General features: G+C 59.1%; 47 protein-coding genes and 1 tRNA gene. 26 read left to right on the forward strand and 22 right to left on the reverse strand.

What is annotated here, in order from left to right:
• Window positions 1–396: 396 nt before the first annotated feature.
• Both L1075_RS13540 and L1075_RS13545 read left to right on the forward strand, forming a co-directional pair.
• On the forward strand, window positions 397–1,668 hold the full coding sequence (locus L1075_RS13540) for an ATP-binding protein (protein WP_179000197.1): 1,272 nt from the start codon (window positions 397–399) through the stop codon (window positions 1,666–1,668).
• Window positions 1,669–1,685: 17 nt separating this feature from the next.
• Complete coding sequence (locus L1075_RS13545; RefSeq protein ID WP_075368720.1) at window positions 1,686–2,225, forward strand: response regulator transcription factor; 540 nt, start codon at window positions 1,686–1,688, stop codon at window positions 2,223–2,225.
• A gap of 12 nt (window positions 2,226–2,237) precedes the next feature.
• On the opposite strand, the gene L1075_RS13550 is transcribed toward L1075_RS13545, so the two are convergent.
• Complete coding sequence (locus L1075_RS13550) at window positions 2,238–3,014, reverse strand: 3-hydroxybutyrate dehydrogenase (protein WP_246942311.1); 777 nt, start codon at window positions 3,012–3,014, stop codon at window positions 2,238–2,240.
• A gap of 155 nt (window positions 3,015–3,169) precedes the next feature.
• Between L1075_RS13550 and L1075_RS13555 the strand changes: the two genes are divergently transcribed.
• From L1075_RS13555 to L1075_RS15820, 4 genes are all read left to right on the forward strand, one after another.
• Window positions 3,170–4,003 (forward strand): inositol monophosphatase family protein, encoded by an 834-nt coding sequence (locus tag L1075_RS13555; RefSeq protein ID WP_246942313.1) that lies wholly within the window; start codon window positions 3,170–3,172, stop codon window positions 4,001–4,003.
• Between the two features lie 119 nt (window positions 4,004–4,122).
• Complete coding sequence (locus tag L1075_RS13560; protein ID WP_075368723.1) at window positions 4,123–4,395, forward strand: GrxA family glutaredoxin; 273 nt, start codon at window positions 4,123–4,125, stop codon at window positions 4,393–4,395.
• Window positions 4,396–4,553: 158 nt separating this feature from the next.
• On the forward strand, window positions 4,554–4,790 hold the full coding sequence (locus L1075_RS15815; RefSeq protein ID WP_343311227.1) for a hypothetical protein: 237 nt from the start codon (window positions 4,554–4,556) through the stop codon (window positions 4,788–4,790).
• Between the two features lie 155 nt (window positions 4,791–4,945).
• Window positions 4,946–5,317 (forward strand): hypothetical protein, encoded by a 372-nt coding sequence (locus tag L1075_RS15820; RefSeq protein ID WP_343311228.1) that lies wholly within the window; start codon window positions 4,946–4,948, stop codon window positions 5,315–5,317.
• Here the strand turns inward: L1075_RS15820 and L1075_RS13570 are convergent.
• Window positions 5,314–6,660, reverse strand: a complete 1,347-nt coding sequence (locus tag L1075_RS13570; RefSeq protein WP_246942314.1) for an MFS transporter — start codon at window positions 6,658–6,660, stop codon at window positions 5,314–5,316. The genes L1075_RS15820 and L1075_RS13570 overlap by 4 nt on opposite strands.
• 482 nt (window positions 6,661–7,142) lie before the next feature.
• On the opposite strand from L1075_RS13570, the gene L1075_RS13575 reads away from it, so the two are divergent.
• The 5 genes from L1075_RS13575 (at window position 7,143) to L1075_RS13595 (ending at window position 12,748) form a co-directional block, all read left to right on the forward strand.
• Window positions 7,143–9,092, forward strand: coding sequence for an acetoacetate--CoA ligase (locus tag L1075_RS13575; protein WP_246942316.1), 1,950 nt, complete (start codon window positions 7,143–7,145; stop codon window positions 9,090–9,092).
• An 84-nt stretch (window positions 9,093–9,176) separates the two neighbouring features.
• Window positions 9,177–10,064 (forward strand): 1-acylglycerol-3-phosphate O-acyltransferase, YihG family, encoded by an 888-nt coding sequence (locus L1075_RS13580; RefSeq protein WP_075368726.1) that lies wholly within the window; start codon window positions 9,177–9,179, stop codon window positions 10,062–10,064.
• A complete protein-coding gene (locus L1075_RS13585) occupies window positions 9,995–10,921 on the forward strand; it encodes a LysM peptidoglycan-binding domain-containing protein (protein ID WP_246942318.1) in 927 nt (308 codons plus the stop codon). The genes L1075_RS13580 and L1075_RS13585 overlap by 70 nt, the downstream gene beginning before the upstream one ends.
• A 131-nt stretch (window positions 10,922–11,052) precedes the next feature.
• A complete protein-coding gene (locus tag L1075_RS13590) occupies window positions 11,053–12,210 on the forward strand; it encodes a glycosyltransferase family 4 protein (protein WP_246894597.1) in 1,158 nt (385 codons plus the stop codon).
• Window positions 12,182–12,748 (forward strand): phosphatase PAP2 family protein, encoded by a 567-nt coding sequence (locus L1075_RS13595; protein WP_246894596.1) that lies wholly within the window; start codon window positions 12,182–12,184, stop codon window positions 12,746–12,748. Before L1075_RS13590 ends, L1075_RS13595 begins: the two co-directional genes overlap by 29 nt.
• 125 nt (window positions 12,749–12,873) lie before the next feature.
• Here the strand turns inward: L1075_RS13595 and gcvT are convergent, their stop codons facing one another.
• Both gcvT and L1075_RS13605 read right to left on the reverse strand, forming a co-directional pair.
• Window positions 12,874–13,989: a glycine cleavage system aminomethyltransferase GcvT gene (gene gcvT / locus L1075_RS13600; RefSeq protein ID WP_246942320.1), complete on the reverse strand. Its 1,116-nt coding sequence runs from the start codon at window positions 13,987–13,989 to the stop codon at window positions 12,874–12,876.
• A gap of 56 nt (window positions 13,990–14,045) precedes the next feature.
• Window positions 14,046–15,431, reverse strand: coding sequence for an alanine/glycine:cation symporter family protein (locus L1075_RS13605; protein ID WP_246942322.1), 1,386 nt, complete (start codon window positions 15,429–15,431; stop codon window positions 14,046–14,048).
• Between the two features lie 578 nt (window positions 15,432–16,009).
• On the opposite strand from L1075_RS13605, the gene gcvH reads away from it, so the two are divergent.
• Window positions 16,010–16,405, forward strand: coding sequence for a glycine cleavage system protein GcvH (gene gcvH / locus L1075_RS13610; RefSeq protein WP_246942324.1), 396 nt, complete (start codon window positions 16,010–16,012; stop codon window positions 16,403–16,405).
• Window positions 16,406–16,512: 107 nt separating this feature from the next.
• Window positions 16,513–19,413 (forward strand): aminomethyl-transferring glycine dehydrogenase, encoded by a 2,901-nt coding sequence (gcvP, locus tag L1075_RS13615; protein ID WP_246942326.1) that lies wholly within the window; start codon window positions 16,513–16,515, stop codon window positions 19,411–19,413.
• A 90-nt stretch (window positions 19,414–19,503) separates the two neighbouring features.
• Here the strand turns inward: gcvP and L1075_RS13620 are convergent, their stop codons facing one another.
• Window positions 19,504–20,427, reverse strand: coding sequence for a LysR family transcriptional regulator (locus L1075_RS13620; protein ID WP_040243441.1), 924 nt, complete (start codon window positions 20,425–20,427; stop codon window positions 19,504–19,506).
• A 302-nt stretch (window positions 20,428–20,729) separates the two neighbouring features.
• On the opposite strand from L1075_RS13620, the gene ppnN reads away from it, so the two are divergent.
• Window positions 20,730–22,094 carry a nucleotide 5'-monophosphate nucleosidase PpnN gene (gene ppnN, locus L1075_RS13625; RefSeq protein WP_246894592.1) on the forward strand — a complete coding sequence of 455 codons (1,365 nt, stop codon included), beginning with the start codon at window positions 20,730–20,732 and terminating at the stop codon, window positions 22,092–22,094.
• 191 nt (window positions 22,095–22,285) lie between these two features.
• Window positions 22,286–23,419: an alkene reductase gene (locus L1075_RS13630; RefSeq protein WP_040243445.1), complete on the forward strand. Its 1,134-nt coding sequence runs from the start codon at window positions 22,286–22,288 to the stop codon at window positions 23,417–23,419.
• A gap of 103 nt (window positions 23,420–23,522) precedes the next feature.
• On the opposite strand, the gene L1075_RS13635 is transcribed toward L1075_RS13630, so the two are convergent.
• The 12 genes from L1075_RS13635 to L1075_RS13690 all read right to left on the reverse strand — a co-directional run bounded on the left by L1075_RS13635 (window position 23,523) and on the right by L1075_RS13690 (window position 34,670).
• On the reverse strand, window positions 23,523–23,900 hold the full coding sequence (locus L1075_RS13635) for a hypothetical protein (protein WP_246942328.1): 378 nt from the start codon (window positions 23,898–23,900) through the stop codon (window positions 23,523–23,525).
• Window positions 23,901–23,916: 16 nt separating this feature from the next.
• Window positions 23,917–24,378: a flavodoxin domain-containing protein gene (locus L1075_RS13640; RefSeq protein WP_040243451.1), complete on the reverse strand. Its 462-nt coding sequence runs from the start codon at window positions 24,376–24,378 to the stop codon at window positions 23,917–23,919.
• Window positions 24,379–24,541: 163 nt separating this feature from the next.
• Window positions 24,542–24,850, reverse strand: a complete 309-nt coding sequence (gene ihfA, locus L1075_RS13645; RefSeq protein WP_040243453.1) for an integration host factor subunit alpha — start codon at window positions 24,848–24,850, stop codon at window positions 24,542–24,544.
• 28 nt (window positions 24,851–24,878) lie between these two features.
• Window positions 24,879–27,260, reverse strand: coding sequence for a phenylalanine--tRNA ligase subunit beta (gene pheT, locus L1075_RS13650; RefSeq protein ID WP_246894591.1), 2,382 nt, complete (start codon window positions 27,258–27,260; stop codon window positions 24,879–24,881).
• Between the two features lie 26 nt (window positions 27,261–27,286).
• Window positions 27,287–28,306 (reverse strand): phenylalanine--tRNA ligase subunit alpha, encoded by a 1,020-nt coding sequence (gene pheS / locus L1075_RS13655; protein WP_246942330.1) that lies wholly within the window; start codon window positions 28,304–28,306, stop codon window positions 27,287–27,289.
• 146 nt (window positions 28,307–28,452) lie between these two features.
• Complete coding sequence (gene rplT / locus L1075_RS13660) at window positions 28,453–28,806, reverse strand: 50S ribosomal protein L20 (protein WP_040243460.1); 354 nt, start codon at window positions 28,804–28,806, stop codon at window positions 28,453–28,455.
• A 52-nt stretch (window positions 28,807–28,858) separates the two neighbouring features.
• Window positions 28,859–29,053 (reverse strand): 50S ribosomal protein L35, encoded by a 195-nt coding sequence (gene rpmI, locus L1075_RS13665; protein ID WP_097023764.1) that lies wholly within the window; start codon window positions 29,051–29,053, stop codon window positions 28,859–28,861.
• Between the two features lie 82 nt (window positions 29,054–29,135).
• Complete coding sequence (infC, locus tag L1075_RS13670) at window positions 29,136–29,705, reverse strand: translation initiation factor IF-3 (RefSeq protein ID WP_425531264.1); 570 nt, start codon at window positions 29,703–29,705, stop codon at window positions 29,136–29,138.
• A 7-nt stretch (window positions 29,706–29,712) separates the two neighbouring features.
• Window positions 29,713–31,608, reverse strand: a complete 1,896-nt coding sequence (gene thrS, locus L1075_RS13675; RefSeq protein ID WP_246942334.1) for a threonine--tRNA ligase — start codon at window positions 31,606–31,608, stop codon at window positions 29,713–29,715.
• Window positions 31,609–31,883: 275 nt separating this feature from the next.
• Window positions 31,884–32,765 (reverse strand): OmpA family protein, encoded by an 882-nt coding sequence (locus L1075_RS13680; RefSeq protein WP_246942336.1) that lies wholly within the window; start codon window positions 32,763–32,765, stop codon window positions 31,884–31,886.
• Window positions 32,766–33,029: 264 nt separating this feature from the next.
• Window positions 33,030–34,181, reverse strand: coding sequence for an amidohydrolase (locus L1075_RS13685; protein ID WP_246942338.1), 1,152 nt, complete (start codon window positions 34,179–34,181; stop codon window positions 33,030–33,032).
• Between the two features lie 21 nt (window positions 34,182–34,202).
• Window positions 34,203–34,670 (reverse strand): DUF2489 domain-containing protein, encoded by a 468-nt coding sequence (locus L1075_RS13690; RefSeq protein ID WP_246942340.1) that lies wholly within the window; start codon window positions 34,668–34,670, stop codon window positions 34,203–34,205.
• 201 nt (window positions 34,671–34,871) lie between these two features.
• On the opposite strand from L1075_RS13690, the gene L1075_RS13695 reads away from it, so the two are divergent.
• A complete protein-coding gene (locus L1075_RS13695; RefSeq protein ID WP_246942342.1) occupies window positions 34,872–36,317 on the forward strand; it encodes an SLC13 family permease in 1,446 nt (481 codons plus the stop codon).
• Window positions 36,318–36,441: 124 nt separating this feature from the next.
• Here L1075_RS13695 and L1075_RS13700 read toward each other — a convergent pair whose 3' ends face one another.
• Together L1075_RS13700 and L1075_RS13705 are read right to left on the reverse strand one after the other, a co-directional pair.
• A complete protein-coding gene (locus L1075_RS13700; RefSeq protein WP_246942364.1) occupies window positions 36,442–37,170 on the reverse strand; it encodes an LrgB family protein in 729 nt (242 codons plus the stop codon).
• A gap of 2 nt (window positions 37,171–37,172) precedes the next feature.
• Window positions 37,173–37,556: a CidA/LrgA family protein gene (locus L1075_RS13705; protein WP_246942344.1), complete on the reverse strand. Its 384-nt coding sequence runs from the start codon at window positions 37,554–37,556 to the stop codon at window positions 37,173–37,175.
• Window positions 37,557–37,805: 249 nt separating this feature from the next.
• On the opposite strand from L1075_RS13705, the gene L1075_RS13710 reads away from it, so the two are divergent.
• Together L1075_RS13710 and L1075_RS13715 are read left to right on the forward strand one after the other, a co-directional pair.
• Window positions 37,806–37,882, forward strand: a tRNA-Pro gene (locus L1075_RS13710).
• Window positions 37,883–38,025: 143 nt separating this feature from the next.
• Window positions 38,026–38,229, forward strand: a complete 204-nt coding sequence (locus L1075_RS13715; protein ID WP_040243478.1) for a hypothetical protein — start codon at window positions 38,026–38,028, stop codon at window positions 38,227–38,229.
• Between the two features lie 88 nt (window positions 38,230–38,317).
• Here L1075_RS13715 and L1075_RS15760 read toward each other — a convergent pair whose 3' ends face one another.
• From L1075_RS15760 to L1075_RS13725, 3 genes are all read right to left on the reverse strand, one after another.
• Complete coding sequence (locus L1075_RS15760; protein WP_257125250.1) at window positions 38,318–38,452, reverse strand: hypothetical protein; 135 nt, start codon at window positions 38,450–38,452, stop codon at window positions 38,318–38,320.
• 78 nt (window positions 38,453–38,530) lie between these two features.
• Window positions 38,531–38,962 carry a hypothetical protein gene (locus L1075_RS13720; protein WP_097023772.1) on the reverse strand — a complete coding sequence of 144 codons (432 nt, stop codon included), beginning with the start codon at window positions 38,960–38,962 and terminating at the stop codon, window positions 38,531–38,533.
• Entirely contained in the window at window positions 38,959–39,645 is a 687-nt protein-coding gene (locus tag L1075_RS13725) for a TetR/AcrR family transcriptional regulator (RefSeq protein ID WP_246942346.1), read from the reverse strand. The genes L1075_RS13720 and L1075_RS13725 overlap by 4 nt, the downstream gene beginning before the upstream one ends.
• A gap of 243 nt (window positions 39,646–39,888) precedes the next feature.
• On the opposite strand from L1075_RS13725, the gene xdhA reads away from it, so the two are divergent.
• The 8 genes from xdhA to L1075_RS13765 all read left to right on the forward strand — a co-directional run bounded on the left by xdhA (window position 39,889) and on the right by L1075_RS13765 (window position 50,928).
• Window positions 39,889–41,331 carry a xanthine dehydrogenase small subunit gene (gene xdhA / locus L1075_RS13730; protein WP_246942348.1) on the forward strand — a complete coding sequence of 481 codons (1,443 nt, stop codon included), beginning with the start codon at window positions 39,889–39,891 and terminating at the stop codon, window positions 41,329–41,331.
• Window positions 41,315–43,714, forward strand: coding sequence for a xanthine dehydrogenase molybdopterin binding subunit (gene xdhB, locus L1075_RS13735; protein WP_246942350.1), 2,400 nt, complete (start codon window positions 41,315–41,317; stop codon window positions 43,712–43,714). The genes xdhA and xdhB overlap by 17 nt, the downstream gene beginning before the upstream one ends.
• Window positions 43,711–44,577: a xanthine dehydrogenase accessory protein XdhC gene (xdhC, locus tag L1075_RS13740; RefSeq protein WP_246942352.1), complete on the forward strand. Its 867-nt coding sequence runs from the start codon at window positions 43,711–43,713 to the stop codon at window positions 44,575–44,577. The genes xdhB and xdhC overlap by 4 nt, the downstream gene beginning before the upstream one ends.
• Before the next feature lie 52 nt (window positions 44,578–44,629).
• Window positions 44,630–45,988, forward strand: a complete 1,359-nt coding sequence (guaD, locus tag L1075_RS13745; protein ID WP_246942354.1) for a guanine deaminase — start codon at window positions 44,630–44,632, stop codon at window positions 45,986–45,988.
• Window positions 45,989–46,125: 137 nt separating this feature from the next.
• The gene (locus tag L1075_RS13750; RefSeq protein WP_246942356.1) at window positions 46,126–47,508 is read left to right on the forward strand and encodes a uracil-xanthine permease family protein; all 1,383 of its coding nucleotides are present in this window, start codon (window positions 46,126–46,128) and stop codon (window positions 47,506–47,508) included.
• 29 nt (window positions 47,509–47,537) lie between these two features.
• Complete coding sequence (gene hpxO, locus L1075_RS13755) at window positions 47,538–48,764, forward strand: FAD-dependent urate hydroxylase HpxO (RefSeq protein ID WP_246942358.1); 1,227 nt, start codon at window positions 47,538–47,540, stop codon at window positions 48,762–48,764.
• Between the two features lie 101 nt (window positions 48,765–48,865).
• Entirely contained in the window at window positions 48,866–49,528 is a 663-nt protein-coding gene (locus L1075_RS13760) for a response regulator (RefSeq protein WP_246942360.1), read from the forward strand.
• Entirely contained in the window at window positions 49,525–50,928 is a 1,404-nt protein-coding gene (locus tag L1075_RS13765) for an ATP-binding protein (RefSeq protein WP_246942362.1), read from the forward strand. The genes L1075_RS13760 and L1075_RS13765 overlap by 4 nt, the downstream gene beginning before the upstream one ends.
• Window positions 50,929–51,365: the final 437 nt, after the last annotated feature.

Below are 51,365 nucleotides of genomic sequence, written 5' to 3' on the forward strand. Positions count from 1 at the left end.
AGCGCCGTGATTGTCAAGGCGTTAGCCGAGGTGACAATCGCTGATAGCGGCCGATGCCACGGCGATATCAGAGGCCTTTCGAGGTGCGGCGCATTTTACCGAAACTGGCGTCACTGTCAAGCGAGAAAGCTACCCAAAGGTTTGAAATTCTCAAGCAAGTCAGTCACTTGCGCCACCTCTCCACCGCTGGCCACGAGGTCCGTCGCCGGCAGCGGATGCGTACTTTACGGATCCACCGTCGCGAACGCAAGGGGTTTTCGTAGAGCGTAGAGATAGCCCCTACCCACTATTTCATATCGTGCAGACTGGGGTGCGGCATTATCACCCTCCTCGTTCGGCTGTCGCGCTTTCATCAATCAGTTATCATACCGTTCGTATCGCACGCCGGGAGCCTCCATGCATCAGCCCTTACCCCTATCCACCCCCAACCGTAACCTGGTGCGACTGACCATCGTGCGCGGCATCACATGGACCGGTTTTCTAGGGGCGATCATTTTCGGGATAGAAGTACTGAGCTTTCAGTTACATGTAATGCCCGTCATCTTGGTCATCATTGCAATGGGGTTGGTTAACGTCGCCACCTGGTGGCGACTGGGACGCCCCAGGGCCGTGACTGATATCGAATATCTCGTACATCTATTGATAGATGTGCTTGGCTTGAGCCTCTTGTTTTACTATACGGGCGGCTCCACCAACCCCTTCATTACCTATTATCTCGTCCCGGTCACCATCGCTGCAGCAACACTCCCCTGGCGTTTTGCCTGGATCATCGCCGCCGCCTCCTTGGCCAGTTACACCGCCATGATGCTGTTTTACGAGCCTGTCCCACAGCTAAGCAACGGCTTCGTGGGCACCGGTATTCGCTTGCATATCATTGGCATGTGGCTGAACTTCAGTCTATCCGCTGGTCTCGTGACATTCTTCATCTTCAAGATGGCACACGCATTGCGGCGGCGCGACCTCACGCTCTCGCGTACCCGCGAGACGGCCTTGCGCAATGAACAGGTACTCGCCGTGGCAACGCAGGCCGCGGGTACTGCCCATGAACTGGGAACGCCGCTATCCACTATGGCAGTGCTACTCAGCGAGATGCGGCAAGAAGCACGCGACAATACACCACTCGTGGAGGACATCGATTTATTGCGGCAGCAAGTCGATACCTGCAAGGCGCGCCTCCAGACTCTCGTAGCCAATGCCGACAGAAGACGTCTGGCCAAGCCGGAGATAGCCGCAGCCGAGACGTGGTTAAGCGATGTCCTGCAACGCTGGCTGGTGTTGCGACCTGACGTAAGCCATCGGATCGATATACAAGGCAAGCGCGGCACTCCTTATATTGCTACCGATACCACGCTCGAACAGGCGCTCATGAACCTGCTCAACAACGCCGCCGACGCCAATCCCATGGATATTTCCATCTTGCTCGACTGGACGCAGGATGACGTCATCATCGACATCCGCGACCATGGGCCCGGAGTCTCGATGAACATCGCCGACCAGTTGGGCGAAACCTTCATTTCAACCAAGAGCAAAGGCATGGGAATCGGCTTGTTTCTGACCCACGCCACCATCAACCGGTTTGGCGGCGGCGTCAGCCTCTACAATCACGAAGAAGGCGGCACGCTTACCGAGGTCAAGTTGCCACGGGCGACGGCAGACAATCCTGCTTGAAAGCGACGGAGAACATCATGTCAGCAGATGCTGAACGGCTATTGATCATCGACGATGACGAACAGTTTTGCTTTGTAATGGCACGCGCCATGCGCCGGCGAGGGTTCGAAGTTACGACCGCCATGACCGAAGAGGAAGCGTTGGCCAGCGTGCGGCAAGCGCCACCTCACATGGCAACGCTCGACTTGAAGCTCGAACACTCTTCGGGACTCAAGCTACTGCCTGAGTTGCTGGCGCTTGCTCCGTCATGTCGTGTGGTCGTGCTGACCGGTTATTCGAGCATCGCAACCGCTGTGGAGGCGATCAAACTAGGCGCCGTCAATTATCTGTGCAAGCCAGCCGACGCCGACGAGATACTGACGTCTCTGGAACGAGAAGGCGGCGACCCCGATATCGACATCGCCGACAGTCCGCCTTCCGTGAACCGGGTGACTTGGGAGCATATCCAGAAGGTGCTCCAGGAGCACGATGGCAATATCTCCGCAACCGCACGCGCACTGGGCATGCACCGTCGGACGCTACAGCGAAAACTGCAAAAGCGCCCCGTGAGACGCTAGTCGATATATGTATTACTGCGCGGTCCATCCCAGATCCATGCTCCAGCATGCCCCGGTCACCGCGCCGGCCTGTTCCGATGCCAGATAGCTGACCAACGCCGCCACCTCGTCGGGTTCGATGAGGCGTTTGATGGCGGCATTTTTCAGCATGACCTCTTCAATAACCTGCTGTTCATCCATACCATTGAGACGCGCCTGATCCGCGATCTGGCGTTCCACCAAAGGCGTGCGCACATAGGCGGGGCAAAGCGCATTGACCGTGATGCCTGCCGCGCCACCTTCCAGGGCCGCCGTTCGCGTCAGTCCCACTAAACCATGCTTGGCACTGACGTATCCCACTTTGCCCTGCGATGCGACGCTGGCATGGATCGACGCCATGTTGACGATCCGCCCCCACTGCCCTTGACGCATATGGGGCCACACTGCCTGCGTCAGCAAGAAAGGAGCCGTCAACATGAGGTCGATGATCTGGCGCCATTTGGCTTCGGGAAAATCTTCCAGCGCCTCCACGTGTTGAATGCCTGCGTTATTGACCAGTATATCGACGTGCCCGAAACGCTTGATGGCCTCCATCACCGAGCCACGGCAAGCTTCCGGGTCGGTGAGGTCTGCTTGGTAGAAGACGGCACCCGCTGCTTCTGCGATGTCCACGCCTTGCGGATTGGCATCCACTGCCAATACCTGCAATCCCTCTTGGCAAAACTGTTTGACCACCGCTTCACCGATACCGCTGGAACTGCCGGTCACGATCGCGACACGCGGATGACCCAGTGTGGAAGGGGCTGCCATGGCTCTCTCCTCGATAACGAGACGAACGATGCTAAGCATAAGACGTGAATTGCGAGGTATGCCAGCACGGCGCATCACTTACGCCAACCGGCAAGCCTGTTAGACTAAAGCTAACATTGAGCACTGGCAGTAACGCATTGACCCGAGGAGACTGCATGGAGCCTTCCCAACGGCTTGCCGAAGCCGAGCGTATCGCACGGCTAGCAGGAGAGCGCATCGTGGCAGCGCGCGAGTCGCAAGCGTTTCAGCAACGCTACAAAAGCGGTGACGAACTCGTAACGGACGCCGATGTCGAAATCGATCGGCTTATCGCTTCCGAGCTCGATGCTCATTTTCAGGAAGATGCGCGCCTTACGGAGGAAATATCTCCAGACCGCGATGTGCTCGAAGACAATGACGCCGTATGGATCGTCGATCCTATCGATGGCACGGTGAACTTTGCGTACGGACATCCCCATGTAGCGGTGTCTATCGCCTGGGCATCGGAGGGGAAACTACGCTTGGGGGTCGTTCATGCTCCCTTCCTGGGAGAAACATTCACGGCGCTACGCGGAGAAGGCGCTTGGCTGAACGGCGAGCCCATTCAAGCCAGCAATGCGAGTGAATTGTCACGCAGTTTGGTTGCTACGGGATTCCCCTATCGCCGCGATGCGCGTGCCCCCTTGTTCCGCCGCCTCGCTGGCGTGCTCACCAGTTGCCGTGACATACGCCGCAACGGGTCGGCCGCACTGGATCTATGCCACGTCGCTTGCGGCCGTCTTGATGCGTATTATGAAAGTGTCTCGCCTTGGGATTTTGCCGCTGGCTTGCTGATCGCCCGTGAAGCGGGCGCCAAGACAGGGCATCTCTATCAGTGCCCTGACCGTATCCCACCAGAGCTATATGGGGAGAACATACTGGTGGGCGCACCGGGAATATACGGGACATTGCGCGATATCCTCTTGAAAGCCGACGACGACCGGCTCGAGGAGATCGAGGCACAAAACTGATTTGCTATAGATCCCCCCAATAGCGTGTTTAGCAAGACTCTATTGGTATCCTATGCACGATTCCGGAACAATGACTACCAATTTCAAGTCTATAAATCCCTAAATTCAAGGAGATTCCTATGTTAACGGTGATTTTCGGCCGCCCCGGCTGCCCCTTCTGTGTACGTGCCAAAGAGCTCGCCGAACAGTTGAGCGAAGCGCGCGACGATTTCGGCTTCCGTTATATCGACATTCACGAAGAAGGCATCACTAAAGCCGATATGGAAAAGACCATCGGCAAGCCCGTTGAAACGGTTCCGCAGATCTTCATCGACCATACTCATATCGGCGGTTTCACTGAGTTCGACCAGCACGTTCGTGATAATGAACTGATGCCTGCGACTCAGAGCTAACGTTCCCCCTCAGCGCCAACCCCATTATTGCCGGTGTTGGCGCTGCCTACCTTTACCGACCTTCCGCAAATACGCGATAAAGCGTTGAATCCGGCCCCGCCTACGCAGTGAGAAAGCACTATACTGAGTGCATTGCGACAGGGGGCGAGGTGTCGGTCATGCAACGCGATGAATTCCTGCAGCAACTTTGGCTGGACTATATCCATTGCCACCCTGATACAGGGGCCTTGTCACTCTGGGCTCTCGAGAACCGCGCCGAGTATTGCGTGCTGGTGACACTCAACCGACCGCCCTACCAAGCACAGCGCTTGCTTCCAGCGCTTTATCATTTCGGTTATCGGCGCGTTGAGCACCATGCCATGGCCGACCGAGGCATACTGGCCAAAATGTGCTAAGCCCAGGTAATGACGATGCATGGATTGTACTCATCGAGCTGCAACTGGATACGCTGACTCAAGGTCCACGCCAGCACTTGGAAGCGCTCATCAATCGATCTCATCCGCAAGATAGCCGGGGCCAGAACCTTCTTTCTCGAGGCCGCCCCTGGCCAATGCCCGATTGGGCGACTTACCAACAACTGCATGAAGCCCACCCACTCGCCGCCTGGTTGGCCATCATGGGCCCTCGCATGCACCACGTTGGCTTCGATTGTCAGCGGTTAGGACATGATATCGCCGAATATGCCGATGTGGTGGCTGAAGCGGGACTGAAGCAGGGAGGTCAAACACTTCTACCTATCTCCCCGATGCTCGATCACCGTTACTATGCTTGCTGTACACAGCGCGCTGTCTTCGCCGCTGGTGATGAGCATCGCGTCACCACCGGTGGCCTTGCGCTCGTACAGAAGCGGCTTTCCGGAACCCACGAACGAGCGGCGGAGCTCTTGTTGCCGCAGCACACGCGCTGCGAGCTCAGCGCCTAATATCGCGCCTCTTCTTCTGCTTCCGGCTGTGGCTCACTATTGTCATACGCCGCCCAGTCGTCTGCGTAGGACGGCTCGAAATCGAGCTCGAACTGCTGAGGCTCGAAACGTGGGTCCATCTCGCTGAGATAATGTGTCGATTCCACCATGGGCACTGCCGCCACATAGGGCTCTTGCTCCACCTCCGGATCAACCCCCTTATAGCTATAGAGCCTCACCATGACGAACATCGCCAAGGCCAGCGCGGCGCCCCCCAAAAATAGCCACAGTCCATCCGGCCCCGTCACTTCCATGATCAAAGAGGCGCTATAAGGCCCGACGACCGAGCCAATGCCATACCAAATCAACAACTTGGCATTAGCCTGAATGGTTTCCTCAGGCTCGAGCCAGTCGTTAGTGTGCGATAAGCTCAAGGAATAAAGCGTATGCAGCATCGCGGTATGAAAGCAGGCAACCACGAGCAAAACCCAGAAGTCGAATCGTGCCGCCACCGAAATCATGGCACCGGACACCGCCATCACCAAGGCCATGCATAAGATCACCTTGCGGCGATCGAGGCGGTCGGAAATACGCCCCAGCGTCCATTGGGCCACCAGTGCCACCAGGGTCGTAATAGCCATGAACTGTGCCGTTTGCGCGGTCGATAGACCAATTTCCTGTCCATAGTAGGGCGTCATTGCAAAAAAGGACTGAACCATCAGCCCCGCCGTGAAGGCGCTGACCAGCCCGACCGGCGCACGGCGATACAATTCTCGTAGCGAGATCTTGCTAGAGACCTCGTGTGACGAGCGCGTCGGGCCATGTATCCGGTAAATCGACAACGGCACCAGCGACAGCGTAAAAAGGATTCCCGAGACCGAAAACAGCACGAATGTCGCCGGATCAGCGACATTGAGCAGCCACTGGCCGACCGCCAGGGACGAGGTCGAAATGACCAAGTACCAGCCCAGCACGCGTCCCCGGTTATCGTTCGTCGACTCCCCCGAAACCCACGATTCCATGACCATCAGCAAGCCCGCAGTCGCTGCACCGCCGAACAGGCGCCACACCAACCATGCCCAGGGATCCACCCATAACCCATGCAGCATCGCCGTCACCGCCAGCACTGCCGCACAAGCCGCAAAAACGCGAATATGCCCCACCGTGCGGATGCGCTTCTCGATCAGATAACTCCCGATGACGAAGCCCAACGAGAAGCTCGACATCAACAAGCCCGCCATCTGTGAGGGAAACCCCTCCAGCGACATGCGCACGCCAAGCAAGGTCATGATCAAGCCGTGGCCGAGCAGGAAACTGATTTCACTGAGAAATAGAATGGGAAGGGTTGCGGGCAAGCTGCGCAAATCGACCTCCTGGCGATAGTGGCGTATGAGTTCGGCATGCCTCCCTGAGGCACGCCCTGGCAGTGCGTCGGGCAAGCGCACTAGTCTACCTGTTAGCGTGCATGACGACATCCGCTCCTACCTGAATATCGCTGTCCCCAGTTCAGCATAGAAGATCAGATATGCCCTTTTCAGAGGATGAGAAAAACCATCCACAAAAACTGTGGATAACGCTGTGCATGAGCGGCGTCGAAGACGCTATTTCGGCTTGTCGTTTCCCACCTCGTCCTGGATTGGTCAGATTTTCATCATCCCACTGTCATCATGACGCCAAATGCTTATGCCGCACTATCACATTCCCCCTTTCGTCGAGTGGACAGCGCGTTACCGACTTGTTTTTAATAGCATCATGGTGCAATGCAACATTGTCGCGCGGCTTCCCATGCCGCCCCATGTGACGTCGACCTGAAGACAGGTGGCGGCATAGATGACTCGGAGGTCACATGACCACGCCCATTTGGGAGCCGTCGGCGACGGCCATACAAAGCACGCAACTATATGCGCTGATGCAGCGTATCAACCGCGAGCACGGCACATCGCTGACCGACTATGAGGCACTGCATGCCTGGAGCGTCGAGCACCTGGATGCTTTCTGGGAACTCCTGTGGGATGAGTTCGACATCGTTGCCGAGCGGCGTGGCGATGACGTTCTGGTGCGTCCCGATGCCATGCCTGGTGCGCGCTGGTTTCCGCAAGCGCGTTTGAATTATGCCGCCAACATGTTGCATCGACGTGACGAACATCCCGCCTTGATCGTTCGCGATGAACGCCTGCGGCGACGCGTCATCAGCTATGCTGAGTTATACGCCAATGTCGCCAGACTGGCCTACGCACTCAAGGCTAGCGGCGTCACTGAAGGTGATCGCGTCGCCGGCTTCGTCCCCAACAGTGAACACGCCATCATCGCCTTGCTTGCGTCGGCCAGCCTCGGCGCGGTGTGGTCTTCCTGCTCGCCGGAATTCGGGCTTAACGGCGTATTAGACCGCTTTGGGCAAATCGCCCCTAAGGTATTGATCGCCACCGATGGTTATACCTGGAACGGCAAGGCCATCGACACTCGGGAGCGCGTCGCCGATATTGCCCATTCCATCGACTCGCTCAAGCATGTCGTGGTGTTCCCCTTCCTCGAAGACGCACCGGTTCTCGATGATATCCCTCGCGCCATCGCCTGGGCCGACTACTTGGATAACAACACCAGCGAAATCGATTTCCAGGCACTGCCCTTCGAGCACCCGCTTTACATTCTCTACTCTTCGGGCACCACGGGCGTCCCCAAGTGCATCATCCACTCGGCAGGCGGAACTCTGCTGCAGCATCTTAAAGAGCATCGTCTGCATACCGATATCGACGCCGACGATATCTTTTTCTACTACACCACCTGTGGCTGGATGATGTGGAACTGGCTGGCGTCCGGGCTTGGCTCCGGCGCCACGCTCTTGCTTTACGATGGTTCACCATTTGCGCCACACGCCGATACCCTATGGCAAATCGCCAGTGATGAGGGCGTCACGGTTTTCGGTACCAGCGCAAAGTACCTCTCGGCCTGTGAAAAGGAAGGCTTGGCGCCCGGCAAGCAAGTGGATCTTTCACCTCTACGCGCGCTGCTTTCCACCGGCTCGGCATTGCCCCATGAGTCGTTCGATTACGTCTATGACAAGATCAAACGTGACCTCATGCTGGCCTCGATCTCCGGGGGGACGGATATCGTATCCTGCTTCGCACTGGGGTGTCCGATCCGCCCCGTTTACCGGGGCGAACTGCAATGTCGCGGGCTCGGCATGGCTGTCGACGTTTTCGATGACTACGGACAAAGCATCACCGGCCACAAGGGCGAACTCGTCTGTAAACGTCCATTTCCTTGCATGCCCACCGGCTTCTGGAACGATCCCGATGGGGAGCGTTATCGCGATGCATACTTTTCGACCTTTCCGGGTATCTGGGCACATGGCGACTACGCCGAACTGACACCCCACGGCGGTGTCATCATCCACGGGCGCTCGGATGCCGTCCTCAATCCCGGTGGCGTGCGTATCGGCACTGCCGAGATCTACCGACAAGTCGAAAAGGTAGACGGCGTGCTCGAAGCGCTATGCATCGGCCAAACCTGGCAAAATGACGTACGCGTGGTACTTTTCGTCTGCATGCGCCCCAACGTCGTGCTCGACGAAGCCAAACGCGACGAAATCCGGCGTACCGTACGCCGGCATACGACCCCGCGCCACGTCCCTGCCAAGATCATCGCCGTAGCGGATATCCCCCGCACGCTATCGGGCAAGATCGTCGAAATCGCCGTGCGCAACGTCGTCCATGGCGAGCCCGTCAAGAATCGCGATGCGCTGGCCAACCCCGAAGCCCTTGAGCTTTTCGTCGACCTCCCTGAACTCGCCGAGTGATCGCACGCCATTGCCTTGTCCGAGACTGGGCAGCCGCTACGCGATCCAGTAGCATAAGTTGCCAAGTCATTGAAGGAGAACGGCATGGCGACCCTCAAGGGGCTGACAAGCGTGCTGTTGCTGATCGCTAATACGCTTTTCTGGGGCGCGCCGCTTTATCTGCTGACGCTCCTCAAGCTCGTAACACCGACGAGGCGTTTGCGTCTGCGTGTACTGGCTGGACTCAACGCCATCGCCCTGGCCTGGATCGCCACCAATAACTGGTGGATTCGACATTGGGTCAAGCCAAACATTACCGCGCACTTACCCGAAGGCCTGTCTCCCAGCCAGTGGTGGCTGGTCATCGCCAACCACCAAAGCTGGACGGACATCTTCGTCATGCAGTACGTACTGTACGGACGGACGTCGATGCCCAAGTTCTTTCTCAAGCGTGAGCTGATCTTCGTTCCCATTATTGGTCTCGCCTGGTGGGCCCTCGAGTTCCCCTTCATGCGCCGCTATGCACGCAGTGAGCTTACCCAACGGCCACAGCTGGCAGAACGCGATCGGCGGGCGACGCAACGCATGTGCGAGCGTGCGCGGGAGATACCGATGACGATCTACAATTTCGTCGAAGGCACGCGCTTCACTCCCGCCAAACGCGATCGGCAAGCGAGTCCGTTTCGGCATTTGCTGCGTCCCAAGGCCGGCGGCACAGCGCAGGTAATACGTCTAATGGGTGATCGCCTGAGCGGCATTCTCGACGTCACGCTCCATTATCGCCATGCGACCCCGAACTTTTGGCATTTCCTTTGCGGTCGCGAAACTCCCATACACATGGAAGCACACCGACTCAATGTGCCCACCTGGATGGGCAATGGCGACTATCATCTGGACCCGCATTACAAGGAACGCTTCCATTCATGGCTGAACGCGCTATGGGAGGAAAAGGATCGTGCGCTCGCATCGTCCCCCTCCTCCTCTTTGTCTTGATACTCGCTGGCTGCGCTGGCGGGCCTGGCGCCAGTGGCTATCGTGGCGGCAACATCGCCGGCAACTGGGTCTCCATCCAACGCGGCGACACGCTAGGACAAATCGCCAAACAAGCGGGCGTACCACTACTCCGCCTACAACGGTTCAATCCAGGCGTCGATGCGCGTCGACTGGCCATCGGGCAGCGCATCCTGGTGCCCACCCATCGTGAACGCGCGCCTGGAAGCGGCCCTTATCGCTATCAAGTACGCCCGGGCGACACCTATTCGAGTATCGCCAAGCGCTTCGGCAGCACTGCGCAGCGTTTGCAAACGGCGAACCCCCAGTTTTCGGCCAACGCGCTGAATGTCGGCCAGTTGGTCAAGGTGCCGCGAGGAGGTTCTGCACGTACCACCGCCTCAACGACCCAATCCTCGTCGTCAACGGCTTCCAAGCCTGCGACGCGTAGCCGTACGCTTCCCGACCCGGGCGGGCTGCCCAGTAGCGCTCACACATGGCACTGGCCGCTCAAGCAATACGAAATCGCACGTGCCTACGGCACCGATGCTCACGGTACCTTACAGCCAATGTTGCTCTCGACCTCTGCCGATACCCAGGCACTTGCCGTTGCCGATGGCACCGTTCGCTTTGCCGACAGTATGCGACAGCTGGGACGTGTGGTGATCATTCACCACCGCGACAACATGCAGAGTGTCTATGCGCTATGCGAGCGTCTACTCGTCGAAGACGGCGATAAGGTAAAACAAGGCACACCCGTTTGTGATGTTGGTTACCGACACGACACAGGACGCCATGACCTGTTGTTCGATGTCCGGCATGGCGGAAAACCCGTGGACCCCAAACAGGTGCTACGCTAGACAAGGAATAACTGCCCCATCAACAACACGGTGATCCCGGTTGGCGACATCGTATCGTCACGATGCTATCGCACTGCTGTCATCAGGATGCTTGAACCTGGCACTGTCTTGATAGGCCACGGAGGTGCATCATGCGAGTCGCATTGGTCAGTGAAACCTGGGCACCCGAGATCAACGGTGTGGCGCACACGCTGGACCAACTGGCCCATCACCTCGCCACCCGCAACGTCAACCTGCAGCTAGTGCGTCCGAGGCCCCAACAAGGCGGCCGAGAAGGACGCGCCGAGCGTGACATGCAAGTTCGTGCATTCTCCCTACCTGGTTACGCCGATGTGAAGGTCGGCTTGCCCGCCTGGCGGCGCTTATCAAACTTGTGGCGAGAGTCACGTCCCGATGTCATCTATATCGCGACTGAAGGTCCGCTGGGCTGGGCCGCGCTGGCCACGGCGCGTCATTTATCGATTCCTGTCGTCGGTGGTTTCCATACCAATTTCGACCAATACGCGGCGAACTATCACTTGAGGTGGGCCAGCGGCATCGTGGGCGCGGGATTACGTTACTTTCATAACCGCTGCCAGATGACGCTCGTGCCCACCCGCGCCCAGGCCGAGCGTTTATACCAAAGAGGCTTCCAGCGCGTGAACATATTGGGACGTGGCATCGACGCTCAGCGTTTTTCCCCTGCCCGGCGCGACGCTCATCTGCGAGCTCAATGGGGAGTCGATGGCGACCAGCCCGTGGCCCTCTATGCGGGACGCCTGGCCAGTGAAAAGAATACGCCGCTGCTTGTGCGCACGCTACGCGCGATGCAGGAGGCATACCCGAGGCTACGGACTGTACTAGTCGGTGATGGCCCCGAAAGGCAGCATCTGGAGCACCAGCTTCCCGAGGCGATTTTTACCGGCTTTCTAAGCGGGGAAGCCTTGGCACGCCACTACGCCAGCGCGGATATATTCCTGTTTCCATCGCACTCGGAGACATACGGCAATGTGGTCCCCGAAGCCATGGCCAGCGGACTTCCCGTAGTAGCTTTCGATCAGGCGGCCGCTAGCGAATTGATCGCGGATACCCACGAAGGATGCCTCATCGATGCCAACGACGACGACGCCTTTGTGCAGGCCTCCGTCGATCTCTGCCTCCAACCCGCCAGCCGCGCCCGCATGGGACGCGCCGCCCGCGAGAAAGTCGCCCACCAGAGCTGGGACCTGGTCGGCGAGCGCTTTTTCACCTATTTAACACTGACGGCCCAGGAGACGCCGCATGCGCTCACGACCCCTCATCATGTTTGACCGGCTCGATACCCTCGAATGGCAGCTATGCCAGCGTATCGCTCTGCTCAGTCATCGGCGTCTGGTCTATGGGGTGTTTCGGTTCTGCAGCAGAGCCGGGGATTGGCCGGCCTGGGTTGCCCTTGCCCTGCTGCAGCCGGTCGTACATGGCCAGACGGGATGGCGTCTGACGTTGATATGGGGCCTATGTGCCGCGACTGGGGCTACTTTCTATCGCTTCCTCAAGACACGCCTGTGTCGAGAGCGCCCTTACATCACTTTTTCGAGCATTCCCTGCACGATGCCAGCGCTGGATCGCTACAGCTTTCCAAGCGGCCATACGTTACATGCCGTCATGTTCTGCACGCTGTCAGCAGCTTCATCACCTTGGCTGCTCGTGGTGGTCTTGCCGCTGAGCGTCCTCATCGCCGCCTCACGGGTCATTCTCGGTCTGCACTACGTGAGTGACGTCGCCGCCGGCGCCATACTGGGGTTCAGCATTGCCCAAGCGGGCCTCTGGGTTGCCATGCGGGGTCAATGGCTACCTCTTCCCGTTTGAGGACGCTTGCTCCAGTCGTTTTTCCTTGCAGCTTTCCCTATACACCGCATAGAAAAACCTCAAGCACTGCTTGAGGTTTTAAAAATAAGATAACGGTATAACGTTCCTTCGTTACATGCCGCGAGCTATCCGCGATAATAGTTGGCAGGCACGAAAGGCATGCGCGTCACATGCATAGGCAAGCGCTTGCCGCGGACGTCCGCATATAGCGTCGTATCGACGACAGCCAACTCGACATCCACATACGCCATGGCTACGGGTTTGCCCAGTGTTGGCCCGAAGCTGCCGGAGGTCACTTGGCCGACATGACGGTCGGCAGTGTCGTAGAGCGATGTTCCCTCACGCACCGGCGCTCGTCCTTCACCAAGCAGACCGACACGCTTACGGGTGATCTGCTTGGTCTCGATCTGGGGCAGAATGACATCGGCTCCCGGGAACCCTCCTTCTCGTTCGCCCCCGATGCGCCGGGATTTGCCCACGGCCCAGATAAGGCTCGCCTCAGCGGGCGTCGTCTGAGCATCCAGGTCATGCCCATACAAGCACAGCCCGGCTTCCAACCGCAGTGAGTCGCGTGCTCCCAGGCCAATGGGCTCGACTTCGGCCTGCTCTAGCAACCACGTCGCCAGACGTTCGGCAGCGTTTACGGGCACGGATATCTCGAAGCCGTCCTCGCCCGTATAACCGCTGCGGCTGATCCACAATTGAGTATCAAGCGCCTCGAATTGGCCATGATGCATGAACACTAGGTCACAGGCCTCGGGACACAAGCGCGCCATGACGTCTTTGGCTTGTGGGCCTTGCAACGCCAGCAAGGCGCGGTCAAGCACTTCCACCTGATGCTCGGCATCGAGCCCGGTACGGAGATGCGCCACGTCCTGGTCCTTACAAGCAGCATTGACGACGACATACAGATCTTCGCCGCGATTGACGATCATCAGGTCATCGAGCAGACCGCCTTCATGGCTGGTGAAGAGCGCATAACGCTGCATACCTGCTGGCAACCCGACGATATCCGCCGGCACTAGCGTTTCGATGGCACGCGCCGGTGAGGGCCCTGAAACGGTGAGCTGCCCCATGTGCGATACGTCGAATAAGCCGCACGCATGTCGGGTATGCTCATGTTCTTTTTTGACACCCAAGGCGTATTGCACCGGCATGCTGTAACCGGCAAAGGGCACCATCTTCGCACCATGCGAGACATGCATGTCATGCAACGGCGTATGGTGAAGGTCGTCGGACATCGTCGCTTCCTCGTCGTTATCCGTGAAGGGGCGACGATTGCCGCCCCCAAGACAGCTCAGCGTTTATCGTCCAAGTCTTCGCCAGGCAAGACGGTCTTGCCGGCAAAGTGATCATTGGTGAGCTTGAAGACCACCGGCGAGAGTAGAGCCAGTGCAATCAGGTTAGGGATCGCCATCATGGCATTGAAGACGCTAGCCATCAGCCAGACGAATTCCAGCGGCGCGACGGCCCCGACGAGTATCGCCAGGATATAAACCACCCGGTAGATCTTGATCGAGGCGACGCCGAATAGATACTCGAAGCACTTTTCACCATAAAAGGCCCAGCCGAGGATGGTCGTGAAGGCGAACACTGCCAACGCGAAGGACACGACATACTGGCCGATGCCCGGAAGCGCACCATCAAACGCCATCGCGGTCAACGCAGCGCCAGTCTCGCCGGATGTCCACTCGGTGCTGGTCAAGATTGCCAACGCAGTGACCGAGCATACGATGATGGTATCGATGAACGTCCCCAGCATCGCCACCAGACCTTGGCGAACCGGATTCTTGGTCTGCGCCGCGGCGTGGGCGATCGGCGCACTACCCAGCCCTGCTTCGTTGGAAAACACGCCTCGCGCCACGCCATATTGAATCGCTTTAGCCACGGCGGCGCCCGCAAACCCACCTGCGGCAGATACCGGCGTAAAGGCATGGCCGAAAATCAGCCCCAACGCAGCACCGACATGATCGATATTGATGATCAGCACCAGCAAACCACAGACGATATAGGCAATCGCCATGACCGGCACCAACTTGCCAGCCACCTTGGCAATACGCTTGATGCCACCGAGAATCACGGCACCCGCCAGCAACATGATGATCACACCGGTCAGCCAATGCGGCATCCCCAGTGACTCGCTGAGACCATCGGCGACCGAGTTGGATTGCACGGTATTGCCAATCCCGAAAGCAGCCACGGCACCGAAAAACGCAAACAAGCCGCCCAGCCAGGCCCATTTCTTGCCCAACCCATTGCGGATGTAATACATCGGCCCACCGACGTGATCACCCGCGGCATCGACTTCACGATAACGAACCGCCAATACCGCTTCAGAAAATTTAGTAGCCATACCCACCAGTGCCGTGATCCACATCCAGAACACGGCGCCCGGGCCACCCAGGAAGATGGCAGTGGCGACACCCGCAATATTACCGGTGCCAACAGTGGCCGAAAGCGATGTCATCAGCGCATTGAAGGGAGAAATCTCCCCTTCTTCCTCATCGCCTTTTTCGGCTTTACGCCCTTTCCAAAGAAGGCTGAAGCCCGCTCCCAGCTTGCGAATGGGCAGCAACTTGAGCCCCAACTGCAGATATACGCCCACCCCCAGCAACAGGATGAGCATCAAGGGGCCCCATACAACATCATTGATGGCGCTGAATACCGCATTGAGTGTTTCCACGAGATGTCCTCCCAGACATTTGTTGTTATCCAGCGCAGTGTCTGCACTGTCGTCGACGGCGTTGGCTCAAGAAGATAACCGCCAAAACCTTCTCGACTTTAGCGGATCAGCTCGGCGCTTCTCCATACCCGCAAAGCAAAATAGCGCTTCACGCATTACGGACAGAAATCTATATCGCTTACTCGCGTGACCATGGAAGCAAAACACGAGCACAACAAGTTTCTTATTAGAAACGAAGGCTAATCGCTGTCCCCCTGCTTGGCAACCGAAAGACACCTCTCATTCCGCCCCCTGAATAGCAGACTGGCCCCGCATTTTTCGATGCTCGTAGAGAGTCGCATCGCAAGCAAACACATCAAAGCAAGGCATCGCCACTGTGCATGAGCCCACGCATAGCAAAGCTTATAGGCAGTATGGCTTTTTGCTGGACGCTCGCCGGTATCCTGTCCACCCTTACTAAGCGGTCGAGCCGAACGGCAGGAAGAAATGCATGATGACGATGTCAAGGGCGAACCAATGAGGCATAATGGCACTCATATTCCCCAAATCAGAAAATCTTTTCGTATAGGAAAATCACGATGAGCCACATCCCTACCAACCTTCGCTATACCGACAGCCACGAGTGGGTCCTCGACAACAGCGACGGCACCGTCACGATCGGTATCACCGATCACGCCCAGGAATCCCTGGGAGACGTCGTCTTCGTCGAGCTACCCGACACGGGCCGCCAACTCGACGCTGGTGAAGAATTCGGTGTCATCGAATCCGTCAAAGCCGCTTCCGACCTGTACCTCCCATTGAGTGGTGAAGTCGTCGCCGTCAACGAGTCGCTCGAGGACTCTCCCGAAGCCGTCAACGAACACCCTTACGAGGACGGCTGGATCATCAAGCTCAAGCTTGCCGAGCCCGACGCGCTCGAGGCACTGCTCGATGCCACTGCGTATGACGCACTCGTCAGTGCCGAGGAAGGCTAACGCGTCTCGCACGTTGCACTTGTCCTGTTCTGCCGGCGGCATCTTCGTCATGTGTCGCCGCTTCGTGTCGAATCGGGCTCGACCGCCCGCCAACGCTTGAGGGTTTTATGGCAAACGACAACCGCAGCCTGGCCGAATTGGCCAATCACGACGACTTCTTGACGCGCCATAATGGGCCTGACGCAGACGATGTCCAGCACATGCTGGCGACCTTGGACCTTCCCGACACTGAGTCGCTGATGGCCAAGACGCTTCCTAGCGATATCCGCCTGGAACGTAACCTGTCCCTCGAAGAGCCGCGTGGCGAGGCGGAAGCGCTTACCTATCTCAAGCAGTTGGCACGCCAGAACAAGACCTTCAAGAACTACATCGGTCAAGGCTATTATCCCACGCATCTACCAGCCGTCATCCAGCGCAACGTACTGGAGAACCCCGGTTGGTACACCGCTTACACGCCTTATCAGCCGGAAATCGCCCAGGGGCGCCTAGAAGGGTTACTGAACTTCCAGCAAGTGGTCATGGACTTGACCGGTATGCCGATCGCCAACGCGTCCCTGCTCGACGAGGCGACGGCTGCCGCTGAAGCCATGGCCCTGTGCCGGCGCGCCAACAAGAAGGCCAAGACCGAGCGCTTCTTCGTAGCTGACGATGTGCTGCCCCAGACCCTCGATGTCTTGCGTACCCGCGCCGCGTATTTTGGCTTCGAACTCATCGTCGCCCCTTCCGAGACCCTCGCCGATCACGATGTCTTCGGCGCATTGCTACAGTACCCTGGGGCTACCGGCGAGGTACGCGACCTCACACAGCAGCTCGAGTCAGCCCGTGAGCGGCATATCATGACCTGTGTCGCCGCCGATCTCATGAGCCTGGTACTGCTCAAGGAACCCGGTGCGCTGGGCGCCGACATCGTCGTGGGCAGTTCCCAGCGTTTCGGCGTGCCCATGGGCTACGGCGGTCCGCATGCGGCGTTTTTCGCCGCCAGCGACGCCCTCAAGCGTTCGCTTCCCGGACGCATCATCGGTGTTTCCAAGGACAGCCGTGGTCAACGCGCCCTGCGTATGGCCATGCAAACGCGCGAGCAGCATATCCGCCGCGAGAAGGCGACCTCCAATATCTGTACTGCTCAGGCATTGCTCGCCAACATCGCCGGCTTCTATGCGGTCTATCACGGTGCCGAGGGGCTGCGCACTATCGCCACGCGGATCCATCGCCTCACGACCATTCTCGCCGAGGGGCTCAAGCGTCACGGCGTGACACTTGCCCACGACAGCTGGTTCGATACGCTCACGCTGGTCGGTCTCGATCACGGCCCGGTACATGGCCGCAGCCTGGCACACGAAATTAACCTGCGTTACGACGCCGATGGCCATATCGGCATCAGCCTGGACGAGACCACCACGGCGGCAGACGTCAGCACGCTGTTCGACGTGTTACTGGGAGACGAGCATGGACTTTCAGTGCGCGAGCTCGATCGCCACGTCCAGACACAGGGCATAACCGGTATCCCCGGTGCTTGCGCGCGGGAAAGCGATTTCCTCACCCATCCCACGTTCCGGCGCTACCGCAGCGAAACCGAGATGCTGCGTTACCTCAAGCGCCTCGAAAACAAGGACCTCTCGCTTACCCACGCCATGATCCCCTTGGGCTCATGCACTATGAAGCTCAATGCCACCAGCGAGATGATCCCCATCAGTTGGCCGGAATTCGCCAATATCCATCCCTTCGCGCCGCAGGACCAGGTCGCCGGTTACAAGCAGATGATCGACGAGCTCTCGGCGTTTCTCGTCGAGATCACTGGCTACGATACGATTTCCATGCAGCCCAACTCCGGCGCTCAAGGCGAATACGCAGGCCTGGTCGCCATTCGGCGCTACCAGAAATCACAAGGCCAGGGCCACCGCGATATATGCCTGATTCCCAGCTCGGCCCATGGCACCAATCCCGCCTCTGCGGCCATGGCGCAGATGAAAGTCGTCGTCGTCGAATGCGATAACGGTGGCAACATCGACATCGACGACCTGCGCACCAAGGCCAACAAGCACCACGAAGCACTATCGGCTATCATGCTCACCTACCCGTCGACGCACGGCGTTTTCGAGGAAAGTGTGAGCGAAGCCTGCCGTATCGTGCACGATAACGGTGGCCAGGTGTATATCGATGGCGCCAATATGAACGCCCAGGTCGGGCTCTGCCGACCGGGGGATTTCGGCGGTGACGTGTCGCACCTCAACCTGCACAAGACGTTCTGCATTCCGCATGGCGGCGGCGGCCCTGGCATGGGCCCCATCGGTGTCAAGGCGCATCTAGCCCCATTTGTGCCCAACCACGTCATCACGCCCCTGCCCGGTGTCGAGGCAGACGCCAGCGCGGTCTCGGCGGCAGCCTACGGCTCGGCGTCGATCCTGCCGATCTCCTGGGCCTATATCAAAATGATGGGCGGGCGCGGCATGAAACTCGCCACGGAGCTGGCAATACTCAACGCCAACTACATCGCCAAGCGCCTCGAAGCGCACTACCCAGTGCTTTATAAAGGACGCAACGGCACCGTCGCCCATGAATGCATTCTGGATGTCCGTTCTCTCAAGACTGCTTCCGGCATCAGCGAGGAAGACATCGCCAAGCGTTTGATGGATTACGGCTTCCACGCCCCGACGATGTCCTTCCCTGTGGCCGGCACCTTGATGGTCGAGCCGACCGAATCGGAATCGCGCTATGAAATCGACCGCTTCTGCGATGCCATGATCGCCATTCGTGACGAAATCCGGCGCGTGGAAACCGGGGAATGGCCAGCGGATAACAATCCCTTGTCCATGGCGCCGCACACGCAGGCCGACTTGATGGCAGACGACTGGGGACGGCCGTATTCGCGTGAACTGGGCGCCTTCCCCACCGAGGCCACCAAAGCCGCTAAATACTGGCCGGCGGTCAACCGCGTCGACAACGTCCACGGCGATCGCAACCTCATTTGCAGCTGTCCCCCCATTGAGGCGTATCGAGACGCTACCTGAGCACTGAGCGCCCATCGCACCTCACGCAAAACGGCCCCATCAAGGCTTACCTTGATGGGGCCGTTTCAGTCGAGAACGTAACGCCTGTCGTCAGGCGTCTTCCTCGAGTGGCGGTGCCTCGGCGTAACCGTAGAGCACATTGCGGCGCTGCAACCGAAACTCGCCAAGCAGCTGCTCGTAACGACGCGGCATCTCGACGCCACGCTTGGTCACGACATACAGTGTTTCGTATACCGATTCAGTCACGGGCAGCTCCTTGACCTGGCGCTGCCAAGGCGACGTCTCGAGTACCGTCCGGGGGATCACGGTAAAGCCCAAACCACGCGCCACCGCATCCAGCACCATGCTGATCTCGTTGGAAAAGCCCTGCTGTGGAAAGTGGCTCATCGAGCGAAACTCCCCGGCAAAATTGCGCCGCAACAGCAAGCTGGCGTTGTTGATGCCATCGGAATAGTTCATGAAGCCCAGCGCCATGAGTTCGCTGATAGTGGTACCAGCGAAGTCCGCCGGAACGACCAGGCATAGTGGCTCCTGATGCCAAGGCTCGAAATTGAGATCGGGATGTTTGGTGATGTCGGTGACGATGCCCACGTCGAAGCGTCCGGCCAGCACCGCATCGACGATCTCGCCGTTGAAGGCAAAATCATACGTCACCGTCAGCCCCGGGTGCATTTGCTGATAGCCCAAAATGAACGGATAGAACATCAACCCCACGCTACCCGGCGATGCCACGCGACACTCCCCGGTGTCCGGCGAGTCATTGTCCAGCGAGTGGCGGAACTGCTCATGCTCGGCGAACAGCTTGACGGAATAGTCATAGGCACGCCGCCCCGCCTCGGTCAGTGTGAAACGGCGCCCGTGCCGCTGCAGCAAGGACTTGTCGAGATAGCGTTCCAGCTTACGTATATGTTGACTGACCCCAGGCTGGGTCATTTCCAGCTTGCGCGCGGTATGCGTGAAGCTACCCGTTTCGACAAGCGTGATAAAAGTACGAAAATATTGCGCGTTGAACATGAAGTGAGGGTCCACCGGCTGGCGTTTCGGAGCAGCTGCTTATGTGCCGAAGCCATGACACGATCAACGAAGGTTAGCGTGGCAATAACCGTGGCTTCGGGGGTTGTGATAACGGCATCATAGCAAATTATGCTACACCTCACATCGCTGCGTGGCCGAAGATCGCGTGTTAGCATCGAAACATGAAGCAGCCCCCGGATAGTGTTGTGACCGAGCCAGGCGCACAGCGCGCCAGTGACGTTCGGCCCGACGCCTCATGCGGAGCTTTTCTTCGGCCTTAGTGCCGCCACAAGGATGCGTCAATGCCCCAGAAACTTTCTACCATTATCTCTCCCGAAGGGAGCCTGGAAGTCCTCTCGCAGCAAGAGGTCAACCGTCTGCGCGACACCTCCGCCAACGGCCTGCACGATCTTTTGAGACGCTGCTCGCTGGCCGTGCTCAACTGCGGCAACCCTACCGATGACAGTCGCGCGCTAATGCAGGCACACCACGACTTCGAGATCGAAGTACTCCAGCAGGACCGCGGTATTCGCCTCAAGCTCGACAACGCACCCCACAGCGCTTTCGTCGATGGACAGATGATTCGCGGGATTCGCGAGCACCTTTCCGCCGTGCTACGCGATATCGTCTATGTTCATAACGAAATCCAGCACACGCCCAAGTTCGACCTCCAGCGTGGGGATGGCATCACCAATGCCGTTTTCCATATCCTGCGCAACGCCGGAACGCTGAAATCCGCGCGCGAACCCAGCCTCGTGGTGTGCTGGGGCGGTCATTCCATCACCCGCGAGGAATATGATTACAGCAAGGACGTGGGTTACCACCTGGGTCTCCGCGATCTCGACATCTGCACGGGATGCGGCCCCGGCGCCATGAAAGGCCCCATGAAAGGCGCCAACGTCGCGCATGCCAAGCAGCGTCGCCACAATGGTCGTTACTTGGGTATTTCCGAACCCGGCATCATTGCCGCCGAATCGCCCAATCCCATCGTCAATGAACTGGTGATCATGCCCGACATCGAGAAGCGCCTCGAGGCCTTCGTGCGGGCCGGTCATGGCATTGTGATCTTCCCTGGCGGCGTGGGGACCGCCGAGGAAATCCTCTATTTGCTGGGCATTCTGCTACACCCAGACAACGCCGATGTTCCCTTCCCGATCGTTTTTACCGGCCCCCGCGACAGCGCCGACTACTTCAAGCGCATCGACGAGTTCCTGGCCTTCACACTTGGGGAAAAGGCCCGTGAACGCTATCAGATCATCATTGACAACCCCGCCGAGGTCGGTCGTGCCATGCGCCGAGGCGTAGATGACGTGGGCGCGTTTCGGCGTAGTCAGAACGACGCTTTCTATTTCAACTGGCGCCTCAACGTCGATGCCGGCTTTCAATTGCCTTTCGAACCTACCCACGAAAGCATGGTCGAGCTTGCCCTGCATCGCGAGCAGCCCGTCCATGAACTCGCGGCCAACCTGCGGCGGGCGTTTTCGGGCATCGTCGCCGGCAACGTCAAGGAAGAAGGTATTCGCGCCATCGAGGAGCGCGGCCCTTTCCATTTGCATGCCGAACCGGATTTGATGGCACATCTCGACGCGCTCTTGACCTCGTTCGTGGCCCAGGAGCGCATGAAACTGCCAGGGAGCGAATACGTGCCCTGTTATACGCTAGGCTGAGAGCCGACTGAAGACAACGCCTAGCATGCGAGGGTAACGATCGGAGCTAGATAACCTTTGCTTATCAACTTGATCACCTCATGCAATTGTTAAAATGCTAACAATATTCTAGACTCTTAGACGTACGCGAGCCCATCCTGTGGCTCGCGTCTTCGTTTCCATCCACCGCCTGCCTGCAAGGAGAGCATCGCATGGCTTCACTCTTCGAATCCTTCGATCTCAATGGTACGCGCTTGAACAACCGCATCGTGATGGCGCCCATGACGCGTTCACGTGCACCGGAGGACATCCCAACCGAGATGGGTGCCCTCTATTATCGCCAGCGTGCCAGCGCCGGGCTGATCATCTCCGAAGGCACGCCCATTTCGCGGCAAGGCCAAGGCTATCTCTACAATCCCGGCATTTTTGGCCCCGACCAACTTGCCGGTTGGGCCAAGGCCACGCGCGCCGTGCACGAGCGCGACGGTATCTTCTTCGCCCAGATCTGGCACGTGGGGCGCGTTTCCCATACCACAGTGCAAGTTGCCGGCGCGTCACCTGTCGGCCCCAGCGACAAGCAAGGCGGCATGGCCTTTGGCTATAACGACGACGGCCAGCCAGATATGCTCAAAGCAAGCCAACCGCGCCGTCTCGAGACGCACGAAGTACACGATGTCGTGCGTGACTTCGCCCAAGCTGCAGTCAATTCCCGCGATGTAGGCTTCGATGGCGTCGAAATTCACGGTGCCAACGGCTATCTCTTCGAGCAATTCCTCAACCCCGGCGTCAACGACCGTAACGACGAATACGGTGGGTCGCGTGAGAATCGCTGCCGTCTGTTGCTTGAGGTCGTCGATGAAGTCAGCAAGATGATTGGCGCGCGGCGCGTTGGGGTTCGCCTGTCACCGTTCGGCACGCTGTTCGACATGCCGGAATACGACGATAACGGCGAGACCTATCTCCACCTCGCACGCGAATTCAATAAACGCGGCCTTGCTTATGTGCACCTGCACGACCAGGGCGGGCAAGGCATGCCCCCGATGCCGCGCGATTATCTGCGCCAGTTCCGTGACGTCTATCAGGGCAACCTGCTGCTCGCCGGCAACCTCGATCAGGCAGAAGCTGAAAAACTAGTGAACGAAGGCACCATCGACCTTCCGGTGTTCGGTCGTTATTTCACATCGAACCCCGACCTGGTCGAGCGGATGCAAAACGGCTGGCCTTTGGCGGACTTCGATGCCAACACGTTCTATGGTGGTGATGCGCGCGGCTACGTGGACTTCCCCACCTATCCCGAGGAACAAGCACGCTTGGCGCGCGAAGAGATGATTCGCGAAAAATCCTGATAAGGAGATAGAGCGTAAGACGAAAACCCCCGATCCACAGGACCGGGGGTTTTGCGTTCAAACCGAGCGCGGCTCAAGATTCGGCACGGCGCGCAGAGAAGACTCACCGCCGAGCCCGCCAGCCTGTCGAAATAGCATGAAGTAGCAAGCCTGCTGTAGCACCATGCGACAGCACGGTCGCCCACTCAGCCCGGGCGCTTGCCAGGCCGTAATGCCAAGTGGCCATCACCATCCCTCCGACCACGAATGACATGGCCAACCACTTGAGCCGTGTCGGGAGCAGATGTCGCTGCTTTTCGGTCATGCGTCGCCAGTAGGCGATGATGATGACAACCAACCCTAAGGCGACCATGACCAACAAACCACTGTGGGTGTCATAGCCCCCTAGTTGATAGCGCGGCCAAGAGCACAGCGTCACGAGAAGAAGCCCGATCATGACGCTCAAGCGTGCAGCGGAGGGTGACGTCGTAGTGTCACTCATGTCGTAGTGTCACTCGTCACGTGGCCTGCAGCCCTTGCTCGTCGATCCATGATTCGACCCATGGAATGGCGGCATCATCGGCCATGAAAGTCTCCATGGCGTCGATTTCCAAACGCTCGCCCAAGCGTTGGGCACCAAGATCCTCCAGCAAGGCATCCAGCGCCCGCCCTGCACCACAGAACGTCTCGCCATAGGAACTATCTCCCAGGGCAATCAATCCATAGCGACACTGGTTTAGCGCAGGTGGCGATTCACGGAGATCACGCGCAAAGGGCACGAAGTTGCCGGGAAAATCACCACTACCGGTCGTGGAAACGCAGAATAAGGCGAGATCGGGTAAAGGATCGAGGTCGTCGAGAGTAGGCTGTTCTATGATCGACACCTCATAGCCTACTTGCTCGAAAAGCGGCGCCACCTGCTCGGCAACGTCTAGGGCACCACCGTACATGGTACCTACGAAGATTTTGATGCTTGGCATGCAGTTCAGTCGTCGATTTAACGGTAAAGTGTGCGCGCCATGTTAGCACATGCATGACACGTCGTTAGCGTCTGGAAATGAAGATGAACGACACAATCCCGGGCGCTCGTAAGCACCCGAGATCACCCGAGGTTGTGTTATCGCATGGGCGGACACTGCAGCGTCAGTGAATGACGTCTGCGTCGTCGAAATCTTCAACCCGCGCCTTGAGCTTCTGTCCAGGGCGGAACGTCACCACGCGACGCGCCGAAATCGGGATTTCTTCGCCGGTCTTGGGATTACGTCCCGGACGTTCGCGCTTGTCGCGCAAATCGAAGTTTCCGAACCCGGACAGTTTAACCTGCTCGTTTTCGCGTAGGCAGCTGCGAATTTCTTCGAAGAAGGCTTCGACCATCGACTTTGCTTCGCGCTTGGAAAAACCCAGCTCAGCATGTAGATGTTCGGCCAAATCCGCTTTGGTCAGCGCCCCCATGCTCTCATCCTCGTAACGGCTAATGGGATTAACTCCTCAAGACCGCCGCGAAGCGCATTTTCGCCTCGCCGACGATGGCATCGACTAACTGATTGATTTCATCGTCATTCAGCGTGCGCGAAGGATGCTGCCAGGTCAAGCCCAAGGCAAGACTCTTGTGGCCTTTTTCGATTCCCTCGCCTTGGTAAACGTCGAAAAGTCGCATGTCGACCAGCCATTCCCCGGCCTGCTCGCGCATGGCATCCATCAAGGCCATGACCGGCACATCGTCACTCACGACCAACGCCAGATCGCGACGCACATCCGGATGCCGTGACAAGGGAGCGAAGGTCGGTAGGTTCCCCTGAGTCAGCGCCTCCAACTCCAGTTCGAATACAAAGGCATTGGTCTTGATACCCAAACTAGCACGCACCCCGGGATGTAAGGCACCGACCCAGCCCACATGGCGATCGTTACACAGAATCCGAGCCGTCTGACCGGGATGAAGCCCCGGATGCTCGCCGGCATCGAAACGCCATGCATCAGGCTGCTGAGTCAACGCCATCAGACTTTCCAGATCCCCCTTGAGATCGAAGAAGTCGACGCCCTCGCGAGAAGAAGACCACCCTTCTGGTTGTCGCGGCCCACACACGATGCCCCCGAGCATCGCAACCTGCTCGAGATCATCCAGCTCACCACGGAACACGAGCCCAGTTTCAAACAGCCGGATACGTGCTTGCTGACGGTTGAGGTTGTGACTCAACGCCTTGACCAGCCCAGGTAGCAAGCTCGCCCGCATGACCGACATATCGGACGAAATAGGGTTGGCCAGATAAGGCGCCACCGCCCCCGGGGTCAACGCCTCTTGCAGCTCGGGCGCGACGAAGCTATAGGTAATCGCTTCCTGATAACCGCGTGCCACCAAGTGTCGACGCAGACGCGCCAGCGGCTGGCTCGATTCGTTGGAGGCACTTAATTTCAGACGTGCGGAAGGGCGTCGCACAGGGACCCGGTCATATCCATGAATACGCGCCAGCTCCTCGATGAGATCTTCCTCCAGCGCGATATCGAAACGCCAGCTAGGCACCGCCACCCGCCAACCTGAGTCGATGGCGTCGACGCGCATACCAAGGCGCGACAGGATGTCAACGACATCGTCACCGGCCATGACCAGGGCCAAGCACTGATCGAGACGCTCGCGACGCAAGACCACTTCATGCCCCAGCGGCAAATGATCGGGGCTCATGACGTCGGTCACGGGGCCCGGCTCTCCCCCGACGATGCTCAACAGTAGCTGCGTGGCCCGCTCGATGGCGACTTGCGCCAATTGCGGGTCGACGCCGCGCTCGAAACGGTGTGACGCATCGGTATGCAGGCCATAAGAACGCGCCTGTCCCGCCACCGCCAGTGGCGAAAAGAACGCCGACTCCAGGAAAATATCCTGCGTCGAGGCATTGACGCCGGAAGACTCACCACCCATTACCCCGGCAATCGCCAACGGTTGCTTTTCGTCGGCGATCACCAGAGTGCCCTCGCGCAAGGCAATTTCCTGGCCATCGAGCAACGTCAAGCGTTCCCCATCTTGCGCTTCGCGGACCACGATGGCGTCATTCAAGTTTGCCAAGTCGAAGGCATGCATCGGCTGCCCGAATTCCAGCATCACGTAATTGGTGACATCGACGATCGGGTCGATCGTGCGAACACCGCTGCGACGCAGGCGCTCAGACATCCATAGCGGTGTGCTCACCGAGACATCGACGCCACGGATGATGCGCCCTGCATAACGCGGACATTTCGCTGGCGACTCGACACGTACCGGAAACGACGCTTGATGCACCGCCGGGACCATGTTGGCATCCGGCACCGTTATCGGTAGACGGCTCAACACACCCACTTCACGCGCTATGCCCTTGAGACTCAAGCAATCGCCACGGTTAGGCGTCAGATCCACCTCGATGGCATGATCGTCCAGCGCCAGCCAGTCGCGCAGGGACACGCCAATGGGCGCCTCGCCGGACAACACCAAAATGCCCGCCGAGGTACCTTCTTCCAATTCGAGCTCAGAGGCCGAGCAAATCATGCCTCGCGATTCCACACCACGCAGCTTGGCTTTCTTGATCTTGAAATCGCCGGGAAGCGTTGCATTCACCCGAGCGAAAGGCACCTTCTGCCCGACCGCCACGTTGGGAGCGCCACACACGACTTGTACCGGTTCATCGCCACCATCATTGACCTGGCAGACATTGAGCTTGTCGGCACTGGGATGAGGCTCTTTAGCGACCACCTCGGCGACGACGACACCTTCGAAGTCGCCCGCTACTGCCTCGATGGCATCGACTTCTAGCCCGGCCATCGTAATCCGGTCTGCAAGCGCCTGCGTCGTGAGTTCGGGCGACACCCAATCGCGCAACCATGTTTCGGAAAATCTCATGTTTCTTCCTGTGTCCTAGTCGCAGATCAGCCGAACTGGCGCAAGAAGCGCAAGTCGTTCTCGAAAAATAGCCGCAGGTCATTGACGCCATACCGCAACATGGTCAATCGCTCGGCCCCCATACCGAAGGCGAACCCCGTATAACGCTCGGCATCGATCCCTGAATGCCGAAAGACTTCGGGATGAACCATGCCGCAGCCCATGACTTCCAGCCAGCCGCTATGGGAACAGACGCGACAGCCTTCACCACCACACATCACGCACTGAATATCGACTTCGGCGGAGGGCTCGGTGAATGGGAAATAGGATGGTCGAAAGCGGACAGAAAGCGTCTCACGCTCGAAGAAAGCCTTGAGGAAGTCTTCGATAGTGCCCTTGAGATCAGCAAAGCTGACGCCTTCATCGACCAACAAACCTTCCACCTGGTGGAACATCGGCGTATGCGTGAGATCGGAGTCGCTACGATACACGCGCCCCGGGCAGACGATGCGGATCGGCGGCGCTTGCTCCTTCATGGTACGCACCTGAACCGGTGACGTGTGCGTGCGCAACAATCGCGAAGCATCGAAATAGAAGGTGTCGGCCATGCCCCGCGCCGGGTGATGCGCAGGAATATTGAGCGCTTCGAAATTATGATAATCGTCTTCGATTTCGGGGCCCACGGCCACATCGAACCCAATATGCGCGAATAACGATTCGATACGCTCAAGCGTACGCGTAACCGGGTGCAAGCCGCCCGTCGTCTCGCCACGGCCAGGTAGAGTCACGTCGATGCGCTCTCGTGCCAAACGCGCATCGAGCTCGGCATCCTTAAGCATTTGCTTACGCGACTCAAGCTCATCCGATAATATCTGCTTGGCCTCGTTGATCCGCTCACCCGCTTTAGGGCGCTCCTCTGGCGGCAGTTGACCAAGACCTTTGAGAAGCGCGGTAATCTCACCCTTCTTGCCCAGAAAATGCACTCGAACCTCGTCGAGCGCCTGGACATCCTGCGCGCCCTCGATGGCGGCGCGAGCCTCGGCGACCAGTTGTGGGAGGTGGTCCATCCGTCTAGCTCCGATGCTAAGTGCCCATGATAGACCATCGCATATAAGGGGATGGCCCAGACAAAAAAACAGGGGAAGAGCGGCTGCTCTCCCCCTGCGGCTTCATGCGCATGATGAGACACTCATAAGAATATCTCATCCGGCCATTACTGAGCAGCCTTGGCCTTGTCGACGATCGCGGCAAAGGCAGACTTTTCATGGACAGCGAGATCGGCCAGTACCTTGCGGTCGATCTCGATGCCGGACTTCTTCAGACCGGCAATGAAGCGGCTATAGGACAGACCGTTAGCACGAGATGCCGCGTTGATACGCGCGATCCATAGCGCACGGAACTGACGCTTGCGCTGACGACGGTCACGATAGGCGTACTGACCTGCCTTGATGACCGCCTGTTTGGCAACGCGGAATACGCGAGAGCGCGCGCCGTAATAGCCTTTGGCCTGCTTCAGAATCTTCTTGTGCCGACGACGAGCGACGACACCACGCTTAACACGAGTCATGGCTTACTCCTGACTTTTAAAATCGACAACCTGTACTTTTGAATACAAGTACTTAGAGGTTCGGCAGCATGCGTTGAACCAGGTGCTTGTCGGCATCATGAATCTGCTTCATGCCGCGCAGCTGACGCTTACGCTTGGTCGACTTCTTGGTCAGGATGTGACTGCGGAAAGACTGCTTGTGCTTGAAGCCATGGGCAGTCTTCTTGAAGCGCTTCGCAGCGCCACTGTTACTCTTGATTTTAGGCATGAGGGAAAACTCCACTCGGTTTCTTCAGAAAACCCGGGGCCGGCAGTCGGCGGTGCCGACTGCCCGTTCAACCGCCAACGGATCACTTCTTTTTGGGCGCCAAGATCATGATCATTTGACGGCCTTCCATCTTAGGGAAAGACTCGACAGATGCCATGTCTTCGAGGTCAGCCGCGATCCGTTCCATCAGCTTGCGGCCGATGTCCTGGTGCGCCATCTCACGGCCTCGAAAACGTAGCGTGACCTTACCCTTGTCGCCCGCTTCGAGGAAACGAATCAGGTTTTTCAACTTCACCTGATAATCGCCCTCGTCAGTACCGGGCCGGAATTTGACTTCCTTGACCTGGATCTGCTTGGTTTTCTTCTTCTGAGCAGCTTTTTGCTTTTTCTGCTCGAAGATGAATTTGCCGTAATCCATGATCTTACAAACGATCGGGTCGGCATTAGAAATCTGTACGAGGTCCATACCCTCAGCTTCGGCACGCTCCAAGGCATCGCTGGTCGACACGATACCAAGCTGTTCACCGTCGCTGGCGATCAAGCGAACTTGATCTTCGGTAATCCGCTCGTTCATTGGTGGGCGCTTTTCCTGTGGGCGCCCTCTTGGGTTGCTTCTCTTGATGGTTCCGTCTCCACTTTTGCCTTGGAAGATGTCGCTATTACCGCTCGGCCTGCACCTTGTCGATGAAAGCGTCCACCGTCATGCTGCCTAGGTCTTCGCCGCCGCGCGTACGCACAGCTACCGAGTCGGCCTCGACTTCCTTATCTCCAACCACAAGGAGATAGGGGACCTTCTGCAACGTATGTTCGCGAATTTTAAAGCCGATCTTCTCATTCCTCAAGTCTGTCTTGACACGCAGACCGAGTTTCTGCAAACGCAGCGATACCGACTCGGCGTGATCGCGCTGGGCATCCGTGATATTCAGGACCACTGTTTGCAGAGGTGACAGCCACAACGGCATAGCCCCCGCATAGTGTTCGATGAGAATGCCAATGAAACGTTCCATTGACCCCACGATGGCGCGATGCAGCATGACCGGCGCCTGACGAGACCCGTCTTCGGCCACATACTGTGCCCCCAGGCGGGTCGGCATCATGAAATCGACCTGCATCGTGCCCACCTGCCACTCACGCCCCAGGCAATCACGCATATGATATTCGATTTTAGGCCCGTAGAAAGCCCCTTCACCGGGAAGTTCTTCCCACTGCACGTCACAGCGACCCAAAGCGGTACGCAACGCCTCTTCCGCTCGATCCCAATTCTCGTCGCTTCCCAGACGCTTCTCGGGACGTAACGCAATTTTGACGGCGATCTCATCGAAGCCAAAATCACGATAGACTTCCAAAGCCTGGCGATGAAAGGCCGTCACTTCAGACTCGACTTGCGCTTCGGTGCAGAACACATGGCCATCGTCCTGGGTAAAAGCGCGGACACGCATGATGCCATGCAAGGCGCCTGAAGGCTCGTTGCGATGGCAGCCACCGAACTCGCCATAACGCACCGGAAGCTCGCGATAGCTGCGCAGGCCGGAATTGAAGACTTGCACATGCCCAGGGCAGTTCATCGGCTTGAGCGCATACTCGCGCTTTTCCGATTCGGTGAAGAACATGTTGTCGGCGTAATTATCCCAGTGGCCGGACTTCTGCCACAGCGAAACATCCATGATCTGCGGACACCGGATTTCCTGATACCCACTGTCCTGGTAGACCTTGCGCATGTATTGTTCGACAGTCTGCCAGAGCGTCCAGCCTCGCGGGTGCCAGAATACCATGCCCGGCGCTTCTTCTTGCATGTGAAAGAAATCGAGCTTGCGGGCCAGCTTACGGTGATCGCGCTTCTCGGCTTCCTCCAAGCGCTGGAGGTAAGTCTTCAAGGCCTTCTTGTCCGGCCACGCCGTCCCGTATATGCGCGTCAGCATTGGCTTGGTGGCATCCCCCCGCCAATAGGCGCCCGCCAGTTTAGTAAGTTTGAAAGCTTTCAGGTGCCGCGTATTCGGGACATGCGGCCCACGGCACATATCGATGTATTCTTCATGATGATAGAGACGAACGGTCTCACCATCGGCGATGCCTTCGACGATTTCTTGCTTGTACGGCTCAGCGCGTTCAGCGAAAGTCGCCAGAGCCTGCTCTTTCGACACGTACTCACGAACGACATCGTATTCACGCTCGATAAGCACCTTCATACGTTTTTCCAGCGCGTCGAGGTCGTCCGGCGAGATTGACTGGCCGAAATCGATATCGTAATAAAACCCATCGTCCACGACCGGCCCAATCGCCATTTTAGCGTCGGGATAAAGCTGCTTGACGGCGTGCCCCAGGAGGTGGGCGCAGGAATGGCGGATAATCTCCACCCCTTCATGATCGCTCGCCGTCAGGATGCTGACCTCGGCGTCACGCTCGATTAGATCGGCCGCATCGACGGCAACGCCATCTATCTTTCCCGCCACACAGGCCTTGGCAAGCCCCGTGCCGATAGATTCGGCAAGCTGCATGACGGTCAAGGGTGAATCGAAAGTTTTCTGACTGCCATCAGGCAGGGTCACGATGGGCATGCAAAATCCCTTATATTCAGTGGTGGCCCATACCAGGGACCACATGAAACGATGAAGATGAAAAGCAATGAGGGAAAGCTATCGGCCTACTTCCTTTCCCTTGCGTGTCATACGCTTGCAACCCCACGACTGAGACTGGAAGGCAGCACAAACGCATGAAACGATGAATTGCGCACACTAGCAAGCCCGCGGAATGCCGTCTAGTCGTGCCAGTGGCACAAATAAAAAGAGGCGCCCGAAGGCGCCCCTTTCTTCGATCATGAACTGAGCAATCGTTATTCTTGCTCGCCCATCTCAACGCGACGGTTTTCAGCACGGCCTTCAGCCGTCTCGTTGGTGGCGATCGGATCCTGCTCGCCATAACCCATGGTCGTGATGTTGTCGCCATCCACGCCCTTGGAAACCAAGTACTCCTTCACAGAGTCGGCACGACGCTGAGAAAGATCCTTGTTATAGGAAGCGCTACCGATGGAATCGGTATACCCTTCCAGGCGGACATTCACACTCTCGTTGGCAGCCAGTTTCTCGGCAACGCCATCGAGAATGTTTTCCGCATCGCTGGTGAGCGTGGCGGAGTCGAACTCGAAGTTCACATCATGCAGCACCAAATCTGCCGGGCAGCCTAGCGCATTGACTTCTTCGCCTGCCGGTGTGTTGGGGCACTGATCCTGATAATCCGGGACGCCATCACCGTCGCTATCAAGCGGGCAGCCCTGAGCGTTGACGTCGACACCAGCCGGTGTTCCCGGGCATTCGTCTTTATAGTCCGGAACGCCATCCCCATCACTATCAAGCGGGCAACCTTGGGCGTCTACCGCAACGCCAGCCGGCGTGTTGGGGCACTGATCACGGTCATCGGGAACGCCATCACCGTCACTGTCCACTACCTTGTCGGAATAATCAGCGCATAGCAAAGCCCCTGCTGTCGCACCGCCGACGCCACCAAGGGCAGCACCGGTATCTTCGTCCGAGTCACTGCTCGATGCATAGCCAATGCCACCACCGATCAAGCCACCAGCCAAACCACAGACAAAGGGTGACTTGTACCATGCTTGATCATCGGAATGGGACATGGACTGAGAACCCGAAGTAGCACAGCCTGAAAGGCCGACCATCATCGCGGAACCGAGCAGCAAGCCAGTCGTAGATTTTTTCATATGTAAGACTCCTTCTTAACACAGCGCTAGTCGTAACGGGACGTTACCCAGCGGGGTCCGAGTATAGAAGCGGTTCCCGGTGGGAGAAAGACTTTTCACCCTTCCCTCATCAAAAAAGAAAGCACAAAGCCTTTCGTTTAGCCAGTGCTTTACCCTTCACCAGCGCTTCTACCGATGAGTTCCCCTTCATCATTATGCATTATCGGAATTGATGCAAACCCAAATGAACGAATGCCCCCCTGATGTCTCATTTTTGTACAACTATCACGCGCTCCCCTGGTAGCGTCTAACCAAGCGTTCGAACAAGTCGATGCCTGGAGTCAGCATGGCGTCCGGAAAATCGTAGCTGGGATGATGCAAAGGATGGCATTGCTCGCCACTACCCAAGGTCAATAACGCCCCCTCGCCTTGCGCGGCAAGCCATCCAAAGTCTTCCGACCAGCGATGCGCCGCAGACAACTCACGCAGCGGTAACGCCAAGGCCTCTACTTCCTCACGTATCGCCTCGACGGCGCGTGGATGATTGTGAGTCGCCTGAAAGACATCGCACCAATCGATTTCGATTCCTAGATCGTCCTCTTCGGCCTCGACCCGGGCCAGCGATACTGCCGCTTCCGCCAGGGCACGCATCATCGCGTCGTCTTCGGTACGCAAGGTGGCCATCACCTCGGCCTGCCCCGGCGACGTGCCAAAGGCCACTTCCCCCAGACGCGCATGAATCAGCGTCACCATGACCAGCCCTTGATCGTCTGGCAATTGCTGCGGCAGACGCTTCAATCCCTGCAGAATCCGGCACATTGCCAAGGCCGGATTACGGCCCTGCTCGGGATGGGCCGCATGCGTGCACACCCCATTGAGACGCACGATCAACCCTCGCGAGGCGCACGTGAACGCCCCTGACCTTACTGAGACCTCACCTAACGGCTCACCTGGCAAGTTATGCAGTGCGAAAATATGATCGGGAGCGATTTCCTCAAAACGTGACGACTCGACGACACCCCGAGCGCCTCGGCCCGTCTCCTCGGAGGGCTGAAACAGCAGCACCGTTTCGCCATACGCTGGTGGATTTTTCGACAAACGTTGCGCAAGCCCAAGCAATGTCGCCATATGGCCATCATGGCCGCAACTGTGTGCCACATGCTCGCACTTCGACCGCCATGCCACCTCCGCAGTCTCGCCAATGGGAAGCGCATCGAGCTCGGCACGAAACATCACCCGCGGCCCGGGGCACTCGGCGGCGAAAATCCCCGCTACGCCATGCCCTCCCAAGCTTGTCACGATACGTGTCGCTCCCGCTTCCTCAAGCCATTCGGCGATGCGCCGCGCTGTCGCGACCTCTTGTCCCGACAACTCTGGCTCAGCATGCAAACGGTGGCGAATTTCAGTCGGATCAAGCGACATAAACCGATCTTCCATGCCCTTCTCCTACGTCATGGTTCACTGTGCGCCTGTCGGCCATTCGCGTTTGAACACCAGAACCTGCCGCGCCGCCTCGTGGAGCCCCGCATAGCGCTCTTCTTGCAGCGCGATACGCTCGCGATCCTCCGCAAAGCGTTGCTTGGCCGACAAATCCTGGCGCGAAGAATGCGTGTGCAGATGCTCCGTGCGCCGATAAATCTCGGCAAAGACCTTGAAATCCTCGCGCTCGAGCAACGCGGGATCGATGATATCAAGCAGCACCTTACAGCGGAGCGCCCCCTCCACCAGGTCCACTTGATCCCCCTGCATAGCCGTCGCGATCGCCTCGAGGCTCTCGAGACAATTACGGTGAGCCCGCGCTATTTCCTCACGCTGTGCCGCCTCACGGCGCTGCACTTCTCGCCATAATCGCCATGCATATCCCACCAAACCAGCGACGACCAGCACCGCCAACACCACCAAACTCCAGCCCACCGCTACGGACATGCTCGCACCTCAATCAAATACGTTTAGTTAATCGGCAACGAGCGCGGACATTACCGAGCTTGCCACGTTGCAACAAGCCATGTAGGCAAGGCCGCACAAACGTGCTTAGACCAATGGCTAAGCCACCGAGGGTTAATACCTTAGTAGCATGGCGGGAATCGTAAGCCCATTAATCATTCGCCGCTCGCAAGGAGGCAATTCATGAGCGAAGAAACGCACGATAAGCGCGGCCTCAGTGCTTCGCAAATCGGCCTATGGCTAGGGCCGCTATGGATCATCCTATGCCTGGTCATACCTGCGCCGGCCGGTATGTCGTCACCGGCATGGGCATGTGTCGGCTTTGCATTGCTGATGGCTACCTGGTGGGCCACCGAGGCCATCCCCATCCCCGCGACCTCATTGCTGCCCATGGTGCTGGCCCCTGTACTGGGCATCGACGAACTCGATGCCGTAGCAGCCAGTTACGCCGACCCTATCATCTATCTCTTTCTCGGGGGCTTCTTACTAGGCATCGCGATGCAGCGCTGGAACCTGCATAGACGCATCGCCTTGAAGGTTCTCAGCATCGTCGGCCAGAAACCGCGCCAGCAAATCGCGGGTTTCATGATCGCCACAGGCTTCATCAGCATGTGGGTCTCCAACACGGCCACCAGTATCATGATGCTGCCCATTGGCATGTCCGTCGTCAGCTTGTTGGGCGATGGTGACTCGCGTGAAGTCTCGCGCTACGCCACCGCCCTGCTGCTTGCCATTGCTTATTCCGCCAGCATAGGCGGGGTCGCCACGCTCATCGGCACCCCGCCCAATGCTTTGCTCGCGGGATATCTCTCCGGCGAAGGTATCGATATCGGCTTCGCCCAATGGATGACCATCGGCTTGCCAGTCAGCATCGTGATGATGGCCGTGACATGGTGGTGGTTGACTTACAAAGGGTTCGATTTGCAACAAAGCGACGATGGCGGAGAGATGATTCGCCGTGAACTCGAATCACTCGGCCCAATGACCTCCGCCGAGCGCCGGGTCGGCCTGATCTTTCTCATCGCTGCCGCCACCTGGATGCTGCGCCCTCTCTTGAATCAGGTTGGGCTCGACTGGCTATCGGATACCACCATTGCCCTGACTGCCGGTATTGGGCTGTTTCTCGTCCCCAGTGGAGATAAGACACGTGGCGCACTGCTCGACTGGGATAGCGCCAAAGAGCTTCCTTGGGGTGTGCTGCTGCTCTTCGGTGGCGGGCTGGCGTTGGCAGGAATGATCAAGAGCTCCGGCCTGGCCGAATGGATCGCTCAACAGCTTTCGATCTTCAGCGTATTCCCGTTGTTGATGCTGGTGGGCACCATCGTGCTGGTCATCATCTTCCTGACTGAAGTCACCTCGAATACGGCCACGGCAGCGGCCTTCCTGCCGCTTCTAGGTGCACTCGCCATCTCATTGGACATGGACCCGCTGCTGATCACGGTCCCTGCCGCCATTGCCGCCAGTTGTGCTTTCATGATGCCGGTCGCGACCCCACCCAATGCTATCGTGTTCGCGACGGGGCACATGAAGATTCAATCGATGATACGTGCCGGACTGTTGCTCAACATCGTCGGCACTCTACTGATCACGCTGATCACCGTATCCCTGCTTCGCCTTTTATGGGCATGAACATCTAAGCTGTGTAATCGATCAAAAACGCGGACACGCCTTGTTGGCGTGCCCGCGTTTTACATGGACTGAACCGCCCGATTCTATTTATTCAGGCATAATTTAGATAACGGTATAAAAATGCTTAAAGCCCGAAAAGATGTACCAGAGGCGGCAGAATGAAAGCCGTCAGCAGCCCTGTAAGGCCCATCGCCAGTCCCGCAAAGGCACCCGCCACCGCGCCAATCGAAGAAAAGGAATAGGCCGTCCCGAAGCCATGCGCCGCTACCCCCATGGTAAAGCCTTGAACACTGGGGTCGCGCACCCTGACTAAGCGAAAGATGACAGGTCCCAAAGCACATCCGATGGACCCTGTGATCAGCACCAGACCCGCCGCCAGTGACGGAATGCCGCCCAGCTTCTCTGCGATCCCCATCGCGATGGGAGATGTCACCGACTTGGGCGCCAGGGTCAGCACGGTTTCGCGACTGGCCCCCATGAGCATCGCGACCCCCACTGCAGAGGTCACCGACGTCACGATCCCCGCGACGCAGCTGAGCAATATCGGCACCAGCATACGCCAGACACGCTCCCGGTAGTCATATAGTGGGATCGCCAAGGCAACGGTGGCGGGCCCCAAGAGGAAATGGATGAACTGGGCGCCCTCGAAATACGTCGCATAATCGGTGTCCGTCAGCGTCAGAAAGCCAATGATTAGCGCGACGGTGAGCACGACCGGGTGCAAGAGAGGCGTGCCCCCCAAGAGCCGATTGAAGTAACTCGCCCCCATGAAGGCCACAAACGTTACCAGCAAGTGCAACAACGGGCTGGCGGAGAGATATACCCATAATTGATCGAGTGCGGGAACGGGCATACTCATGGACGCTCCTCCCGCCATTCGTCATGCGGATCTCTGGGCATCGACCGCGTCAACCAAGACATTACTTTTGCCGTGACGGCCAAGGTCAAGGCGGTCGACACCACGAGCGTGACGGTGATGGGCCAGAAGTCCGCCTTGATAAGATCGAAATGCACCATAATGCCAACACCCGCGGGCACGAAGAGCAGCGTCAAGTAGCGCAACAGCCCTTCTCCACTCGTGCGCAGCCCTTCAGGAACGCGCCCATTGATCATCAACCCGATCAACAGTACCACCATCCCTACGACGGGGCCCGGCACGTGAAGCTGAAGCTCGTGCACCAAGATTTGGCCGAGAAATTGACACCCCAGCAGAACGCTCATTCCGACAATTAAAGGCATTGCGTCACCTCCACATGAAACGGCCACATTCTACATCTTTCGTCTAACCTATGCCACTGTACACTCCAGCTCATGGCATGCCACTCCACTGCCTTATACCTTTCTTCGACGGACATTCATCATCGCCGGGCACTGGCAAGCAGTTGAAAAAAAAGCGCTATCAAGGGTTTTCATTTCCCGGAAGCCAAGGTAGTATACGCAGCGTTCCACGGGCGGCACCGGTTTGAAAGCCTTCCGGAAGAACGTTAACGGAGCGTGGCGCAGCTTGGTAGCGCGCTGCAATGGGGTTGCAGAGGTCGCTGGTTCGAATCCAGTCGCTCCGACCAAGATTGTTAAGAAAAACCGCCGCTTATGGGTCAACCATAGCGGCGGTTTTTCGTTGTGTTAGCATCGTGGTGATGATTGCTTGGAACACTCGTTGACATGACGAGTCCTACGTTCAGTTACCGCCACTCCAGTGAGGCCCAGCATGCTGCATGACGCCATTGAGATACGGAAAATCGCCGGCCCCGACGAGGACGACGTCCGCTATGAAGTCTACGATAGCGACACGGGCGTGAGCCTAGGGCTTTACCAAAGCATGGAACATGCCGAAGCCGAGCGTCAGCGAATGAAGGCGTCCGACAATGAGGTCAAAACAGGCGACGCGGACGACGACCCTAGCGTGGAATGATCATTCCAAAATGGCTTGGCAATCTCTGCCAAGCCATATCGACTGCACGCGCAAGAAGCTCCAGCGCCAAGCAGCCATGCATGACGCCTTATCGATTCCGCCATAGGTCCCACCCGATTCCGCCAGCGATGCCAGCAATGACGCCCACCAGCACATTGCCCACCACCAGCCACGTGACCAGCCCGACCATGATACCGAGCAGTGCTCCGGGAAGTTCCTTCATGGCGTCTCCAAACAGAATTTGAGTTACATAGGGCTGAACGCATCATGATGCACACAGGCCCATGCATCCCAATGTCCGTCAAGCCATCTGCTGCCACTCGATCAAGGCCGCTGCCACGGCGTTAGGGTCCCATCCGCTACGATGCAGACTCGAGGACATGATCGCGGCCTGCGCACCTTGGCGTGTCACGAACAAGCGATACCCCAGATAATCGCCACGTTCACAGCGTGCATTGACTTGCCCGCACACCACGCGATTGGAAGGGCCGCCGACGCGGGGGCCGACGGCGCGGATATCGCGAAAAACCGCGGTGGCGGGATACTTGAGCAGCTTTCTAACGCTCGCCTGGGCCAGATACATCTCTTCATCGGTGGCCGACGCCCATTGCAAGTGATCGCGTGCAATCTGCGCCGTGATCGCCCCTGGCTTATCGGGGGGCTGCGCCGGCAGCGACGATGAATCGTCGAGCAAGCCGCCGCTGACCAGGAGCAAGATGCCCCAAAGTTTCATGTTGTCTCCTTATCTTGGATATCTTGGTAATGAGGCTCGCTATCACCGCCGGATGGCGGTCGAACGCCACACCCCTTAAGAATGACATGGCACAAAAAATCGGTGATCGCACGGTAATCGCTTTCCCCAAGCGCCGACTGATCGGTGATTCCCAGTATCTGCGCCTCGAAATCCGCATAGTGCTGGGTGGCCGACCAAATCAAGAAAATCAGCCATACCGGGTCGACGGGGTCCATCAAGCCCTTTGCCGACCAGCGCTCGAAGACACGCGCCCGCGAGCGCACCCACTCGCGTAGCTCACCGTGTAAGTATTCCTGCAAAAAAGGCGCGCCCTGAAGCACCTCGGCAGCAAACAACCGAGAGCCTTGGGGATGTTGGCGTGTCAGGCGCATCTTGCTGCGGATGAAGCCTTCCAGCACCTCGCCAGGATCATCGTCCTCGCCGATATCGTCCAGCATGGCGTTCCAGCGCGCCATCATACGCTCGAGCAGCGCCACGTACAGCTTGCGCTTACTGCCTACATAATACAGCACGTTGGACTTGGGTAGCCCAGCGGCCTCGGCGATGGCCTGAACACTCGCGCCTCGATAACCATGGCACGCGAACACGCGCTCGGCAGCCTCGAGAATCACGCTTTCATTGCGTGCCCGCGTTCCCCACTCGGGCGAATTCATCGATGTCATGGACGTACTCTTCGTCAGCCGGTAGGGAAGTCTGCCCCAGCGAGCGACGCCAGTGCAACGCGGACCAACGCCCCATGGCACCGCTCGACGGTTGATCGTGCACACCACCGCCAGACACACCAGCGCACGAGGGACTTGTCATACGCGTCATTTTGGTCAAGGCTTAACAGAGTTGACCAAATGGTCATATCGACATGCGCGGTGCGCACCTCGAACCACAATGACAATTCGACGGACACTCCGATGATCGAGTTTTACCTCAATGGCGAAGCGCAACGCTACGCATCGCTAGCGCCGGAGACCAGCATTCTGGAACTCTTGCGCAACGACTTGCAGCGAACCGGCACCAAGGAAGGCTGCGCCTCGGGCGACTGCGGCGCGTGCACGGTCGCTATCGGCGAGCCGGACCGCGACGGTCGTCTTCACTATCACAGCACCAATGCCTGCATCACCCCGGCCCATCAACTACAGGGCCGGCATCTCGTCACCGTTGAGGGGCTCGCCCGCGGCGACGCCTTGCATCCCGTACAGGCCGCCATGGTCGAATGCCATGCCAGTCAGTGCGGCTTCTGCACCCCCGGCATCGTCATGTCACTATTCACACTCCACGAACGCCAGCGCCAATCACCGATAGCGCTCGACGATGCATGCCTCGAGGCAACGCTGGGTGGCAACTTATGCCGTTGCACGGGATACCGCCCCATCCAAAAAGCCGCACGCCATATGGCAAATCAGCCCGACGTGCGCCCACCCTGGGCGGATGACCCAAAGCTTGACAACGATACCGCCGCCCTGGGGAATACGCTCGAGGCCACCGGCTACGCCATCCCGAACACATTGGCGACCTTGCATGCGCTGCGTCGCCAATATCCGACGGCGCGCCTGGTGGCCGGTGCCACCGACCTGTGGCTCGAGGCCACTCAACGGCTCGAAGCCTTCGAGAACCTGATCGACGTCAGCCGTGTCGCCGAATTGCAGGCAATCGACGAGACGCCCGACGGCTGGTGGATCGGTGCTAGCGTCACCTACACACGCCTCGAGCCGCTGCTCGACGAAGTCTACCCCGCGTTCGCCCGGCTATTGCGGCGCCTGGGCTCCGCACAGATCCGCAATCGCGGCACTCTGGGCGGAAATATCGCCAATGCTTCGCCCATCGGCGACACGCCACCCATATTGCTCGCGCTCGATGCCCATTTGGCACTGGAAGGCCCCGAGGGCGCCCGAAAATTGCCGTTGGATGCTTTCTTTCTCGACTACAAGCGTACCGCCCTCGAGCCGGGCGAATTCATCCGCGCTATCTTTTTGCCACGCCCCGAAAGTGACCAACATCTCGAGGTCTGGAAACTCTCCAAGCGTCGTGAGGACGACATCTCGGCGGTGCTCGGGGCCTTTGCCTGGCGCGAGGAAAATGGCTGCCTGCACGATGTTCACCTGGCTTTCGGCGGCATGGATGCCACGCCACGGCGCGCCCAGGCCACCGAAGCCGTCCTCGAGGGACACCCCGCCGATATGGCGACATTCGATGCGGCTCGCCAAGCGCTCGAGCGTGACTTCCAGCCACTCGACGACGTGCGTGGCTCTGCCGCTTACCGCCGCCTCGCAGCCGCCAACTTGCTCGAACGCCTGCGCCTGAAAATCGATCACGGCGCCGTCCAGGAGGTCTGCCTCGATGCGTACGCTCACTGATCTCGCCCGCCCGCCGGCCGACTCTGAAGGCCCCAACCACTCCGCCACGCAGACGGATGTCCGGCATGCCCCCGCCCATGACAGCGCCACGTTGCATGTTACCGGTCGCGCGCGATATCTCGACGATCAGCCCGCACCGGCGGACGCACTTCATGTCGCGGTGGGGCTGAGCCCGACCGCACGCGGCCGGCTTACGCAGTTGAATCTCGACGCGGTTCGCCGTGCCCCCGGCGTCATCGATGTCATCACCGTCACCGACATTCCCGGCAAGACCGACGTCGGCCCCGTATTTCCGGGCGACCCGCTACTCACCGATGCCGAGGTGCGCTACGTCGGTCAGCCGCTATTCGCAGTGGCCGCCACCGATTTCAAGGCAGCACGCCGTGCCGTGGCACTTGCCAAAATCGAGATCGACGCTCAGCCGGCGCAGCTCGATCCCGTCGCCGCCGCCGAGGCCGAGGAATGGGTCCGCCCGCCGCATGTTCAGCAAAGCGGCGACTGGCAACAGGCACTGGCCGGAGCCGTGCATGTGCTCGAGGCCAAGCAATTCGTCGGTGGGCAGGAGCACTTCTACCTCGAGGGGCAAGCCTGCCTGGCACTGCCCAACGAGGACGACGGCGTTACCGTGCATACCTCCAGTCAGCACCCCAGTGAAGTGCAGAAACTCATTGCCGAGGTGCTGGGCGTGTCGTTTCATGCCGTGACCGTCGAAGTGCGACGCATGGGCGGCGGCTTCGGCGGCAAAGAGACCCAGGCTGCGCCATGGGCGTGTCTGGCCGCGCTGCTGGCCCGCCGCACCGGGCGTGCCATCCGCATGCGCCTGCCGCGCGGTGATGACATGCGCGCCACCGGCAAACGCCACCCCTTTCATAACCGCTACCGATTGGGATTCGACGCCCAAGGCGTGCTGACGGGAGGTGATATTACCGTCATCGGCGACTGCGGCCACTCGCCGGATTTGTCCGAAGCCATCGTCGATCGCGCCATGTTCCACGCCGACAACGCCTACTCGCTGGGTGATGCTCGGGTCACCGGGATTCCCGCGCGGACTCACAATCCGTCCAATACCGCTTTTCGCGGCTTCGGCGGCCCTCAGGGCATGATGATCGTCGAGCGCGCCATGGACGATATCGCCCGGCACCTGGGTGAAGATCCACTGACGATTCGCAAGCGCAACCTCTATCGTCCAGGCCGCGACGTCACCCATTACGGACAACGCGTCGAGCAGACCGCGCTGCTGCATGAGGTCGTCTCGCGGCTCGAAACCGACAGCGACTACTGGGCACGACGCGATGCCATCCGCGCCTACAACGCCAAAAGCCCGATTCTCAAGAAGGGCCTGGCGCTGACACCGGTGAAATTCGGCATTTCGTTCACCGCCAAGCACCTCAATCAGGCCGGGGCGCTGTTGCACGTCTATACCGACGGCAGCGTGATGATCAATCACGGTGGCACCGAAATGGGCCAAGGGCTGCACACCAAGGTCGCACAAGTCGTAGCCCGCGAGCTGGGACTCGACAACAGTGCCGTGCGCATCTCCGCCACGCGCACCGATAAGGTCCCCAACACCTCGCCGACGGCGGCTTCCAGCGGCGCCGACCTCAACGGCATGGCGGCTCGCAACGCCGCCATTGAGGTTCGCGAGCGGCTTTGCGAGTTCGCCGCCGAGCACTACCAGTTGGATCGCGAAGACCTGCATCTTACGGATGGAGAGTTGGTGGCAGGCCGCGGCGAGAGCGAACGCCGCATTGCTTGGGGAGAGCTTGTCCAGGCCGCTTACCTGGGGCGTGTGTCGCTCTCGGCAACGGGGTTCTATGCCACGCCGTTGATTCACTATGACCGCACCACGGGCCAGGGCCGTCCCTTCTATTACTATGCCCATGGCGCCGCCGTCTCGGAGGTCGTCGTCGACACGCTGAGCGGCGAATATCGCGTCACGCGCGTGGATATCCTGCACGACGTCGGCGACTCGCTGAACCCAGCGATCGACACGGGCCAGGTCGAAGGCGGCTTCATTCAAGGCATGGGTTGGCTGACCAGCGAGGAGCTCAAGTGGGATGCCTCCGGTCGTCTGCTGAGCGACGGACCGGCGACCTACAAGATCCCCACCATCGGCGATACACCGCCCGACTTTCGCGTCTCGCTGCTCGAAGGGCACCCCAATTCACAGGCCAGCTTGTACCGCTCGAAGGCGGTGGGCGAGCCCCCCTTCATGCTGGCGATTTCGGTATGGTCGGCGCTCCGCGACGCACTATCGAGCCTCGCCGATTATCGCGTGAGCCCCGCCCTGGATACGCCGGCCACGCCGGAGCGCGTGCTCTTCGCCGCGCAGGCTTTACGCCGAGCGCCTGAAACGAAGACGCCAGCGGAGACGCCACGATGAGCGCCGAGACCTGGCACAGCGCCTTGCACCGCCTGCAAGACGAAGCCGCGCCTCACGTGCTGATCAGCGTCGTTGGCGCCGAAGGCTCCACGCCGCGCGAGCCCGGCGCCAAGATGGTAGTGACTGCCGATGTCTGCCACGACACGCTCGGCGGTGGCCACTTCGAGTACCAGGCCATCGCTTGCGCACGCGAGATGCTCACTGCCAGCGCCCGTGGTGAGCAGACAACCACGCCGCGTCTAGAAGCTTTCCCCCTGGGCGGGCGCAGCGGGCAGTGTTGCGGCGGGCATGTCAGTTTACTGTTCGAGTGCTTCGCGGGCGCCGAGAAGCACATCGCCATATTCGGTGCCGGCCACGTCGCACAGGCTCTCGTGCCCTTGCTGGCACCGCTCCCATGGCGGATACACTGGTTCGACAGCCGCGACGATGCTTTCGCGGCACTTGCGCCCTCATCTCGCGTCGATTGCCACCGCCTCGATGAGAACGCCATCGCAATGGCACTCGAGGGGCTCCCGTACGGTGTCCATGCGCTCGTCATGACCCATGACCACGCCCAGGACCGCCGCCTCGTCGATGCCTTGCTCAGCCATGCCGGCGTGCCCTCTATCGGCTTGATCGGCTCGCAAAGCAAGTGGGCGAGTTTCCAGCGCCCCCTGCGCGAGGCCGGACACGATGCGACCGCGCTGGCGCGTGTACGCTGCCCGATCGGCATTCCCGGCGCGGGCGGCAAACGCCCCTACGAGATCGCATTGGCCATCGCCGCCGAATTACTGACCCTGGCCCCGGCCGAGGCCCACGCGCCGCAGCGTGGGGTGATGCCCGCCACTTGGCGCCACGTCACCGGCCAAAATGTACGCCTGTGAGGCCGATGCCAGGACATCGTTTTCGTCATTCTCTGTTTACAAGAGCTTTTTCATGACCGATTCCCAACTATTGCGCGGCGCCGTGCTGACCTTCGATGCCGATCCCGGCGAGGCGCCTACCCCAGACGCCGATAGCCTACGCTATTGGGAAGACGGCGCCGTGTGGGTGGAAGGTGGCCGCATTCGCGCCGTCGACGACTTTTCGGCCCTCGCCCCGCATGTGCCCGAAGAGGTCGAGATCGTCGACTACCGCGGCAAGTTGATCATGCCCGGCTTCATCGACAGCCATGTGCATTATTCGCAGCTCGATATCATCGCCTCGTTCGGCCGCGAGCTGCTCGATTGGCTCAACGACTATACCTTTCCCGCCGAATGTCGCTTCGCCGAACGCGCCCATGCCATAGACGTCGCCGAACGCTTCCTCGACGAAATGCTGCGTGGCGGCACCACTACCGCTCAAGTATTTTGCACCTCGCACCCCGACTCGGTAGACAGCATCTTCAGTGCCGCCCAGCAGCGCCGGCTGCGCTTGCTGGCAGGCAAGGTCCTGATGGATCGCCACGCCCCGGAGGCGCTCACCGACTCCGCGACCGGCGGCGTCCGCGATAGCGAACGGCTCATTGCCGACTGGCACGGCAAGGATCGTCTGGCGTATTCGCTGACGCCGCGTTTCGCACTGACATCGAGTCGCGAACAGCTCGATGCCGTGGGTGGCGTACTGCGCAACGATCAAAGCCTGTATTTACAAAGCCATCTCTCGGAAAACCGTGGCGAACTCGCCTGGGTCGCCGAGCTGTTCCCCGAATGTCGTGATTATCTTGCCGTCTACGAGCGTTATGGGCTGGTCGGCCCGCGCAGCACCTACGCACACGGCATTCATCTCTCCGAGGACGAGCGCGCGCGTCTTGCCGATGCCGGCGCCAATATCGCCTTCTCACCGACATCCAACCTGTTTCTGGGCAGCGGACTCTTCGATCGCCTCGCCACCCGTGACGCCGGTGTCGTCACCTCGCTGGCCAGCGATGTGGGCGCCGGCACCGGGCTATGCGGGCTGACCACGCTGCAAGGCGCCTATCAAGTCGGCGCCCTTCAAGGGCAGCCGTTGACCGCTTGGCAAGGGTTCTATCGGCTCACGCTTGGCAATGCCAAAGCGCTGCACCTCGATCATCGTATCGGACGCATACAAGCCGGGCACGAAGCCGACGTGGTCGTCCTGGATTTTGCCGCCACGCCCTTGCTGGCACGTCGTACCCAGATGGCCGAAACCCTCGGCGAGCGTCTCTTCGCGCTGATGATGCTGGGTGACGACCGCTGCGTGTACGCTACCTGGGCCGACGGCCGCCTCGTGCACCAGCGTGATGCAGACGCTTGCCGTGAAGCACCACAGGAGTGCACCTCCATGCACTCGTAAGACACCGATCCTTGTCAACGCCCCGGCAATCGCAAGCGCAGCGATGACAACGACTTGGCACTCCTATTGCTTAAGTATTGCAATGCAATTTTGTATACATAAAGCCTACGGCACCACCGGGCACAAGGAGCCAAGCCATGTCAGTCGATCAACCCCTCTATCGTCTCGAGGATCGCCCTGGGCCTTTGGCCTCACTGCTCGCCGCCATACAACACGTACTCGCCAGCTTCGTGGGCATTATCGCGCCAAGCCTGATCGTAGGTAGCGCCTTGGGGCTCGGTCAGTACATGTCGTACCTGATCAGCATGGCACTGTTCGTCTCGGGGGTGGCGACATGGGTGCAATCTCAGCGCCTCGGACCACTCGGATCGGGACTCCTGAGCGTTCAGGGTACCAGCTTCTCGTTCGTGGCCGCGCTGATTGCCGCCGGCGAGACAGCGCGTGCCGGCGGCGCCAGCGACGAAGCCGTCATCGCGACGTTGCTCGGCGTCTGTGCCGTGGGCAGTTTCATCGAGATCGCCCTCGGCGGCATGCTGCACCGCCTCAAACGTATCATTACCCCCACCGTGACTGGCGTGGTCGTGACCTTGATCGGGCTGTCGCTGGTCAAGGTGGGGGTCACCGACATGGCCGGCGGGTTCGGTGCCGAGGATTTCGGCAGCCTCGCCAACCTCGGGCTGGCGGCACTAGTGATCGTCGTCGTATTGGCTTGCCAGATGTCCCGATACACCTGGCTGCGCATCGGCTCGGTCTTCTTCGGGCTCGTCATCGGCTGTCTCGTGGCCGCGATCACCGGCCAGTTCGAAGGTCGCCCGGAGGCACTCGATTGGTTCGCCCTGCCGCAACCGCTGCGCTTCGGTATCGGCTTCGACTGGACGGCTTTCGTCCCCGTGGCGTTCATCTTTCTGGTTACCGCCATCGAGACCGTGGGCGACCTCACCGGCACGTCGCGCGCCTCGGGCGAGCCCATCAGTGGCCCGATCTATCAACGCCGGATACGCGGCGGCGTGCTGGCCGATGGCGTCAACTCATTGCTCGCCGCCCTTTTCAACACCTTCCCCAATACCACCTTCAGCCAGAATACCGGCGTGGTGCAGTTGACGGGGGTGGCCAGCCGCCATGTGGGGCGCTACGTCGCGGTCATCCTGCTGCTACTGGGGCTCATCCCTGCACTCGGCACTCTGCTGCAGTTCATTCCACGCCCCGTACTCGGCGCCGCGACGACCTTGATGTTCGGACTGATCGCCGTCTCCGGCATCCGCATCCTCAGCGACCAGGCGATGACCCGCAAGACGATCATGACCATCGCCGTGTCGGTGGGAATGGGGCTCGGCGTCCAGCTCGTTCCCGAAGCCCTCGCCGGGCTGCCCGAGACCGCCGAACGCATCTTCTCTTCACCGATCACCACCGGCGGGTTGACCGCCATCCTGTGCACTCTGTTGCTGCCAAGCAGCACCGAAGATGCCAAGGAGACCGCTGATACGACGGAAAACGCCACGACACCGCATCAATATACGTAAGACATAACAATCGATTGAAGGAGTTCGCCATGTCTCGCTCAGCACAACACACTTCTCCCTTGCACGTCCTCGTCGTCGGCGCGGGGATGGGCGGCCTGAGTGCCGCGCTTGCCTTTCAACGCCAGGGCCACCGGGTCACCGTCGTCGAGCGTGTCCAAGAAATACGCCCGATAGGCGCGGCCATTTCTCTGTGGCCCAACGGGGTCAAGGTCATGCATCGTCTGGGACTCGGCGAGACCATCGAGCGATTAAGCGGCGAGATGACCCGCATGCGCTACCTCACCCACCATGGGCAGACCTTGACCGATTTCAGTCTGACGCCACTGTTCGAGGATGTCGGACAACGCGCCTGTCCCATCGCACGCGCCGCCTTGCAGCAGAGCCTCTTCGATGCCGTGGGGGCCGAGCACATTCAGTTGGGGCGGCGTTGCCTCGACTATACCCAGGACGACGACGGCATCACGGCACATTTCGAAGATGGCGGTAGCCTCCACGGCGACTTGTTGGTAGTCGCCGACGGCACGCACTCACGGCTGCGCAGCAAACTCACGGGGCACGCCGTGGAACGCCAGTACGTAGGTTACGTCAACTGGAACGTACGCGTACCCGCCGATGATGATCTGGCCCCGCTGCATAATTGGGACCAGTACGTGGGCGACGCCAAGCGCGTTTCGTTGATGCCCATGGGGCGCGGCGGCAATGACCAGGACACACAAGAATTCTACTGTTTCTTCGACGTGCCCTTACCCGCCGGCACCACGAACGAGCCGCAGCGCTATCGCGATGAACTTCGCGAACATTTCACCGGCTGGGCCGAGCCGGTACAAGCCGTGATCGAGCGCTTCGATCCCGAGCGCATGGCGCGCCTCGAAATCCACGATATCCCGCCCCTCGACACCCTCATCGCACCTCGTGTGGCACTCCTTGGAGACGCCGCGCACGGCATGGCGCCGGATCTCGGCCAGGGCGGCTGCCAGGCCATGGAAGATGCCTGGGTGCTTGCCGAGACCATGCAGCGTGCCCTCGATGAGCACGCCGACACCTCGACGGCGATTGCCACCGCACTGACCCACTACGATGCAGCGCGTGTCGAGCGCGTCGGCGAAATCGTCTCCCGCGCACGCAAGCGCGCGGCGATGATCCATGGCCTCGACCCCGAGCAAACTCATGCCTGGTATGACGAACTCGCTCACGAAGATGGAGATGCCATCCTCGCAGGACTCAAGAAGACCGTTGTCGGCGGGCCCCTTGGCTGAAGCCAGTGGCGCTGCGTGGTGACGTCCAGTTTCACCCCGCCTTAAGAAAGACTTAAGCTTTACGCATCATGCTACGCTGGCGCCAATACCGAGGAGGCCCCATGCGTATACTCTTGGTCGAAGACGATCCGCTGCTGGGCGATGGCATCAAGACCGCACTCACCCGCGAAGCCTATACCGTGGATTGGTTCACCGAAGGTCATCATGCTATCGAAGCTGCCCAAAACGAGGCGTTCAGCGCCATGATTCTCGATCTGGGGCTGCCCGACATGGATGGCATGGCGGTGCTCAAACATCTACGCCAGGCTTCCGGACTGCCAATACTCATCCTCACCGCACGCGACGCCGTCGAAGAACGCATTCGTGGACTCGATGCCGGCGCTGACGATTATGTACTCAAGCCCTTCAATCTACAGGAATTGCTGGCGCGCCTGCGCGTCATCACGCGGCGCGCCGAGGGCCGCGCGTCACGCACCCTGACACTCGGCGCCTTGAGCATCGACGAAGCCAGTCACAGCGTCAGTTGGCAAGGACAGGCCATCGCGCTGGGGCGACGCGAATACGCCCTATTGCTCGAACTGGCACGCCACCCCGACAAGGTGCTCTCGCGCCCCCGGCTGGAAAGCCTGCTCTACGGCTGGGGAGAGGAAGTCGCCTCGAATGCAGTGGAGGTCCACGTTCATCATCTGCGCAAGAAGTTCGGTAAGTCGCTCATCATGACCGTCCGTGGTATCGGTTATCGCCTGGATCGTCGCGCAGTATGACGTCCATTCGCTATTACCTACTCCGTACGCTGACGCTAGTACTCGTCGTGTCCGGTGGCGTGGCGGTGCTCGCCTCGTATTTGATCACCGATCACGAGCTGGAAGAAGTGCTCGACACCCAGCTCAGCCTCCACAGCCGCATTGTCGCCGGCCAACTACCGGAGAACGCCAGCGATGATGCGTTCAAACGACTGGCCAACCAGCTCAGTATCCCCGATTACCCGGCGCACCTCTATCACGATGGCCAGTCCGTCGCGCTCGATGGCGATGACACCACGCCTGCCAAGCTCTATCACGAGGAAGAACGCAAACTCGCGCTGGGCCTATGGAAGTCCGACAAAACATTACGCCTACTCCAGGGAAAATGGACACAAGATGGACCTTTCCCTGCCCCCAACGAAGAAGGCTTTCGCTGGGTCGACTATGCCGGCCATCGCTGGCGCGTCTTCAGCATGTTCGACGAACGCCACGACCTGTGGATCAGCATGGGCCAACGCAGCAATTTTCAGCGCGAAATAGTCGAGCGCATCACCTGGAACAACCTCATCCCAATGCTGGTCCTATTGCCGCTCATGCTGTGGCTGATGAACCGCATCATCCGCCGTGGCTTGATCCCTATTCGGCGTCTTTCGGACCAGGTACAAGGGCGACATGCCAGTGATCTTCGGCACATCGAACTCGACGTTCCTCGCGAACTCGAGGGACTGCATCACTCGCTGAACGACTTCATCGACCGGCTGGGTGAAACCCTGGAACGCGAACGCCGGTTCACTGCGGACGCCGCGCATGAGCTGCGCACCCCGCTGGCCGCGTTGCGCATCCACCTGGACAACGTCAAGGCTGGGGAGACAGCATCCCTGCAAAAGGCTTATACCGGCGTCGAGCGTTTACAGCGCGTCGTCGAACAGCTGCTGGTGCTGGCGCGGCTGGATCGAACACCGGATAGCCGCACCGCCACGATCGACCTCTACCCCATCGTCATCGAACTCATGGCCGACTTGTGGCCCCTCGCCCATGAGCGCCAACAGCAATTGACGCTCGAAGGTCTCAAACAATTGCGCGTCCATGCCGATGAGACCGAAGTCGGCATCCTGTTTCGCAACCTGCTCGATAACGCCCTGCGCTACACGCCGGAAGGCAGCCATGTCGAGGTAGAACTCAGCGAAACCGCATCCGGCATCGCCCAGTTGAGCGTGCGCGACAGCGGCCCCGGCATCCCCGACGAACTGCTCGAGAAGGTGACTGAGCGTTTCCGTCGCGCCTCCGACCAACGCACCACCGGTAGCGGCCTGGGACTTTCCATCGTCGTCGAACTGGCTCAGCGTCAGCAGGCGACACTCCAACTGCGCAACCGTCCTGAACATGGACTCGAAGCAACCATCGTCTGGAGCACACCATGAACTGCAAAAGGCTCGTCAAGGCGAGCCTTTCTCGCCTACGGCATTCTTCTATCATGCCCTTGCCTTGGGCACTAAAATTGCTTACCCAGGATTAATAACAGGAAGTTAGATACACGCCCCCTAGCTTGTGACATGTCTCTTTTCCCTCATTAGTATTTTTCTTCTACCGGCATCGCTTAAGAAAAGCGTCAGAATATTTTCCTAACATGCAGCCTTCAATAGCTGCTTTTCAAGCAGCAGACCAACCCTATTGGGTTTTGTCTTCATGCCAAGAATGGAGAAACATGGTGACGCACAAAGAAAAACATCCGCAAAAGTTAAAGATCTGGGACCCAATTGTAAGGATACTTCACTGGACATTGGTTATAGCATTCATGACAGCCTGGCTGAGCTCTGGCCAATGGCAGACACTACATGAATGGGCAGGGTATACAGTA

Source organism: Chromohalobacter beijerinckii (assembly GCF_023061185.1).
In the GTDB taxonomy this organism is placed as follows: domain Bacteria; phylum Pseudomonadota; class Gammaproteobacteria; order Pseudomonadales; family Halomonadaceae; genus Chromohalobacter; species Chromohalobacter beijerinckii.

Excerpts from the sequence above, each read along its gene's own strand:
- L1075_RS13695 (WP_246942342.1), top strand. The coding sequence starts at position 34,872 with ATGAGCGAAGAAACGCACGATAAGCGCGGCCTCAGTGCTTCGCAAATC.
- L1075_RS13560 (WP_075368723.1), top strand. The coding sequence starts at position 4,123 with ATGTTAACGGTGATTTTCGGCCGCCCCGGCTGCCCCTTCTGTGTACGT.
- pheT (WP_246894591.1), bottom strand. The coding sequence starts at position 27,260 with ATGAGATTTTCCGAAACATGGTTGCGCGATTGGGTGTCGCCCGAACTC.
- L1075_RS13575 (WP_246942316.1), top strand. The coding sequence starts at position 7,143 with ATGACCACGCCCATTTGGGAGCCGTCGGCGACGGCCATACAAAGCACG.
- hpxO (WP_246942358.1), top strand. The coding sequence starts at position 47,538 with ATGTCTCGCTCAGCACAACACACTTCTCCCTTGCACGTCCTCGTCGTC.
- L1075_RS15815 (WP_343311227.1), top strand. The coding sequence starts at position 4,554 with ATGCAACGCGATGAATTCCTGCAGCAACTTTGGCTGGACTATATCCAT.
- xdhA (WP_246942348.1), top strand. The coding sequence starts at position 39,889 with ATGATCGAGTTTTACCTCAATGGCGAAGCGCAACGCTACGCATCGCTA.
- thrS (WP_246942334.1), bottom strand. The coding sequence starts at position 31,608 with ATGCCCATCGTGACCCTGCCTGATGGCAGTCAGAAAACTTTCGATTCA.
- L1075_RS13545 (WP_075368720.1), top strand. The coding sequence starts at position 1,686 with ATGTCAGCAGATGCTGAACGGCTATTGATCATCGACGATGACGAACAG.
- L1075_RS13765 (WP_246942362.1), top strand. The coding sequence starts at position 49,525 with ATGACGTCCATTCGCTATTACCTACTCCGTACGCTGACGCTAGTACTC.
- L1075_RS13595 (WP_246894596.1), top strand. The coding sequence starts at position 12,182 with ATGCGCTCACGACCCCTCATCATGTTTGACCGGCTCGATACCCTCGAA.
- L1075_RS13760 (WP_246942360.1), top strand. The coding sequence starts at position 48,866 with ATGCGTATACTCTTGGTCGAAGACGATCCGCTGCTGGGCGATGGCATC.
- L1075_RS13585 (WP_246942318.1), top strand. The coding sequence starts at position 9,995 with ATGGCTGAACGCGCTATGGGAGGAAAAGGATCGTGCGCTCGCATCGTC.
- L1075_RS13690 (WP_246942340.1), bottom strand. The coding sequence starts at position 34,670 with ATGTCCGTAGCGGTGGGCTGGAGTTTGGTGGTGTTGGCGGTGCTGGTC.
- xdhB (WP_246942350.1), top strand. The coding sequence starts at position 41,315 with ATGCGTACGCTCACTGATCTCGCCCGCCCGCCGGCCGACTCTGAAGGC.
- L1075_RS15820 (WP_343311228.1), top strand. The coding sequence starts at position 4,946 with ATGCCCGATTGGGCGACTTACCAACAACTGCATGAAGCCCACCCACTC.
- L1075_RS13725 (WP_246942346.1), bottom strand. The coding sequence starts at position 39,645 with ATGACATCGATGAATTCGCCCGAGTGGGGAACGCGGGCACGCAATGAA.
- L1075_RS13700 (WP_246942364.1), bottom strand. The coding sequence starts at position 37,170 with ATGCCCGTTCCCGCACTCGATCAATTATGGGTATATCTCTCCGCCAGC.
- L1075_RS13750 (WP_246942356.1), top strand. The coding sequence starts at position 46,126 with ATGTCAGTCGATCAACCCCTCTATCGTCTCGAGGATCGCCCTGGGCCT.
- L1075_RS13720 (WP_097023772.1), bottom strand. The coding sequence starts at position 38,962 with ATGAAACTTTGGGGCATCTTGCTCCTGGTCAGCGGCGGCTTGCTCGAC.
- gcvH (WP_246942324.1), top strand. The coding sequence starts at position 16,010 with ATGAGCCACATCCCTACCAACCTTCGCTATACCGACAGCCACGAGTGG.
- rplT (WP_040243460.1), bottom strand. The coding sequence starts at position 28,806 with ATGACTCGTGTTAAGCGTGGTGTCGTCGCTCGTCGTCGGCACAAGAAG.
- L1075_RS13630 (WP_040243445.1), top strand. The coding sequence starts at position 22,286 with ATGGCTTCACTCTTCGAATCCTTCGATCTCAATGGTACGCGCTTGAAC.
- gcvP (WP_246942326.1), top strand. The coding sequence starts at position 16,513 with ATGGCAAACGACAACCGCAGCCTGGCCGAATTGGCCAATCACGACGAC.
- L1075_RS13555 (WP_246942313.1), top strand. The coding sequence starts at position 3,170 with ATGGAGCCTTCCCAACGGCTTGCCGAAGCCGAGCGTATCGCACGGCTA.
- pheS (WP_246942330.1), bottom strand. The coding sequence starts at position 28,306 with ATGGACCACCTCCCACAACTGGTCGCCGAGGCTCGCGCCGCCATCGAG.
- guaD (WP_246942354.1), top strand. The coding sequence starts at position 44,630 with ATGACCGATTCCCAACTATTGCGCGGCGCCGTGCTGACCTTCGATGCC.
- L1075_RS13680 (WP_246942336.1), bottom strand. The coding sequence starts at position 32,765 with ATGAAAAAATCTACGACTGGCTTGCTGCTCGGTTCCGCGATGATGGTC.
- L1075_RS13705 (WP_246942344.1), bottom strand. The coding sequence starts at position 37,556 with ATGCCTTTAATTGTCGGAATGAGCGTTCTGCTGGGGTGTCAATTTCTC.
- L1075_RS13685 (WP_246942338.1), bottom strand. The coding sequence starts at position 34,181 with ATGGAAGATCGGTTTATGTCGCTTGATCCGACTGAAATTCGCCACCGT.
- gcvT (WP_246942320.1), bottom strand. The coding sequence starts at position 13,989 with ATGTCCGACGACCTTCACCATACGCCGTTGCATGACATGCATGTCTCG.
- rpmI (WP_097023764.1), bottom strand. The coding sequence starts at position 29,053 with ATGCCTAAAATCAAGAGTAACAGTGGCGCTGCGAAGCGCTTCAAGAAG.
- ppnN (WP_246894592.1), top strand. The coding sequence starts at position 20,730 with ATGCCCCAGAAACTTTCTACCATTATCTCTCCCGAAGGGAGCCTGGAA.
- L1075_RS15760 (WP_257125250.1), bottom strand. The coding sequence starts at position 38,452 with ATGAAGGAACTTCCCGGAGCACTGCTCGGTATCATGGTCGGGCTGGTC.
- L1075_RS13550 (WP_246942311.1), bottom strand. The coding sequence starts at position 3,014 with ATGGCAGCCCCTTCCACACTGGGTCATCCGCGTGTCGCGATCGTGACC.
- xdhC (WP_246942352.1), top strand. The coding sequence starts at position 43,711 with ATGAGCGCCGAGACCTGGCACAGCGCCTTGCACCGCCTGCAAGACGAA.
- L1075_RS13580 (WP_075368726.1), top strand. The coding sequence starts at position 9,177 with ATGGCGACCCTCAAGGGGCTGACAAGCGTGCTGTTGCTGATCGCTAAT.
- ihfA (WP_040243453.1), bottom strand. The coding sequence starts at position 24,850 with ATGGGGGCGCTGACCAAAGCGGATTTGGCCGAACATCTACATGCTGAG.
- L1075_RS13640 (WP_040243451.1), bottom strand. The coding sequence starts at position 24,378 with ATGCCAAGCATCAAAATCTTCGTAGGTACCATGTACGGTGGTGCCCTA.
- L1075_RS13590 (WP_246894597.1), top strand. The coding sequence starts at position 11,053 with ATGCGAGTCGCATTGGTCAGTGAAACCTGGGCACCCGAGATCAACGGT.
- L1075_RS13540 (WP_179000197.1), top strand. The coding sequence starts at position 397 with ATGCATCAGCCCTTACCCCTATCCACCCCCAACCGTAACCTGGTGCGA.
- L1075_RS13635 (WP_246942328.1), bottom strand. The coding sequence starts at position 23,900 with ATGAGTGACACTACGACGTCACCCTCCGCTGCACGCTTGAGCGTCATG.
- L1075_RS13620 (WP_040243441.1), bottom strand. The coding sequence starts at position 20,427 with ATGTTCAACGCGCAATATTTTCGTACTTTTATCACGCTTGTCGAAACG.
- L1075_RS13715 (WP_040243478.1), top strand. The coding sequence starts at position 38,026 with ATGCTGCATGACGCCATTGAGATACGGAAAATCGCCGGCCCCGACGAG.